The following is a 57,671-nucleotide window of genomic DNA, read 5'->3' on the forward strand; positions in this document are numbered from 1 at the left end:
GTCCCAGTGTGGCCGATCACCCTCTCAGGTCGGCTACGCATCGTCGCCTTGGTGAGCCGTTACCTCACCAACTAGCTAATGCGCCGCAGGTCCATCCATAAGTGACAGATTGCTCCGCCTTTCTCATTTCCCTCATGCGAGGAAAATGCCTATCTGGTATTAGCTCACGTTTCCGTGGGTTATCCCAGTCTTATGGGCAGGTTACCTACGTGTTACTCACCCGTCCGCCGCTAACCATCAGGAGTGCAAGCACTCCATCAAGTCCGCTCGACTTGCATGTATTAGGCACGCCGCCAGCGTTCGTCCTGAGCCAGGATCAAACTCTCCGTTAAAGTTAAGTTTGAACTGCTCATATCTTTTGACGAGGTATTGCTACCTCATTCACAAACGTTGCTCGTTGTTCAGTTTTCAAGGAACTTGTGTTTCTATTAAAGCAGCTAATGTCTTGTGTCATCAGCGCTTAATTATTATATCTAATCGACATTTTCTTGTCAACAACTTTTTTTAAGTTGTTTGTTGTTTCTTTTAACAAGTTTCGTGTCGAACCGACAAGAAATAATTTATCATATATTGAACCATTCTTGCAACAAGAAAAATATTACATTTAGTAGAACGATACAGGACGCTAGTAAACCGTTACCTGTATCGCCCCCTACCACAAGGAAACTTTAGCAATGTGATGCTGTTAGTGTCTTCATTACTTGTTGGTTTTCAGATTCATTTGTAGGCTCGGCATTCTCCGTAAATAATGAGCCGTCTTTAATTGTTACGATTCGATCACACAAGTCGAGTACACGTTCATCATGGGTAACCATTACGGCTGCCTTCTGTCTGGACTTCACTTCAGCTGCCATCATTTCTACCACGGCTCTGCCACGTTTGGAATCGAGACTTGCTGTTGGCTCATCTGCAAGGATTAAATCAGCATCATTCATCAACGCGCGCGCGATTGCAACACGCTGCCGTTCCCCACCAGATAGTTTATCCGGATAATGATGCATACGGTGCACCATTTCAACTTCTTTTAACAACTGTACGGCTCTATCATTCGCTATCTGGTCATTGCAGTGTGCGAGCTTTGCAACAAGACGCAATTGATCAATTACAGTTAAATACGGAACTAAGTTTGAAGACTGAAATACAAAGCCAACATGCTCTAGCCGTACACGATTCAGCTTCCCTGGTGATATAGCAGTAACATCAGTACCTCCAATAACAACACTGCCGCTTGTCGGTGTCAGCAGCGCGCCTGCTATGGATAGGAATGTGCTTTTGCCGGAGCCAGATGGCCCTATAACCGCGACAAACTCCCCTTTTCCTACTCGAAGAGACACTTGATTCAATGCAGTTACTGCCGTTTCACCTTCTCCGTATTTTTTGCTTACTTGGTCTAACACGAGTATGTCTCTCATTTATTCCACCCTCCCAATTGCTTCAATCGCATCTACCTTCGCAATCCGACGCAGGGACAACAATGCACCGATAATCGAAACCCCTATCAATAATACCGAATACGGTGCCAGCACACCCGCTCCTAATTCGAACGGCATCGTTTCTGGGAACAGAGAAGTTAATCCAAAGGTTAATCCAATGCTGAGTACAACAGAAACAACAGCAAGCAGCATCACTTGACCGATTAGGTTTTTAGCTAAATACGCTGTGCTTGCGCCAATCGCCTTAAGAACACCAAACTGGTTCGTTTTTTGCAAGGTAATGACATAAAAGAATACAGCTTGAACAAATGCTGCTATGACCACCAAGAAGGACAGCATCATAGATAGCGAGCTTTGTTCTTCTTTGTACCCAGGAATCCCCTTCAGTGCCTCTTGCTTCGTTGCGAGTTGAATTCCCGCTACTTGGTTGCTAAGCGACTGCTGCAGTGTCTCATCCCCAGTAATCGCCACCGCATTCAGACGGGGCATACGCTGGTCAAGAGATGTCATCAACGACTTTAAGCCTTCCATGTCAATGAAGACTACAGGCATGTGGCTGATCGATTGATGCTCTGCAAAGCCTACCACTTTAAGTGAGGCGGTCGTATCCTTGATATGAAGTGAGTCGCCCAATTTGACTCCCTTCATCTTAAGTGATGCATCCACGACGACCTCATGCTCTCCACTGCCTGACAACGATTTCCCTTCGGTGACCTTCGGCATGAGAATGCTGTTATGCTCAATGGCAAAGAGAGTCACGTCTGCTTTTTTCTCCGATTGTTCAGGAGACACTGTTACAAGGCTTTGAATAAGCGGGGCTGCATCCTTCACTCCCGCCTGTGCCTTGATTTCATCAAGCTTCTTCCAATCCAGGGTTGAGCGGTTTAGCTTATTGTCACTATCTGATTGAAATACTAGATAGTCTGCATTCATTTCTTTAATTGCCGATGTTGTTGCAGCCGACAATCCGTTGGCAAGTCCAGATACGATAAAGGTTAAGCAGGCGACGAGCACCATAATGAACCCGATCAACATAAATCTCGATTTGGCATGCTTCAATTCTCGTATCGCCAAAAACATTATTCAATCACTCCTATCTACTTTACACAAAATACAATTTCTAAAAAGGGACGACCACGTCAGCAACGATATTCTGCTTATACTTTGTCACTTTTCCAACTGGACGTTCCTTTAAACACTTTCTATAGTAGATAGACTTCATGAACCGAATATGAACGACTCATTACAGATTAACTTCAAAGGGGAATCTGCTTTGCAACTTCTATTGTTACAGGCGGTTGGGCGGCAAAAAAAAGGAGCGAGAAACTATCCGGCTTGCGGATAAATCCTCACTCCTATGACTTTATAATTACAGTGTTACATTTACATCGATACGAGCTGCACTCTCAGGCAGCTTCACGCGAAGCTCTTGGCGTGCTATATCATAGCTCCAGCCAGACGCTTTCTTTTCCAATTGCTCCGCAGAAACAGGCTCGCCGAGATCGCCAACGCTCTTCGGAGCAGTGGCAAGGCCGATCAGGCGGAAGCAGATGCTCTCACGTTCAGACTCATAGCCGCGTGTTGTATATTCCGCTGTCAGTTGAATCGAATGTTCAGACTCTGTAACTTGGATCAGCATTTTGTTCCATTTGCCGTTCTCGTATTCGAACGTCAGGCCGTCATCTTCATACCATTCCAATTGAGAAGTATGGCCTGCGCCTTGCAAGTAAGCGACCGCTGCCACATACTCTTTTGCAGCCTTCTCTCCTGCATGCTGACGTACCGGCCCTTGCAACAGAATTGCGCCTGAGCGAACGAATATCGGAAGCTTCTCAAGCGGTGAGTGCACATGAATATGCTGCTTGCCCGCAAAACGCTCCCCGCTCCAGTAGTCCACCCACTCGCCCTCTGGCAAATAAATGGAACGATACTGCGTATTTGGGCGGTAAATCGGTGCAATAATAACCGAATCACCCACCATGAACTGATCGCACAAGTTGTATACTTCAGGATCTGTCGGGTATTCCAGTACAAGTGGGCGCATGAACGGAAGACCTGTTGTAGATGCTTCATAGAACCAGTGATACAGGTAAGGCATCCATTCATAACGCATCGAAATGTACTGTTGGCAGATCTTCTCGATTTCTTCGCCGAACGACCATGGCTCCTGACGAAGCATGTCGATCGCACTGTGGTTCCGGACATATGGGAAGAACACACCCATTTGCGTCCAGCGTGCAAGCAGTTCACCGCTAGCATGGTGAGCAAATCCACCGATATCCGGGCCTGCAAATGGTACACCGGATACGCCAAGGTTTAACACCATCGGCATTGCCATTGACATGTGCTCCCAGAAGCTGCGATTATCGCCTGTCCATACGGCTGCATAGCGCTGCACGCCGCTGTAGCCTGCACGCGTCAATACGAATGGTCGCTTGCCTTCAAGCAACGCCTTCAAGCCTTCGTAGCTTGCTTGAGACATGAACATGCCGTACAGATTGTGTATTTCCCCATGTGTTTTGCGGTCGCCTTCATTTTTATGAATGACGTTCACGTCCATCGTCTTCGTTTCGTTGAAGATCGCTGGCTCGTTCATATCGTTCCAGATGCCATCGATACCTAGATCGGTATAGAAGCGTTGGTTCTCCTTCCACCAGTCACGCACGCGCGATTCAGTGAAGTCAGGGAATGCGCTCTCCCCTGGCCATACTGATCCTGTATAGATTTCACCTTCCGCAGTTTTACAATAGTAGTCGTTGTCGACACCTTCCATATATACCGCGTACAATGGATCCTTCTTCACACCTGGATCGACGATCGGCACGATGTGGAAACCAAGCTCCTTGAGCTCATCCATCATCTCCTTCGGATTCGGGAAACGATTCTCATCGAATGTGAAGACACGATATCCATTCATATAGTGAATGTCGAGATGAATAACGTCACATGGGATTTCCTTCTCACGGAACGTATGAGCCAGGTTCAATACTTCCTGCTCATCCATGTAGCTGTAACGGGATTGGTGATATCCAAGTGCCCATTTCGGCGGCAGCGGCATGCGGCCAGTCAAGTCGCCGTAACGGACAATGACATCCTTCATCGATGGCCCTTCGATCCAGTACAAATCGAATTCGCCTGTCCACGTTTGCATCATCGCCATATCAGCAAATGTACGCATATCGAATACGGTCTTGCCCGGGTTATCCAAGAACAAGCCGTAGCTGCTGCCTTGATTCAGTACGGTCAAGAAAGGAATAGATTGATACAAAGCTTCCATTTCCGGTACATGCGGTGCATATACGTCAGAGTTCCACATCGTATAGCGCTCGCCTCGCTTGTCGAGGAAGCCTGTTTTCTCGCCAAGTCCGTAAATATGGTCGTCCTTATCCAAGGCAACAAACGCAGTGTAATCGCCAACGGATTCACGGTTGCGCTGCAGGCTGACCAATTCCACATTCGGCTGGTTCTCGTTGCAAATACGAAACGCGCCGGATTGGCGATTCACTTCGAGAATCGTATGACCGATTGTAATAGAAACAAGTTCATCCGTAGTAGACCACTTCATTGCTTGTGGAATACGGCTGTCCTTGTTCACAATTGCCGGGGACGTCTTCCAGTCCGGCTGATGTCCTCTATATGTCTTGATGCGGATTACTCCGGCACCAACTGAAGTGATTGCGAGATTGAAGTATTTACCGACTAGCCATAACGAACCATCTTGCTCAGCAATGCGAGAGATCGCTCCTAGCTGTACACCTGTCTGTATATGTGTCTGTTCACTTGCGTTGTCCGGATGTATAGCTGCACTAGTATCTTGCATGATAATCCCTCCGCTGTTCTACCCTAGAATTGTGTATCGTCCGCTTTTGATCACGAGATCATTCAGGATGCAACCGAACATCGAATCTTGCAATCACTGTTGGGTTCATGCAACCTTCTCCGTGATGAAAAAGCGGACTTTCTGCCTAATCTCATACTTTTATTTGCCTGCACAAACCGTCAGGCTCATCAACCCTTGCTTGCACCTGCTGTCAAACCTTCTACGAGGAAGCGCTGTAGGAACAAGTACAGAAGCGCAATCGGAACTGCGATCAATACCGCGCCAGCCGCAAACATCGTAAAGTTGGTTGATGCATTGTTGACCATGTCCCAAAGTCCAATCGCAAGCGTATATTTCTCTTTAGAGCGAAGGACGAGACGGGCAAAGATAAAGTCGCCCCATGCACCGGCAAATGTCATTAGTCCCACGTACGTAATCATCGGCTTCGACAACGGCAGCATGATTTTGCGGAATACGATCCAGTGTGTCGCACCATCGATGCGTGCGGATTCTTCCAAGCTCTTCGGAATCGTATCGAAAAATCCTTTGACCACGAATGCCCCCAGCGGTGCACCCGCAGAATATACGAGAATTAACGCGAAATGCGTATCAAGCAAGTTCAATTGCATCAGCAAAATGTAAATCGCAATCATACTCATGAAGCCTGGGAACATCCCTAGTACGAGCATCCCGGACATAAGGTTTTTGCGGCCATAGAACCGGAACCGCGATAATGCGTATGCCGTCATGACGACAAGAATGACTCCAAAGATCATATTACAGGTAGCAATCTTCAACGTGTTCAAATACCACTGTCCGTATTGATATTCCTGTGAAGTAAACAAGCTTACATAATGTTCGAAAGTCGGATTTTTTGGAATGAGTGATTCACTGAAAATCGATGTACCCGGACGAATAGATGACATGACAATCCAAATTGTCGGATACAGTACGCATACTGCAATTGCAATAAGCAGCAAATAGCTGAAGGACAGACGAATAAGCGATTTTTTCTTAGCTCCTGTACTCATTGGATCATGTCCTCCTCTTTAAATGATTTCGTCCGGCGATAACTCCAGATCGACAGAGATGCAACAATGATAAAGATGATAATACCAATGGCTGCCGCGATATTATATTTATTGTTATCGAGTGTCAGCTTATACAACCAAGTAACAAGCAAGTCGGTGCTTCCTGCGTATTGGTATTCACCGTTCGGCGGGTTACCGTTCGTCAGCAAGAAGATAACGTTAAAGTTGTTGATGTTACCTGCGAACTGACCAATCAAAATTGGTGCTGTTGAATAAAGAATCATCGGCATCGTAATAGCCTTGAACTTATGCCATGCAGTTGCGCCATCAACTTCAGCCGCTTCATACATATCTTTAGGAATGGTTGTCAAGATCCCAATTACAAGTACCATCGTAACCGGAATACCTACCCACATGTTGACAATCAATACCGTTACTTTCGCCCAGAAAGGATCAGAGAGCCATGGAAGCTTACCTAAGCCGAAGTAGTTTAAGTATTGGTTGATAGGCCCAAATTCTCCGTTAAACATGTTCTTCATAATCAAGAACGACAACATTTGTGGAATTGCATACGGGATGATGAAGATTGTGCGCCACATTGTCTTCATTTTTACACCCGGTTGTTGAATCAAGAGTGCGACCAAAATACCGCCGAAGTAGCAGGTAACGGTAGCAAGTATTGCCCAAATGATGGTCCATGTCAGTACACCGTAGAACGTACCGCTCCATGTACCAAGCTGCAGAAGATCAACAAAGTTCTGGAATCCAACCCAGCTAACCAGATTTTTCGGTGGAACGTGATCCGGCGCTGAATAGTTTGTAAAGGCAAGCAGAATCATAAAGATGATCGGCATGATCGTAAAGAACAATACTGCTGTTGCTGGCAGTGCCAGGAACAAGTAAGCAAACTTCGTTTCTTTTACATAAGCCAAACTTTCCAGGAAGTTGTTCGGCTTTTTGCCTTCTTCCCGCAGCTGCCCAACTGCTTTCGCGTCTTTGACGACGAGTACATATATCCAAATGAAAATAAACAAAACGAGAAGTGTGATTAATCCGGTTATAAGCAAGTGAATGGAATGGTCACCATGGACTGGTTTATATACTCTTCCGACCTTAACCATTTGTGATGTTTGTGTACCAAGTGTGTAGATTCCCCAAATCGCTCGCGGCAAATAGTTAATCAGGTAAAACAATCCGACTGCTTCAAGCAGCATCAGCAAAATACCTTTCAGGTACTGGCGATTAAAGATCTGTCCCAATCCCCAGAACAGAGCAGACAACACAGCTGCCTTCTTGCCTGTGCCAGGCGAGGCTTTCATTGGCGACGGCTCTTGAGAAGTGCTATTCGTATGGTTTGCGGTTGTCGACACCGATTGTGTAGTGCTCATATCGCCTTTCTCCTTTCCTACTCTCCAGTAGCTATCCAATAAGTATGCATGGTAGGCATGTATCTAGGAGGTCTATCTAACAAACAACCCGGGCAAGCATTATTCACTCCCCGGGCCACTTGTGTTACTCCTTACTTGATCGCATCTTTTATTTGTTTAACGGCGTTATCAAGCGCTGCCTTAGGATCTTTGCCTTTATTCAAAATGTCTGCCAAGCCTGCAGCCATTGGGCTCCATACGTTACCCATTTCTGGGATAACCGGCATTGGGTAGGAGTTCTTGAATTGCTCAAGTACAGCTACTGTGAATGGATCACTTGTTACTTTTGGATCTGCCGTAGCTTCTTTATTAGAAGGAACGAGACCATTCAATTCATAGCTTTTCAATTGAGCTTCCTTCGTGGAAGCGAATTCCGCAAACAGTTTTGCTGCATTTGGATATTTCGTGTAAGAGTTCACATACCAAGCTTTTACACCAGAGAATGTCTTGGACGGTTGGCCATCAATGCTAGGAATTGGAGCTGCGCCCAGATTAATGCCTGTTTTCTTCAAGTCTTGGATTGCCCAAGGGCCGTCGATGTTCAGTGCCAATTGACCGTTAGCAAACAAGCCTTTCTTAACATCGCCTGTTACGTCAGATGTTGTGAGTGGAAGCACTTGCTTCGCAAAGTCTTGCATAAACTGCGCACCCTTAAGTGCGCCATCGTTGTTCAAGCCAACGTCTGTTTTGTCTGTGCCTTCTTTACCGAATACATATCCTCCCGTTGTAGCGAGGAACAGGTAGTCATAATAGAAGTTTCCGATTTCCCACATGTACGTATATTTTTTATTTTTCAAGTCATTCATTTTCTTCGAAAGCTCAATAACTTCTTCCATTGACTTAGGTGGTTCTGGAACGAGATCCTTGTTATAGAACATGATGAGTGTTTCTACGGAACGCGGATAGCCGTACAGCATTCCGTCGTAGCTTGTTGCGTTGACAGCCAATTCAGAGTTTTGTGCACGCGTTTGCTCTTCAAAGTAATCGTTCGGCAAAATCAGACCGGCTGTTACTGCCTTACCCAAGTTGTCGTGCGGGAATACGACTACGTCTGCACCGATGCCAGCTGGTCCGTCGTTCATCAGCTTGTTCACTTGGTCAGGCGCTGCTACTTCTTCGTATTTCACGTCAACATTGTACTTTTCTTTGAATTGCTTCGCGATTTCTTCCATAAACGCACGTGATTCTTTACTTTCCCATACGAGAAGGGATGCGCCTTCTTCCGGCTTCAGCTCTTCGTCGCCTGCGCCTTGATTCGTTATATCCTCATTCGTCGTTTGGTTGTTCGCAGAGGAGGAATCTTTGCCGCCTGTGGAACATGCTGTGATTGTAAAGACCATCATGACTGACAACAACATTGCTACCCATTTCTTCATGTTAGAAATAGCCCCTTTCAATTCTGGTTCAGGATCTGCATGGACAATGCGCAAAGGCGAAGGCCTGATGCTATATTTCAAAGCTTTTGCGCTGTTTTATGCAAACCTTTGCACAATGGAGTAAAAAAAATGATTCCTTGCTAAATGTAATGTTGTAAACGGTTACCTACAAATCGAATTATACACACTGCGCCTAGGTATGTAAAGCGTTTGCATAAAACTTTTTTTTGCATTATACTTTGGGACATCAACGGAATATTTTCCATTATTAAGCGAGGTTTCGAATATGGCGGTAACCATTATAGATGTGGCTGAAAAAGCTGGCGTGTCTCCTTCTACGGTATCGCGGGTTATTTCCAATGACTCCCGAATCAGTCAGAAGACAAGCCGTAAAGTTCGCAAAATCATGGATGAGTTAGGCTATCATCCAAACGTGATGGCGAAAAGTTTAGTTACGAAAACTACGAATAATATTGGCATTATCCTCCCCCGGCCTGCGGATGAATTATTCCAGAACCAATTCTTCTCTGAAATCATTCGTGGAATAGTGAGCAAAGCAGCGGCGTGCCATTACGATGTGTTAATGACTTCAGCAACCAATGAAGAGGAGGAAATCAAAGCGGTAGAACGGCTCGTCCATGGCCGCAAGGTAGATGGGATCATCCTGTTGACCGCACATAAGGAGGATCCGAGCATCACCTTTTTGCGTGAAAAGAAGTTCCCATTTGTGCTCGTTGGTCGCAGTGAGCATTATGTCGATGTTACTTCTGTCGATAACGATAACATTGCAGCGTCGCAAGCTATTACCAAGCATTTAATTGAACTCGGGCATAAACGCATTGCCTTTGTCAGCGGACCATTCGAACTTACGGTGTCCAAAGACCGCATGGACGGCTACAGCAAAGCACTGCTTGAAGCTGGCATTCCCTTCAATTGCGATTATGTATATGAAGGCGCATTCACTCCAGAATCAGCTGGCCAGGTTACGGAAAAGCTCCTGCAGCTAGATCAGCGTCCGACTGCAATTATTGCCATCGACGATGTGGTTGCATTCGGTATTATCCGAACACTCTGGAATAATGGATTTAATGTCCCTGAGGACTGCAGTGTGGTTGGCTTCAATAATACGCTATTGGCTGAAATGTGCTTGCCTCAAATATCTAGTGTAGATATCGGTACGCATCAGATGGGACAATCTACGGTTCAAGCGCTTGTACAGCGCATTAAGGGCGACGGCTTCGATCAGGCTCGGATTATTATTCCGCATCAAATTATTTGGAGAGACTCTGTGCAAGCACCCACATCTGAGTAGTTTGTGGAGCAATTGTGAGGGGTTCAGTGATGAGTGAATTGGATCGGCTCTATGATTTGACATACATCAATAAGACTTGCACCAAGGAGAATGATCTCATGGCCATATCTAGCAAGTGGATTAATGGTTTACGAACAGCATTACTCGTATCTGCAATTTCACTCGTAGTTGCCGGCTGTCAGTCTCCCTCAGTTGCTCCTTCTACGGCTAAGACAGTTCAGGAAAATAAATCGACCGAAGCAGTTTCGGGAACGGTCACAAGCAAGTTGAAGCTAGCAGATGCATTAACACCGATGGGGGCAAGCAGTGGAGTCTACTATGAAATTTTTGTCCGCTCTTTCTATGACACGAACGGAGATGGCATCGGCGACCTAAATGGAGTTACGGCGAAGCTGGATTATCTGCAGGAGCTTGGAGTTAAGCACCTCTGGTTAATGCCTATCAATCCCTCCCCTTCTTATCACGGCTATGATGTAACGGACTACTACGGAATCAATCCAGATTACGGAACGATGGACGACTTTAAGCGTCTGCTTGAAGAGGCCCATAAGCGAGACATCAAGATTGTGATGGATTTCGTAGTCAATCATACGAGCAGCGAGCATCCGTGGTTCAAGGAATCGGTGAAAGGCAAAGACAATCCAAAGCGTGATTGGTATATGTGGGCCGAAGATTTGAAGCTTGATCCAGCAACAAGAGGCGCTTGGGGTCAGCAGGCTTGGCATGAGAAAGACGGAAAGCATTATCTCGGTGTCTTCTGGGATGGCATGCCCGATTTGCATATGGACAATGCTGAGGTACGAGCTGAGATCAAGAAAGCTGCGCAGTTCTGGCTGAAGCACGGTATAGACGGCTTCCGCTTGGACGCAGCCAAGCATGTATATGAGGACTTTTACAATACGAGTCAGAATCCAGAAGTCGTACAGAACAATCAAAAATGGTGGCAGGAATTCCGCCAAGCTGTTCAAGAGGTAAATCCTGAAGCATATCTCGTTGGCGAGGTATGGGATTCACCAGCGGTTATTGGGCCGTTCCTGAAGGACGGACTGCACTCCGCATTCAACTTCGATATGGCAAAGCGGATGATTTCGATGGTGCAGGATGAGAAGGATTCCGATATCGGTTCGATGATGAGCCGTATATACAACTTTTATAGCAAGCAATCAGATGGCAAGTTCATCGATGCTCCATTCCTAACGAATCATGATCAGAATCGGGTCATGAGCGAGCTTCAGGGCAATGTGAATCATGCGAAGATGGCTGCTTCTGTGCTGCTGACGCTGCCAGGCAATCCGTTTATTTACTATGGCGAAGAAATTGGTATGCTTGGCTTGAAACCTGACGAACGACTGCGTGAGCCAATGAAATGGACGGCAGTTGAAAATGGCGCTGGAATGACAAGTTGGGAGCCAGCTTCTTCAAATAAGACGGTGGCTCCTGTAGAGCAGCAGATGAAGGATACGAGCTCACTGTGGAGCCACTATAAAAAGCTGATTGTGTATCGCAATTCAGACAAGGTGCTGCAGCAGGGCGGCATTCAATCGTATAAGACGAACGTCTCTGAAGTAGCCGGCTATTACCGTGCTACGAAGGAAGATGCACGGCTTGTGCTGCATAATTTGTCTGGCAAAGAGCAACAGATACAGTTGTCCGAGGACGTGGCTGCTGAACTAAAGACATTGGCATTTTCTAGTGTGGATGGTGCTGCCCTGAAGGATGGGGCTTGTACACTTCCGCCGTACAGTACGATCGTGCTAGCGCCATAGACTTGTGGAAGTTTACTGGTATTTGGTGAAATTGAGGCAGTTGACTACGAATGTCTTTCTGTTTCAGCTAGGTTAGTCTGAAAAACTATTCATTTATTTTATTCATATTGTTACTTGTTAAAAATGCTCTAATCTCTATGACCAAGTTAAGGGAGGACTTCAGATGTTACTCGAAGCTATTTATCACCGTCCGAAGCAAAACTGGGCTTATGCGTATGACCGTAAGACAATCCATGTGCGTATCCGTACGAAAAAGAATGATGTTGAGCGTGCTGCCGTTTATTTTGTGGACAAGTTCGATTGCGAAGGCGGTATTGGTAGAGCGGATATCGTTCCGATGACATGCTTGTATCAGGATGAGCTGTTCGATTATTGGCAAGCAGAGGTTGTTCCTCCATTCCGCCGCTTGGCCTACGCCATTAAGCTGGAATCCGGTACAGAGCACGTATGGATGACAGAGCGCGGATTCCAAGAGGAGGATCCAGTTCCTGCGCATCGATGGTTCGAGTATCCATTTTTGAATCCGGCAGATATCTTCACTCCCCCAGCATGGGTGAAGGATGCGGTATTCTATCAAATCTTCCCTGAGCGTTTTGCAAACGGAGATACGAGCAATGATCCCGAAGGTGTGCTGCCATGGGGCGGAGAACCAAAGCCGGATAATTACTTCGGCGGGGACTTGCAAGGGGTTATTGATCACTTAGATCATTTGGAGAAGCTGGGAATTACTGCGATTTACTTTACGCCGATCTTTGAGGCGACTACGAATCACAAGTATGATACGAAAAATTACATGCAGGTCGATCCTCATTTTGGCTCAAACGAAAAGCTGAAAGAGTTGGTTAAAGCCTGCCATGGTCGCGGCATTCGCGTGCTGCTTGATGCCGTGTTCAATCATAGCGGTTATGCGTTCGAACCTTATCGGGATGTGCTGGAAAAAGGGGAACAGTCCGGTTACAAAGACTGGTTCCATGTTCGCCAGTTCCCGTTAGAGGTCGTTGACGGCATACCAACATTCGATACGTTTGCCTTTACGCCAATGATGCCGAAGCTGAACACGGAAAATCCGGAAGTGAAGAAGTATTTGCTAGAAGTTGCACGCTACTGGATCGAAGAAGTGGGCATCGATGGCTGGAGATTGGACGTAGCTAATGAAGTAGATCACCAGTTCTGGCGTGAATTCCGCCAAACGGTGAAAGCTGTGAATCCAGACGCCTATATTTTAGGCGAGATGTTCCATGAAGGCATGATGTGGCTGCAGGGCGACCAATTTGACGCCGTCATGAACTATCCGTTCACATATGCGATGCATGATTTCTTTGCTGAAGAAAAGGTAGACGGCTTGCAGTTCTCACAAGCGATTCAGCATCAGTTGGCAAGCTATCCGCAGCAAGCAAACGAAGTGATGTTCAACCTGCTCGACAGCCATGATACGACTCGCCTGCTTACGCTGTGCGGCGGCGACAAGCGCAAAATGAAGCTTGCTGCCTTGTTCCAGCTTACGTTCCTCGGTACACCGTGCATCTATTACGGTGATGAAGTAGGTTTGGACGGCGGTCATGATCCAGGCTGTCGCAAATGCATGGAATGGGATGTATCGAAGCAGGATCAAGATCTGCTGAGCTTCTATCAGGGCGCAATTGCGCTTCGCCATGCCAATGCTGCGCTTCGTACGGGAAGCTTCCGCTTTATCCATGCAGTAGACAGTGATCGTGTAATCGCGTATGAACGTACTGATGAAAGCGGACGTTGGCTCTTCGTGTTGAATGCATCTGAAGAGAAGCGTACGGTGCATGTAGCAGCATTCGATGGTTGCGAAGGATATTGGATGGACGTTGCGCTGATCAGTGATGAAGCTAGCCGTGATGGGGTTCAAGGTTCTAGCACAGGGTTGCAGGTTGAGGTTGAAGGCATGAGCTGGAGGATTTTGAAGCTGGAGAATTAATTTATGATTTGAAGTCGCAATTTGCTAGTTTAACCCGCAAGAAATCTAGTTGCTTGGAATAAATTATGATATATTCATAACAACACAATAATGGCTTATGGGCGGTTGGCTAGTCTCCTTCAAAGGAGGTGATGCCAGTGAGCGTATTTGAAGCATTGAGTCTAATGTTCCTTTTCGGGATGTTCATTCTTGCTTTGCTCACCTACTTAAAGAAAAAGTAGACCGCCCTCTCGCAAAGGTATGCGGTCTACTCCAGTAGATTGCTCACTTCGTTAAAGCCAACCACTCATTGAGCGGTTATTGTGGGAAGAAGGTCGCAGTTACCGCTGCGATCTTCTTTTTATTATACGCAAATTGTAGCATACATATTCTTACTGTTCAATAATGCGATGGTGAATCCGGTTCTTGATGAAGCAATGTCCGAATGTAAGACGTATAGTGGCGCATTACTGATGTAGTTTCTGTTATGCTGCTCATCAGTTTCTAATCCAGTTGCTTCTCCAATTATCTCGATTACTCTTCGGAACTTCTTGCACCAAGCGCCTCGTTCAGCAACCGGATCAGCTCATTTTCATCCGTAATGACAGGGATTCCAAGCTGCTCGGCTTTGGCAAGTTTACTGCCTGCCTTCTCTCCTGCGATAACCAGATCGGTTTTCTTCGACACGCTGCCCGTTACTTTCGCGCCGCATGCTTCCAGCTTGGCAGTTGCCTCATCGCGCGTTAGCAATTGCAAGGAGCCAGTTAATACGACCGTTTTGCCATAGAATATCGAGTCTGTATTTACCTCAGCCGGCTGCTCTACGGTTTGCGGCTTCACACCCAGTTCCAACATGCGGTCGATGCTCGCGCGGTTAATTGGGTCAGCAAAATACGTTACGATACTGTCCGCCACAATCGCACCAACATCCTGAATTGCCACAAGCTCCTCTTCAGAAGCCTGCATGATGTTTTCCAACGTGCCGAAATGCTCGGCCAATGCCTTCGTCGTCGTTTTGCCCGTATTCGGAATTCCGAGCGCGAACAAAAAGGCCGGCAAATCACGTGTTTTGCTCTTCTCGAGCGCTGCCAACAGGTTGCTCGCCTTTTTCTCACCGAAGCGATTCAAGCCCATCAACTGCTCAAGCGTGAGCGCATAAAGGTCGGATGGCTCATGTACATTTAGCTCATCATGCAGCTGTTCGGCAGTCATGACGCTGAATGTTTCGATGTCCATTGCATCTCGCGAAGCAAAGTGCGCCAAACGGGCCACGATTTGCGGTTTACAGTTCAGCTTGTTGTTGCAAAACAGGTGCGCGCCCCGCATCTCAAGTGTGTAGCCACAGGACGGGCATTCCGTCGGATAAACGATTTCTTCGCCGCCTTCCTCATCAGGAACACGACCGAGAATTTCAGGAATAACATCGTTCGATCGACGAATAAATACGCGTGCACCAAGCGCATGCTTCAAGTTTTTCCGTTCGATATCACCGATATTGTTCAGCGTACAGTTTTGTACCGTTACACCAGCCAGCTCAACGGCTTCAACCCTGGCTACTGGCGTAATCTTGCCGGTACGTCCAACCTCCCAGCTTACCGATTCGAGCACGGTTGTCGTTTCTTCCGCCTCAAACTTGAAAGCCACCGCCCAACGCGGGAATTTATCCGTGTATCCAAGCACCTCTCGCGTCCGCATATCAGTCAGCTTGACGACAGCTCCATCGATCAAGTAATCAAGAGATTGGCGCTGTTCCTGAATCTGATGGAGCTCCTCCCGCACCTGCTCAATGGTATCAAAGTACGTGACATATGGATTCACCTTGAAATGATTATCCTTCAAAAACTGCATCATTTCCTGATGGTTGTTGAAAGCAACTCCATCGGCATAGCCCACGTTATAGAAAAAAGCACTCAGCTTCCGCTGTGCTGTTACCTGCGGATTCAAGTTGCGAAGCGCTCCAGCCGCTGCGTTGCGAGCATTTTTGAGCGGCTCTGCTGCCGTTTCATTATAAGCCTCAAGCACAGACAGGTTCATAATGCCTTCGCCTTGAACTTCGATCGTCCCTTCCTGGAAAGGAATAGACAAAGGCACAGAGCGGATCGTCTTCACCTGTGGCAAAATCCCCTCACCAATGACACCATTTCCACGTGTGGAGGCCTGAACCAGCAGTCCATCCGTATAAGTCAAATTAAGCGTCAAGCCATCAAACTTCAGCTCCACGACATAAGATGGATCCGGCAGCGGCTCCTCGTCAGGATGCTTGGCGTTATAATCCTGGATCAGCTTCATCACGCGTTGATTCCAAGCGAACAAATCCTCTTCATCCTGCGCTTTGTCCAAGCTCCATAGACGGGAGAGATGACGATGCGGCTCAAATCCCTTGAGTAGTCCGCCCCCTACCCGCTGGGTTGGAGAATCGGGCAATACAATGCCCGTCTCCTTCTCAAGCGCTACCAGCTCATCATAAAGCTTATCGTATTCTTTATCCGAAACGACAGGATTATCCAGTGTATAGTAATAGTGATTATATCGTTGTAATTCCGCCACGAGTTGTTCCATGCGGGTTTGCGCATTCGCATTTGTCACAGAGGTGGCTCCTTCCTCATATCAAATCATTCTATTTGGGTAATATACATTATACTTTGTTAACCGGAGCAAAAGCAGCCAACAGTCGCTTTACACCCACCGGCGCTGGGAAGGCAATTTGCAATTCTGTATCTGTTCCCTCTCCCTTTACCGATACGATCACACCTACGCCCCATTTCGCATGGGACACTTTGTCCCCTGGCTGATAGTCTCCAGCTTGGGCACCCGCTTGCTTCACCTTTTCTGCTGCTGATGTTACAGTCACACTTGAGCCGCTGCTTGCGGTTGTTTTTCCTGCTCCCGCTCCGCCGGCTGCACGCCATCCAGTCTGAGCGGTACTGCCTATGCCTTTCGTGCCAGGCGCTTGTGTGCCACCGCCACCAGAATAACCGAGTCCTCGCCCTCCATATGATGCAGAAGTAGCATTACGGCCATAACGATCGAAGCGGCCATAACGTGTGCCCTCCGGCGTAGCATCTTCTTTCACTTCATCTGGAATTTCCTCAAGAAAGCGAGAAGGAGGGTTGGCATTTGTTCGTCCAAACAAGGTACGTGTGCGTGCACAGGTAAGGAATAATTGCTTCTCTGCACGAGTTATACCTACGTACGCCAATCGACGTTCTTCCTCCAACTCCTCATTGTCGCTGAAAGCACGGCTGTGCGGGAACACGCCCTCTTCCATACCTATGATGAAGACGACTGGGAATTCCAATCCCTTCGCACTGTGCATCGTCATCAGGATAACGGCATCTTCCTGCTCGTTGCCTTCCTCGTCGTTCATGGAATCGATATCTGCGATCAGTGCAAGATCGGTCAGGAACGAAATCAAGGACTTGTCCTCATTGCGCTGCTCGAATTCCTGCGTAACCGACAAGAACTCGTCGATATTCTCAAGGCGCGCCTTCGATTCCAGCGTATTCTCGCGCTGCAGCTCCAGCTTGTACTCGGATAGTTCGAGCATTTTCTCCGTTAATTCCGTAACGGATAAATACTCCACCATGTGATTTAAATTATCGATAATCGCACGGAACTCGCGCAGTGCGCCCTTGGTTTTCGGCGAAATATCCAAATCGTCCATGTCGGCGATTACTTTCATCATCGATGTGCCGCGAGTTGCCGCTGCTTCAGCCAGCTTATTCATCGTTGTGGCCCCAATGCCCCGCTTCGGCACATTCACAACACGCTCTAAGCTGATATCATCGTCCATGTTCGAAATGAGACGCAAATACGCAAGCAAGTCCTTAATCTCTTTGCGATCATAGAACTTAACGCCGCCTACGATCTGGTACGGAATATCCGACTTAATCAGAATTTCCTCGATGACACGGGATTGCGCATTCGTCCGATACAATATCGCATGGTCGGCGTAATGCTTGTTCGCCATATGGTTCTTTTTAATCTCAGAAGTTACGAAGTAACCCTCATCATGCTCTGTATCCGCCTGATAGAGCTTAATCTTCTCTCCCTCACCAGCTTCTGTCCACAGCTTCTTCGGCTTGCGGCCAGCGTTCAGCTTAATGACGCCATTCGCGGCATTCAGGATATTGGAGGTTGAGCGATAGTTCTGCTCCAGCATAATCGTCGTAGCCTTCGGGTAGTCACTCTCGAAGTTCAAAATGTTCGTAATGTCGGCGCCGCGCCAGCGATAAATCGACTGGTCACTGTCCCCGACGACGCAAATGTTCTGATGCTGATCAGCCAACATCCGGCACAACATATATTGCGCACGGTTCGTATCCTGATACTCATCGACGTGAATGTATTTGAATTTTTTCTGATAGAAATCCAATACTTCCGGAACATCCTTGAACAATTGAATCGTCGACATGATCAGATCGTCGAAATCGAGCGAGTTGTTGCTCTTCAAACGCTTCTGGTACATCGCATATACCTTGGCTACAATTCCATCAAAATGGTCGCCAATCTTCTGCTCGAAGCGACTTGGCGTCAGCAATTCGTTCTTCGCTGTACTAATTGCAGCTTGTACCGCACGTGGATCGAATTTCTTCGTATCCAGATTCAATTCCTTCATGCATCCGCGAATAACGGACAGCTGATCCCCCGAGTCAAGAATCGTAAAGTTCGAGGTGAAGCCGATGCGATCAATATCCTTGCGCAGGATACGCACACACATCGAGTGGAACGTGGATACCCAAATGTCTCTTCCATCCGGGCCAACCAGCTTGGATACACGCTCCTGCATTTCTCGTGCCGCTTTGTTCGTAAACGTAATGGCCAGAATACTCCATGGCGGCGCCTTCCTCGTAGCGATTAGGTACGCGATGCGGTGCGTTAGTACGCGTGTTTTGCCAGAGCCCGCTCCTGCCATAATGAGCAATGGCCCCTCAGTGGTTTCTACAGCTCGCCGCTGTTCAGGATTCAAGCGCTTGATAGCGTCTTGAATGTCGATGGACGCCCCAAAGTTTCCATACGTGTTCGAATACGAATTCGAGTTTGAGTTGGTGCTACCATTAGGATCCGGTCGTAAAAAATCAAACATAATGTGTGCAGTCTCCTTTCTGCAGTTATCTGAAATAAGTCGTATATGGTCTATTTTTAGATGTCAGCAAACTTTAACTTAATGGTCAACAAACTATAACTTTAAATTTGTTTCTTTTACCGCTTGAACAGTTGCGAGGGCTGCTTCCAAGTCGTCATAAACGACATTGCCCACAACTACTGTGTTAGCTGCGGCAGCAGCCGCTTGAGCTTGTTCTATCGTACGAATGCCGCCGCCATAGAACAGTTGCGCATGGCTTAGTGAGCTTTTTACCTTCTTCACAAGCTCCATATCGCCAAACATGCCGCTGTACTCTGCATAGATGACTGGAAGACGCATCAGCCTGTCCCCTGCTTGTGCGTATGCTGCTGCTGCTGCAGGAGACAACTGCGTATCTGCTTCCGTTATCTTTGCCGCTGTTGCATCAGGATTCAAAATGATATACCCTTCTGGGATTAACAGATCCCACGGGATCATATAACCATATTGCTGTATAGCTTCCCGATGTTGACCAACGAGCCAATTCGCATTTTTCGTGTTCAATACCATCGGAATCATATAGGCATCAAAACCGGGCACAACCGCATCCAATTCGGACACTTCGAGGACGGCAGGCAGCTCGTACCGCCGAATGCGGGACATAAGGTCTACCGTGTTCTCGAAAGTAACCCCACTTGATCCCCCGACCATTATCGCATCTGTTCCTGATAAACATACACGATCCAGCGCCTCATCGCCAATTTTTTTGTCCGGGTCAAGCTTGAATACGTGCCGCCAGTCATCTATTGGTTGTAAAGGCGTCTTCACGTTGCGTTTCCTCCAGGTCTGCCGCTCATGCATGTGAGTGGTACGTTGAGCGACCTTAATTTTAAAGTTCTATATTGTAGTGTACCAGAAATATGCCTAGGGGTGGAGGGAAATGGGTGCCATATATGAGGCTGAGAGATAAGAGCGAATAGAATGTATGTTCTTATTGTAATGGAAAATACGTTGAAAGTGAACATGTCCTTTTTAGAGAAAAGTACTATAAATTGTGTTCCTACAAGGAACATACTTCTAGCTGATATGTTATAATCACTACAGTTAGATAACATGTCGAGGAGTGTCAATTTATGAGTTTGCCTGTTCAATTGAACAAGAAGCTCAGCCAAAGTACGAATCTTCTCATTGCAGAGGACATTGCAGCTTATAATCGAAAAACAGAACGAATCAAATTATCCATTAATATAGGATTAATATTTATAGAATACATTCTGTATATAATCGGCTTCCTTACACTGTTCTATTATAAAGTTGTATCTGATTATGGTTCGTTTACTTGGAGTGAGCTTCACACCAGCATTGCTAAAATACCAGTACTTGCTGACTACGCGTTACTGATTGGCATCATTTTTACGATTTATACAGCAATGTTGTATCAGAAAGGCATGTTTAAACGGAATCGCGATATCCGGATGATTGATGATACGATATCAGCAGTCAAAGCTGTTTCAACTTCATTTCTAATTGCATTAGGAATTGCATTCTTTTCAAAAACAAGTATCGTATACTCTCGTGTGCTCATACTAATGCTTGCGATTCTTATGGTGTTCATTTTCCTCTTATCTAGAATTATGAGGCATTATGCTCATGTTCTTTTGCATCGTTCGAGAAGATACAATAAAAACGTATTAATAATCGGAGCAGGCAAAATCGGAATGCAGATCCGAAATCACGTTATGGCAAACACAAGCTGCCATTTTGTTGGATTTTTAGATGATTATAAAAATAGCGATCAAGTATTAGGCACTATTCAGAACATCGAGCAGCTCATTGCTCATCATAAGGTACAGGAAATTTATATTACCATTCCATCAGAAAAGAACATCATAAATGAACTTATAACCTCCATTCGGAAGTATGACGTTCAAATTAAGATTATTCCCGAGCTATTCGAATTGGTAACCTCGAGTATCTCGTTCGATCAAGCTTATGATTATCCTTGCATTGAAATTGTGAAGACTCCCCTCAGAGGACTGAATTTATTTTTGAAACGAGCGGCTGACATTATATTATCGATACTTGGCATTATTATTATTTCTCCGATCCTATTGATCGTAGCTCTACTTATTAAGCTTGACTCTAAAGGGCCTGTGTTCATACATCAGAAACGAGTCGGAAAAAATGGAGCGCCGTTCCATATGCACAAGTTCCGATCAATGGTGAACAATGCAGAAGAGTTAAAAGAGCAGCTCGAAAAATATAACGAAGCCGATGGGCCTGCATTCAAAATGAAAAATGACCCTCGAATCACTCGGGTTGGGCGGTTTATTCGTAAATTTTCAATTGATGAGTTACCACAGTTATTTAATGTGCTAAAAGGTGAAATGAGTCTTATCGGACCTCGACCACCACTGCCAAATGAAGTAGAGCAATATACTGATTTTCAATGGAGGCGGTTGGATATCCGACCTGGAATAACAGGATTGTGGCAAGTTAGCGGTCGCAGTGACATCACTTTTGATGAGTGGGTTAAGTTAGACTTATACTATATTGAAAAGTGGAGCATCTCATTAGAGTTAAAGATCCTACTCAAAACAATCCCCGTTGTCCTAAAAGGTGAAGGCGCTTATTAATGTACATATGGGACTCACTGTATTTGATTATATACAAAACAACAAATGCACTCTCTTCTATAAGCAAACCATGAAGAGGGTGCATTTTACTATGAGGACGGGATTAGCTTTTTAATTAGCTTTGATACAGCATTTAACGTAATCGAAATCGTAAACTTAGCACCGATCCCTACATACATAAATCCGGTAACCCATATCGGGTATTTCGACCGATAGTGTTTATTATAAAACATTGCCATAGCCCTATGAAATTCATATGTTATTCGCATAGGCTTATTCCGACTACTGGCGCGTTTATAATGTAATATCGTAGTCTTCGGATAGTAGTAATTCGTCCAGCCTGCTTCCTGTAAACGATAGCACCAGTCCGTATCCTCAAAATACATAAAGAATGTTTCATCCAACAACCCTACATTTTCAATTGCCTCTCGTCGTACCATCATAAAAGCCCCTACCAAACAATCGATTGGATATGATTCATTCGGATCAAGATCTTCACGATGGTAAGCGTTGATTTTCGGATTTTTTGGGAACAATTTCGATAACTTGGATACGTAAAATAATGTAGCCAAAGGAGTTGGGAAGCCCCGTCGACACGCTTTATCTAGTGAACCATCAGGCAGCAGTACTTTACATCCGGACGCCCCAACTGTCGGATTGTCATCCATGAATCGAATCATGATATCGAGCGTGTCCGGCTCGATAACGGTATCCGAGTTCAAGAGTAGAACATATCGCCCCTCTGAAATACGCATGCCTTGATTGTTCGCCTTCGCGAAGCCTAAGTTTTCAGTGTTAGGAATAAGTCTTACTTGTGGATATTGTTCTTGGATGATAGTTACAGAGTCATCCCACGATGCATTATCTATAAGAATGACTTCATAAGAATAGTTTGTTATTGATTCATGTACTGACTTTAGGCAGTTTAGTGTTAGCTTTTTAGTGTTATAGTTCACGATGATAATGGATAAGTCTATCATTTTAAAATGTCTCCCTTAATCATCATAAGACGTATCATTAGGTTGTCCAGCATGGACTGACGGTACATACGAGTAGTTAATGAATACTTTATTCTATCTAATATTCCCCGATTAGAGAGCAAGAAATTTTGCAACTCACTCCTGAGTTCTAGAGGCAGAAGCTCTCCCCAGCATCGGTCAAATTCTTTGGCTTGATTCCAGTAAATTTTGTTTTCACAATGCTTTAAATAATTGCTCCATTTTTTAATGAATCTATCTTTAAAGCCACTCTGTCCCCCTACAACATTGCCTTGATGTTGTCGATAATAAATACTAGGTTCATGATCATATACGATCTCACCAAAAGCAGAGACAACCATATATATCCACCAATCATGCATAATAATTTTATCGTAGCGCGGTTCCTTACTTTTAATCATATCCACCGCTGAACGATTTATCATGATTGTAGCACCAACTGCAATATTCTCTATTAATGCATTAAAAAAGGACGCCCCTCGTTTTGGAGCAGGAGGCCAAATATTGATAGGCTGCAGTAAATCATCCACCATTTGAGTAGGGGTTAAATACATAAGCGCAGTTTCACTGGCGGACATAGCTAGTCTCCTTACGCCCCTATCCAATTTATCTGGCATACAAACATCGTCCTGGTCACAGAAACAGACATAATCTGTATCTTTATGGACATTTGACATGAGTTTAAAAAAACTTCTAATAACTCCTGTATTGTGTTCAAAGTATGCCTCTATTTTAGAGGGGTGGTTCGAGGCATATTCACGGATAATTTCCGTTGTACCATCAGTTGAACCATCATCTCTTATCGTAATGAAAAAGTGAGAATGAGTCTGAGTCAGCAGACTATCCAACTGCTCCCTCAAGTATTTTTCTCCATTATAGGTCGAGATAAGAACTTGAACTTTATCTCGTTGTCCCCCCATTCTCATTCACTTCCCATCTTAATTATAGATTCAAATACATATTACAATTTACTTAGATAGTCCCGTAGTGCTTCCTGCCAATCACGAATTGGAGTAAATCCATTTACACGTATAGCCATCGGTTCCATAGCGGAGAAACGCGGGCGTGGTGCTGAACGTGGAAATTGTTCCGTCGTGCAAGGTTCAACAATTACAGACATTCTCGCCTCTTCAAAAATGGCTTTCGCAAACTCAAACCAGGTACAGATTCCGTTATTGGAAGCATGGTATATGCCGTACTTTTCAGTCGAGATAAGCTCCTCCAAAAATAACGATAAGTCGCATGTATAAGTCGGTGAACCCCATTGATCATTCACCACTTGTAACGATTCGCGCTCCTTACCTAATTTTAACATTGTCTTTACAAAGTTATTGCCGGAAGCTCCGAATACCCAAGAAGTTCTCACAATAAACCATCGAGAACTTAGGGATTGAATCAACTGTTCGCCCGCTCGTTTTGATTTACCGTACACGGTCAACGGATTCGTATTATCATACTCATAATAGGGTCTTGAGTTATTCCCATCAAATACATAGTCCGTACTAATATAACATATTTTTGCCTTTACACTTTCCGATGCTGCAGCTACGTTCCTTGTTCCAATTGCATTAACTAAGTATGCATTGTCTTGATCTGTTTCTGCATTATCGACTGCCGTATATGCTGCGCAATGGACAACAGTATCTGGTTGGATATCATTTATTACCTCTTTGCACCTCTTCATATCTGTGATGTCCAACTGGGATCTCCCTAAGCCAACGACATCGTGACCCTTTTCAAAAAAAAGGCGGACTATGTCCACCCCTAATTGCCCGTTAGCACCTGTAACGAGTATTTTCATATTTAATCTTCCAACCGTTTCCCATATTGTTTTTCATAAAATTTTTGATATTCTCCGGACTGGATTCTTTCCCACCATGACCGATTATTTAAATACCAATCAATTGTTTCTTGAATTCCTGTTTCAAAGGTATGTTTTGGCTTCCAGCCAAGCTCAGTCACTATCTTAGTTGCGTCAATTCCATACCGACGATCATGCCCGAGTCGATCTTCGACGTATTTGATTAAGGAATCTGGCTTCCCAATGTGTCCTAAAATCGTTTTAACAATATGAATATTGGTTCGCTCATTATTCCCACCTATATTATAGACCTCGCCATTACATCCTTTGTGAATTACTAAATCGATTGCACTGCAATGATCCTCGACGTACAACCAGTCACGGATGTTAAGCCCGTCTCCGTAAATCGGGAGCTGTTTATCGTTCAGGGCATTCGCAATCATTAATGGGATTAATTTCTCAGGGAATTGATAAGGCCCATAATTATTCGAACAACGCGTAATATTTATTGGAAGGCCGAACGTCTCATGGTACGCGCGTACCAGCAAATCCCCCCCAGCCTTGCTCGCTGAGTATGGACTGTTCGGTGTCAATGGAGTCGTTTCGCTAAATAGCCCTGTCTCCCCCAATGATCCGTACACTTCATCGGTTGATACTTGAACAAACTTGGTAACACCATATTTTTTTGCGGCATCAAGCAATACTTGTGTTCCTAGCACATTAGTCTTCACAAAAATTTCAGGATCTAAAATACTGCGATCTACATGAGATTCAGCAGCAAAGTTGACGACTACATCAACACCCTCACGAAACAATTCATCCATAGCTTGCGCATCTGCAATATTTGCTTTTACAAAGTGATAGTTTTGGTTATCTTGAATTTCAGTCAAGTTTTCAAGGTTACCAGCATATGTTAATGCATCTACGTTAACGATTTCATAGTTAGAATATTTGTTTAGCATGTATAAAACGAAGTTGCTACCGATGAAACCCGCTCCACCAGTTACGAGTAATTTCATAGAATCTCCCTCCTTAAAAAACTAAATATCTTTCTTATATTCGATTTTATCGTTATGATTTAAAGTACCCTTAACGTTATATTTCCTTCTCATTAAATTTAATAAAATCTGAAGCAAAAGTATATTGCCTCGTAATGGGCTTATCTTTGTTGGTATCTTTCCAACAGGATATGTTCTAGTAACTGGAATTTCCGTAACCTTAAATCCTAATTTGGGTGCTTGGACAGATAAATAGGCAAGCAACTCGTACGTATCGAAAACTTTTCGAAAAGGTTGCACGTGTTCGGAAAGTAAAAACCTAGCCGAGTGCCCCCTAAACCCATTTGTTGTATCAGTATATTTAAAACCTGATAACAGCGAAATGAATGGGGCATGGATATACTTAATCGCGAGTTTCCTTGACAATGGCGTATTTATTTCCTTTCCTCCCGGGACATACCTAGAGCCTTGAATAAAATCATGACCTTGCTCTAATTTTTCTATAAACAATGGAATAGATTCAACACTATCCTTATTATTACCATCGATGGTTATAACACCTTCATATTGTTGTTGTAGAGCGTATGCAAATCCCATTCGCAGCTGTGCACTTAACTTTCCCTTGTCTTGTTTAACCAACAATGCTCTGATTCCTATTCGATTTAAAAAAGATGGTTCTAAAGAATTATCAGTACTTCCCCCATCAAGAATGATAATATCCAAGTTTTCTACAAAAGGAGACATTCTTTCTAACTGTTTTTTTATTTTGTCACCTTCGTTTATGACAGGCACGCACACACAGTATTTATGATTTTTCTCTGAAAATTCAGTGATACTGTATTTAGGTACTTCCCAATCCATTTCGATCACGAATTTAAATCTCCTTTAGTATATCTCTGATATAAATTGCAATGCTGTTTTGACACTTTCAGCATTAGATGATTTTAAGTTATTTTTCATTTCGATAGATATCCAATTATTGTATCCCAAAGACTTCAGTGTCCTAGAGTAGCAATGATGCTGTACTCGAGATGAACCTATTAACTCCAAGTAAGGTTCACTAACATGAAAATGAGCTAAGTATGGAAAGCTTTTTTCTAACGCTTTTGATATATCTTCTTCTGCCAAAAACATTCCCGCAGCATCCAAATGCAATTTAAACCCTTTACTGCTAACTGCCTCAACAAGTTCCAATCCTTCTGATGAATGTGTAATGAAATCACAACCATATTGAACTGGATTAGGCTCGATACAAAATTGGACATTGTTTTCTACTGCATACTCACCTATTGAATGAAAGAAAGGAACAGCGATATTATATTGTTCTACTTTTGTCAAGTCCCCTACCAATCTATTTTTAGGCGATCCAAAAACAAGGGATTTTGCACCCAATCTACCAGCAAGTTCAATGATGCGGAATAGATAGTTTTTCATTTTTTGACGTGAGTTTTCTTCGCGAAATAAATGTAAATCATTTTGACCAAAAAGAAGTGATTGCATAGCTATAATTTTAATATTTTCCTTAAGCCAATAGCCTTTGTACTGTTCTACTTGATAAGGATCGCAATCAATAGGGTTATCCCACACTTTTGTCGGAGCAATTTCTAGTCCTCTGACCCTATAATCTTTAAGTATCCCGATTATTTCCTCGTCTTCAGCAGGATCCCATGCAATATTTGATATTGAAACATTCATACAAGCTTCGACTTCTCCTTTTGGATATAATCACGAATATCATTCAATACATCTTGTTTATGAGTGATATATTCACTACTTTCCTTACAAAAAATATTGGCATATATACTTTTCATGCTGTAGTTTACAGGTTCCTTTTCTGTAATGTTATCGAATTCTTCACCTAAGCAAAACTTGGAAATTTCACTCGCCATTACAGGTTCAACTGCAAAATTAACCAATTTCAAATTATGGTTAAGAGCCGTTTGAATATTACTCCAAATGTGTTCCATATTGTAGAACTGGAAATTACTTTCATTATGAGTTAAATGAAGACAGTTGTTATGAATAAGATCATAAATGAAATTTTTCTTTAATCCTTCTCCAAATAGGCCTGGTAATCTTACAATCATGACATTTTCAAATTTTTCTTTTACAAACTCTTCTAAATAATATCGATGACGTCCATATGGATCAGTCGCATTAGAATTGATCGGAGTAGTTTCATCCACATCATTTGGATATTGATAAACATCTACAGTCGATATTAAAACAAATTGTTTAGCTTTAACACCTGCTATATGTTTCATTAACTTTTTAATATTCTCAAGATCATCATCTGGAGCCTGGTTAGCTCGCCATTTGACAGCAGGTGCTCCTGCACATACGATTAAATCATATTCCTTATACTCGATTTCATGAATATTTTTTGAGTTATATAGATCATCAAAATGAGCCTTTCGCATTAATGTAGAACCTACAAATCCCGTATAACCAATCAAGCATGATTTCAATACAATCCCCTCACCTTCATCTATTCTTTAGTAACTGCCACTTCATCAAAAGCCAAATTTTCCCTTTCCTTATACATTTCAACAGATTTTGTACTATAAAATGGTCTATTTTGGAGTTCAACTAGAATACGTGAGATATATTCTCCGATTATACCTACAATAAAGAAAATACCTGCAAAGCCAAAAGAAATTAATATCATTAAAGTCGTCCATCCTTGAACAACTGATTTGTTAAAAAAGTAATTATAGAGGGCATAACTTCCCATAAAAACAGAAAACACAAAAAACAAACTAGAGAGTATATGAGACATCTTCAAACCAAAATTTGAGAATGAGACTAACGCATCAAGGGCTAGAGAGATATTCTCTCTATTTAGTTGTTTAGATTTAACTGGATTATTGGTCGACGAATTATAATTTATCAATTTTTTTGAATATCCAGTGTACTCATACAAAGCTTTTCTATATCTAACTTTCTCCTTTAAATTCAGCATAGAATTTAACGCTCTTCTCGTAACCAAACGAACATTTTCTGTTGATAATGATAGTTGAAGATAAGACAATTTATTTAGTAGCGCATAGAACATTTTTGACTTCCATGAAGTTAATCCAGAAGAAGCAGCAACAATATCAAATCCGCCTTTTGTTGCTGTTTTAAACATTTCTTGAATTAGCTCTAAGGGGTAATCCACTACTGCAGATTCAATTTCATAAACGAAATCCCCCATTGAACGGTTCAAGCCAGCCATCATAGCATGTTCAACGCCGTGTTTTCTTGAAAGATTAATAATTGTTGTATCTCCATTAATACGCTTACTCACTTCTCTTGCTTTTATTAGAGTGGTATCTTCACTACAATCATTAACAACAATTATCTCATAATTCTTGAATGCTCTGTTTACAGCCTGATCAAGATTAATTAAAGTCTCTTCAATAATTGTTTCATCATTATGTGTATATATTACTACAGATATAAATACTTGTTCTTTCACAATACTTCCTCCAAATCATAAATAGTATTAAACTTACCCGAAAAAACAGATATGAAAGAAGGGTGTTTAGAAAATTCTTTAATAATGGTTGGCCTGGAATCATCTAATTCTGAAGCACTTATTAGAGCCTTTACAGCAAATAATGATTTTTTATAAGAAACTTCTATCTCAGGAATTAAATATTTCTTAGATAATTGGTGCATTCGATACCAGGCACTTTGGGGCCTAGATACACAATTATTACAATTAGCCAATTGTGTTGGTGTACAAAGATCATTTCCAACTTGGCAAGAAAAACTAGGTAATGAATCATAACAAGATTCATGAGGAGTATGACCCACAGATGTAAGTGAATGTAAACCTGTTTCCCCAAACGGCATTATTGAAAAAAACGGTCCGTCCATAACTGTAATCCCAACATTCCCGATATTTGCCGAAACATCTGTTAATATTACTTCGCAGATCTCATATTTTGTTCTGAATAATTCAAATTCAAATTTTTCTAGTATCTGGTTAGTGCTTGCGTAAGTCGCATTCAACACACTCGGAGCATGAATGATGGCTCCGTTCATAAATGATAATATATATTCGTCATTGTTTATTTCCACTGTTTTTAAATCCATATTATAAAGGATTTCAACATTTTTCATTTCTCCTAATTGCTCTTTATACCAATTCCGGATAATCGCTGCATCATAAGTGTATTCAACCGTCTCGTACGTTGCTTCAACTGTGCCAGGATTAAAGTAAGTTTTGCTACTGACTTCATTCGCAGGTATGTTGACATATTCACAAAATTTCGAGAATTGTTCCGCATTAGTTAATGAATCATTTGAAGAAATGGCATATATTTTTTTGAATCTATCGTTAATTGCAAAGGAAAAGTCTCTTACAAACCTTTCGTAATAACTAGCTGATTTTGCTGCTGTCGAAACACTTCTCGGATAATGATATCCATTATGTACACGAGCTTGATTAATATAACTAGCTCGCTGAATAGGTTCAGAATCATATTCAACTATAGCTATTTTCAAATCACGTTTGGCTAATGTGTGAGCAGCATAAAGTCCATAAATACCTGCGCCAAAAATTACGTAATCGAATCTCAAGAAATACATATCCTCTCTATATAAAAATTACAATAGCCCCTATGACCAAAATTAATACACCTACTAGTTTTGTCATTGTAATAGGTTCACAGAATATAAAAATGGAGCTCAAAAAAATCCCCACAATTGTTAATGCCTGTGCAACAGGTGCAACTCTACCCAATTCGCCCTTAGAAAGTGCAAAAAGATAAATAAAGAAGCTAAATCCATAAAGTAAAGCACCAAACCAAATGTGTGTAGAAAATAATAAACGCCATAGGTTTTCTACCGAAAAATTGTCTAACTTAATATTGTTTAACCCGTATTTTAGAGTAATTTGTGCAGCTATATTTAAAGTTACTGACAATAGCATATAGATAATCATCATTTTTGCTTCTCCCAATTAGTAAAAAGGAGGTTGATTCTCTCCCCCCTATTTACCTAATATATTTCTAAATACGATATTGCTTTATTAATAATGTACTTAACTGCACCTCTATTACGGAGATCACAATACTGATAGTATTTTTATCAATTCAACATAAAGGCAAGATCAAACTTTAAATCTAATTACTCCTCATAGTCAAAAATAAAGTTGTTTTCTGATTTCTCTAAAAGAGGTGCATGTTGATCCTTTTTAGAGAGTATCGGCTCTTTTACAGGCCAATTAATTCCCAACGTAGGGTCATTCCAATATATCCCTCGCTCATGTTCTGGTGAATAAGCTTCATCAACTTTATATATTACAATTGTATTGGGAGCTAACGTACAATAACCATGAGCGAAACCTTTCGGTACTAATAATTGTTTGTTATTCTTTTCATTCAAAACAACTCCAACCCATTGACCATATGTTGGTGAATTTCTACGAATATCAACAGCAACGTCATAGATTTCACCGGACACAACATAAACTAGTTTAGTTTGTGCTTTAGGATTAAGTTGATAATGCAAACCTCGGACAACGCCAACATCATTAGATAACGAACAATTATCTTGCACAAAATAATGATCAATTTGTTGCTCCCTGAGCTTAGCTTCATTGTAACTTTCTATGAATACGCCTCGATGATCACGAAAAGCATCCTGCTCAATAATATGAAGCCCTTTTAACTTTGTATTAATTACTTTCATAATCCCCCTCCTAAACCTTACAGTTTATATTAATCAGCTAAGGAAAAGTAGCCGAATAAATATCTACTGTATATTTGTTAAGAGTTCAACTTTATTGTCATTAGAGTTTATAACAACATATTTTAAATATGAAAATTTGCCCCTACTCTACCTTCGCTATTTAAAATATACTTCCAAGAATCCTTGCACATATCATCGATACTTTTTTTTGCAACCCAACCTAAAACATTTTTTGCTTTGTTCGTATCCGCATAACATTTAGCAACGTCACCAGATCGTCTGTTTACAATTCGATATTTTATTTTTCTACCAGAGGCTTTTTCAAAAGCCCTAATTACTTCAAGTACACTGTAGCCTATTCCTGTACCAAGATTAATAATATCTACTCCAGTTGATGATAGAATATGTTCAAGAGCTTTGATATGACCTAAACTTAAATCAACAACATGCAAATAATCGCGAACACCCGTTCCATCACAAGTGTCATAATCACCACCAAATACATCTAGGCATTCTAACTCGCCTATTGCAACTTTTGCGATATAAGGCAATAAATTATTTGGGACTCCAATTGGATTTTCACCAATTAATCCACTTTTGTGAGCTCCGATAGGATTAAAATATCTTAATATTCCGATACTCCACTCCTGATCAGATATAAACAAATCTTTCAGAATATTCTCAGTAACCAATTTCGAATATCCATATGGATTTTTAGTTGTAGTTATACAGTCTTCTGATATCGGTAGTATTTGCGGATCACCATATACTGTAGCGGATGAACTAAACACTAGTTTTTTTACTCCAAACTCCCTCATTACCTCGCACAATATTAGTGTACTACCCACATTGATACTATAATATCCCAAAGGATCATTTATTGATTCACTTACAGACTTTAAACCGGCAAAATGTATAACAGCTTCAATCTGGTGTGTTTCAAAAATTTTTTTAAGTAAGACTCTATTTTCCACATCCCCTTCATAAAAATAAAACTTTTTATTCGTGATTTCGCTAATGATTTCAATTACTTCAGGTTTTGAATTACTAAAATTATCAATAACTACTATGTCGTACCCAGCATTGATTAATTCAATGCTGGTGTGACTCCCAATATATCCTGCTCCTCCTGTAACTAATATTGCCATAATAGTCCTTCTTTCATATCTTAATTATTTGATTCTTCACGATGTTTGCCAATAAGATAAATACAGCACAATACAATAATTGGAGCTATTAATATATTAGAATATACATACCGAAGATGTTGTGCAGGAGTCGTCAACATTAACCCCACGGTGTTTAATAAAGCTGGAAGAGTAGATAAAAATAATAAACCCTTCTTCCTATATAGAAATACAATCATCCCTAAAATAATAATATATAACTGAATACCGCCTCTCCATAGTAACCAGTTAAGTTCTCTTTTTTCAGTAATTTCTAAGAATTTATTAACAGACTCTCTATATGTTTGGGTTTTCGTATTACTCACTAATCCCAAATCATTTGGATCTATCCCTCTTTGAGTCGTATAAGTAAACGAATCTACAGGCTGCACAATCTCCCATATAATTGATGTTAATTTGAGCTGATGCTCTATCAGGATCATAGGATCTTGTTTCAAAACATGAAACCAAATATTCAATATATCTCTTGTATGCTGTTGCAGTTTTTCTTTATCAATATCAGAATGATAAATTAATGGGTCAGAACTGTAAGGATAATAATGACTCTTCCATTCTTCGAGTGGATAAATATCATTTAGTATACTTTTTTCATCCTCAGTAAAAGGGAAATCTGCTGAAATTGCTGCTGCTAATTGATGTACACTAGCGGAAATCTTAAACCAATCCTCTGTAGGCTTGACATTAAGAAGCGCATTAAGTGGATATGTCACCAAAAACACCCCTAATGCCACCATAACAATAATATTTCGTACAATTTTTAATTCTTTTCTATATAACCAGATGAAAACTAGGATAACACCTATCATCGGAAGAAGCCCATTATGTCGCAGTGTCCCTACTAAAACTAATATTAAACTCAAACAAAATTGCCATTTGAACTTATTAAGATTAATCATGTTAAAGGCTGACCAGATAAAAAATATTGTAAGAAACAACAATGCTGTACTATAGGGTACATCCTTCCATAAACTAATAGGTATCATGGCGTTCGAAGGAAGTAATGCAGTAACTACGCTAGCCGATAAGATATATCCCTTTTTCACACCAATCTTATCTAAAGTGGCCATTCCTAAGCCTAGTGCTGCCAACAAGACAGCAACCTGAAATAGAACTACCATAGCAGGGGATAACCATATTCTCGTTACTAACCAATTGAATAGGGTATGAATAACAGGATGATTGTTATTAAAATCAAATGTCGTGAACTGTCCCCATTGATTGATTGAATCTGCACTCATTAACCCCGGGAAATACACTATCCAATAAAAACATATAGAAATCAGACATGGTAGTGAATATAAAACAACCTTTTCGAACCAGGCAAATTTTGGAGAACCGGAAATTTGATACTGAATAAATACAAGAATTTTATAAAACAAATATAAAAGCATTATAAAAACCAGTACCGATTTTAGATTAAACGCACTCATCCAACGTATTTTATTTTGTTCAGAAACTGTAGTTGTAGTTTGATTTTCGTTATAGAGATCAATAACTTGCTCATTGTTATTGATACTCACTTTAACTTTTCCAGACCAATCATGGGATACAAATTCTATGCCAACTTCTCCAGATACATTCAAATTCCATTTTAATGAATCACTGCTTTGACTGGAATTATGGAGTAACATATTATTTTTAAATTGCCAATTCTCATTGTGATCCATACTTAAAAGATCCAATTCTTTACCGGCAACAGAAACTCTTTTCACCCAAACTTCATTGGACTTAGAATTTATATTTTTTTCTGACAAAGGGGTAATCTCTACCGTGATGTTTTTTGTCTCGTTAAGATTTTGTAGATACGCAACGCTAAATATACTTGTAAACAATAAAGATAAACAAATAGCTAGAAGTATTGTTGGGAATTTGAATTTTATTTGATACCCCTCAGGCACCCTAGAAATCAAAAATTCCATGAAAACTGTTAAGGCTATTGTGATAAATAAAATACTTAGTAGAGGTAACTGTAACAGTCCATATAGATAAATCGCTATGATAAGGCTAACAACAAAGTTAACTATCTTTAGCAACAACGTATGATTCTTATTCATTGCTCCAATTCTCCCTTGGGCATTAAATTTACTCGAACAGAAGTATCTTGTGAATGCCTTCATTTAGTGAAACCTCTGGTTTCCACAATAGTTCTCTTTCTATCCTTGTGATATCCAAAACATTTCTTTTCACATCGATACTTCTGGCATCCAAATACTGAATGTGAGCCTTTCTCATTGTTTCCATTGATATAGCTTCAATAATGTCTAACAGTGTATGTCCTATTCCTGAACCTAAGTTAAACACTTTTTGTTGTCCCGAATAATTTAGTAATTTACATAAAGCATCTACCACATCATCTATATATATATAATCTCGTGTAGTCAAGCCATCTCCCCAAATTTGGATTTCTTCTTCTTTTAAAATTTTATTAAGAAATATAGGGATAACACCTTGTCCTTTTCTTCCGTCTTGTCCTCTACCATACGGATTCGATAACCGTACTATACAATAATCCAATCCGTACTCATGATTATAAAAATGTAAGTATTTCTCAATTGTTAATTTTTGGATACCATATGAACATATCGGGTTTAATGGGTGTTCTTCGGGAATTGCTTCAAGGTGTGTATCGCCATAAACTGTCCCACCTGAAGAAAGGAAAACAATTTTAATATGCCCTGTTTTAACAATATCTTCAAGCAACTGTAATGTAGGACACACATTAGTCTTTATATCAAATATCTTATTTTCATTTGAAGTGGAGGGGATAGTTGTACTAATTAAATGAAAGACAACATCAATCCCTTTAAGATAAGGTGTAAAATCTTCCGTTTGTACATAATCAATTTCTATGAATTCAACATTAGACATATAGTGAATGTTGTTATTTTTGATACTTCGATCTAAGATCCTTACATTATGATTTTGTTTCAATAATTCTTGGCATAAGTTCGAACCGATAAAGCCGTTCCCACCTAAAACTAGTACATTCATTGACGGTACCCCTTTTTATTCTTTAGAAAGCAAGTTGCATCATTTGAACATTTTGTTTATCTTCAATTTCAAAAAGATTTTAATTAATCTATTCCCCCACTTAGAATTCGCTACTCTCATTAACTCATATTTCATCATGTTGTTTTGTTGAATATCACTTACCGATTGTTGGCCATTTGAATATTCAACCGGAGGATGTTCAAAGGTAGGATTATTCCATAGGTATCCTGGCCCATTCGCAACTAATAAATTATATATTTCCAAGCCATGCTCCCTATATAATTCTGGGTGGTGCAGTGACAATTGATCTAATAAGTATACAATCATATCTCGATTAAATTGTCTGGACATTGATTCTGGTCTAACTCGGTATTGCACTAATGGTTCTGGTATACTTATGCCGGAACATCCATTTTCACACATACCGATCCAACCTTCGTAATCCTCTAGTCCATACTCCATAATCGTTCGATTTAATCCAAAATTAATAAAATCTTGTCTTCTCACAACTACAAAAGCTGTCAACATATTCATTCCTATGAAATACGGGAATTCAGTATTAAATGTCGGCCAAACTCCTGTGCGGGCACCGAAATACTCCACCCAACTGTATACAAATGAAATATTCGCGTAAGTATCCAATAGATCAATTGCCTTCTCGTAAAAACTCTTATTTATCAGGTCATCTGCATCCAGAAAAGCTATGTATTCTCCATTTGCATGCATAGCTCCAACATTCCTTGCATTTGCTAAGCCGCCATTTTCAATATTCAATATTTTGATTTTTTGATTATCCATTTTTTCTATATCGTGTAGCACTTGTTTTGACTTAGCGTCTGTCGATCCGTCGTTCACAATGATAATCTCAAAATCTTCATAAGTAATTTTTAAAGCACTGTCCAAGGTCTCAAGGAGATATTCACCAAGATTGTAAAAAGGAATAACAATGGACAGTAATCCCCTCTTACTTTCAACTTCCTTTATCGTTTCCGATTTTAATGGAATTGATTGGCTAACAGGATATAGTTTTATATTCTCCTTTTTAAGAACTTGTCTATAGAATTCATGACGCTTTTGATAATTAGATTCAATATTGCATAACTCTCTAATACGTTCATATCCGTTTTTTCCAATTACCTGTAATTGTGCGTTTTCCTTTTCTAGTAATTCTAATGCCTTTGATTCGAAATCATTTTTTATATCCCAATCAAATATATAACCATTTTTTTCATGAAGCGATACCATCTCTGCTTGACCACCACTACTAGATACTAGTACTGGAGTGCCAGAGTTCATTGAAATGATACAATTATACGGATAGTTCTCGTATAAAGATGGTATCACCGCTATTCTTGCATTTGTTAATTCCTCATTTAATTGACTTGGCTTCACTGAATCTTTAAAGACCAATAGTCCATTTTGTATCCAGCGTTCGTACTTCTTCTTAAGCCATTCACCTAATTTAACTGCCCTAGGAGAAAAATAGGTGTCTCCACCCAATAGAGTGAGCTTGTACTTCTCACCTTTAAGCCATAATCTTTCCATCCCATTTAATAACTGAATCACACCTTTTCGGTATTCAGTTCTTCCCAAATATAATAAATCAGTCGTATGTTTATGTTCCGGATTCCAAATCGGCTGGGATGCCGTATTAAATGGAAGCGAAATAACCTTTATATCTTTATGTGGGGCAAATGGTTGGATTTTTTGTTTGAGAAATTCACTTTGTGTAACAATGGCATCGGCAGCATTTATGCAAAATTTCTCCATTTGACCAATCCAGTATGTTGGAAATTCGTATCTTGGCAATTGATTAATTCGAGCTAATTCGAAGGTAGGTGTGTGAAGATGCACAACAATTTTAGTTTTCTCCAGTCTCGGATCCTTCAAATACTTTCTTTGCAGCAAATAATATCCAACAGCGTTGTAATCCTGCACTTCTATAATATCAGGCGAATTACCATCTTTATCGATTAAATCTAACGTTTCCTCTGCATACTGGTACGACAATGCAGCCCAGTATCCTAAACATTGATATTGTTCTCCCAGCATATGCTGGAAACGGTATATACGTAAATTTTTGTTTGGATACTCGATTGCATATTGATGTGAATCTCTTACAATAACTGTTACATCATGCCCTTCTTTTGAAAAAGATGTTGCCACTTGCTCGATATACATTGAAATTCCTCCACCAAAATCAGGTGGATATTCACTAGTTAAATACCATATTTTCATTTGGGTTAATATTCTCTCTTTCTTATTATTTGCTTAATTAGAAACTTTCTACTTTGTAACATTTGTCTTAGCTCTTCTATATTTCGGCATTGTTCATCATTTTTATTTGTTAACTCTTCATTCTTATATGTTAATTCGTCTAGCAGCGTTTGCTTGTTCATTAGTAATAACTTAGTATCCTCTAATTCCTGAAGGTGATTATTCATTTTTCCTTTTATGTTGCCTATTTGTAATTCATACTCCTTAATCAACTCATTTTTTTGCAGAACAAGCTTTTCCCATTCATTTAGGAGGCGACTATTTTCTTGTTCCATCTTAATTAATTCATTCCTTAATAACTCGATGTATTCCTTATTTTTATCCCATTCTCCAATCAACCTGTTGTTTTCTTCTTCTATTTTCGTATAATCGATTCTATGTTGCTTCGTAACTCTCAAACTCTCCTGCAATAAATACTTAATTCGATCTGTACATTCAAGTATTATAATTTCTTGGAGTCCCTCCAATTTTTTTTTAGGTACATTTTTGAATTCATTAATAATCTTCTCGTAATACTCAATTTGAGCTGGGTACAAATCATCTATAGAAAAACATTTTGAACGTTCTTCAGATCGTTTTGATAACTCATTTCTATAACGTTCATTCTCAAGCATAAAATTTATTTTATGAGCTAAATCTCTAGCATCACCATTATTAAAAGAAACACCATAATTCTTACCTATGATTTCCACTAAAGCAGTATTATTGCTTACAATTACTGGTGATCCTGCTCTCATTGCTTCAACACATACATTGCCAAATCCTTCGAATCTAGATGGAAATACACTAACATAAGCATGCCGATAATAATTCATCAGCTCTTCTTGAGCCATTGGAGACTTCCATATAAAACGATGATGCAATTCGCCTGGAATTATTTCAAGCATTTCATCTTTCATCATTTTATTGCTGTTCTGATTCTTTATATCTCTGCCAACAACCACAAAATTAACATCATTATCATTTAAAACTTGAAGAGCTGCTCTTACAAATATATCTATACCTTTAAGTTCTTCTAGTCGTCCAACAAATAATACATACTTATTTTGCAATAATTGCTCTTCACCGATTTCTATTGCTCCTGGTTCGGGTGTATCAATCATATTGTATACAACATCAATATCATTTCGTTCTAAGCGAGTAGAAATCGTATTTTTCATAAAGTTACTTATAGCATATATATAATCAACGTTTTTAATTACGAAATCTTCTTGCAATGTTAGGCGAGTTTCCGGTGTACACAATTGATTAGCAATATTACATTCATAAGTTGGTGCATGCAATTTTACAACAAAAGGAATATTGCTAAACTCATCTCTAACACGCTTATAGAGCAAAGAATAGAAACCTTCCCCAAAATAATCTGCAAATTCGATTAAACTTATTTTTTCTTCTTTCGTTAGCTTTTTTAATTGATGATAGACCCCGAGTGAATAAGCTAAACTAAAATCATCTATTATAGACGATTCCTTTTCAAGATCAATACCTATAATGTTAATATTAGGTTCTTGATAGTGTTTACTTAAAGCACACTCAATTTGATTGCTCTTTGAGGTAATAATAAAAACTTTATTTCCATTCTTGGCCAGTGATTTAGTTAGATTATGAACATAAACGCCAATGCCCGCTTTTTGAAAAGGATATAATTCGCGGGAAACTAAGCAAATATTCACATTAATCTACATCCTTTAAATTAATCGTGATATCTATTATCTTTTGATTTTTACTATACAAGTCTACTTTCAACATCTCGTCATCATTAACAATAATTTCCACACTACCACTCCAAGGATGTGATAAGCATTTCAAGTTAAGTGTATCCCCAATTATTTCAAATTCTATTTCCGCACCATGTTGACTTGCAATTAAACAAGCTCCTGTCGTTGCCTCGCGATCATTTCTAGTCATCCAATACTCATCTTTTTTCACTTTTTTCAAATCCAACGCTGGAATCTCATTTGATGAGATATGATATATCCAAACCTCACTGCCCTGGGTATTCGCATTTGAAGAATCACAAACTCTTATTTTAGTTAGAAATTTCTCATTTTTTTTCGAACTCAATATCTTCAGTTCCCCTTCAATCAGAATAGATTCCAATTCGCTCGAACTATCCTGTTTTTTATATTCTAGGAATTCTATATATTTTTTCAATGAATCCAACTCATATTTTGCGTTTTTGATTTCATTATCCATATTGTGTTGATATAATAATTCATTGTTCGGGATACGCATACTCGATAACAAAACAGTAACGAAGTCCCTACCTATGAAGTCCTTAAATACTCTTTTTCTAACGATCGAATATTTTTCGAAATCTTCTAACTCCCATTCGCTTTTGTGCTCCTCATATTCATTGCCATACAGAGCATCTTGCTCCCAATCTTCACCAATTGGTATGTTAATCATCACGAAATTTGATATTTTTAAGGCAATATCCAGTAGTTCGTACCCTTCGATTTTATAAAAATGTTCCAGTACGTCCCCGAAAATTATTAGATCGTATTTTGTGCTACATGTTTTAAAAAAATCTCTCGCATCTTGTGTCCATATTTTTGAATAAAATTCTTTATGGTAATTTTCGATGTTTGTAGGAAAAGCTTCAATTCCTTCGACATGAATATCCCAGCTATCTTTTTCAACCTTCCCGTTCCAAACATCCAGGAACTCCCTGGAGATAATGCCCCATCTGCCAAAACCTACACCGACGTCTAATATTGATCTAGGATTGATTCTTCTTATCAAATCAACACAAAAAGATACATTTTGCCAATTCGAAGTCCCCATTATCATTTTCCTCCCTAGTCAATTTCGTAATCGATATCATAATTCTGATAATACATATACCATACTGGCCTTTGAGGATTATAAACACTTTTAAACGAATAACCTAAATCGACGTGATCTAAAATCGTCTGATCAGCAATATTCCTTGTATCATTAATAGTGACGCCCAAACTAAAAGTCATGTCATGCTTCAATAAATTGGGGGACACAAATTTCACTACCATATTTTCACTTTCTTTAAAAACGGGGAACTTTATCTTTTCCTCAAATGTAGTCGTACCCGTAACATCTATCCCGTTTTTATCACGTATCCTAATGCAACAATTTAAATTTTCTATATTTTTAAATGCTTTAAGATGAATCTCTATTGTCATCAATTCACCGAATTCAAAATGATCGACTACATTACCGTCTCTATTTTTCATTGCTATTTTCTTGATACGAACATCACCTGTACCATAGCGTAAGCTTTCAAAATCAGAATTATCTAATGAGGATTCTGATTGCTGTTCTACTATTTCTTCACTAGTGTCTATTGATTGATCTTGCAAATTACGAGATGCATCAGCATTTACATTTGCAATTTCTTCTGCTTCTGATTTGTATATTTTTTTTCTAGTATCCATTAAATATAAATCTGTAACTTCAATAGCATTGCCGTCGGCTTTTACATTTCCGTTCTCGAGATAAATGCATCGACTGCACAAACTCTTTATCGCAAAGGTATCATGACTAACAAAGATGACTGTCGCTCCCTGTTCAATCAATTCCTTCATTTTATTCATACATTTATGTTGAAAACTCATGTCACCAACTGATAGCGCTTCATCAACAATTAAAATATCGGGATCAATATTTATCGCAACTGAAAATGCTAATCTGGCATACATACCGCTCGAATATGTTTTTACGGGTTGATTTATAAAATCACCGAGGTCTGCAAATTCAATGATATTTTCAATCCTCGCATCCATTTCTTTCTTTGGAATACCAACAATTAATCCATAAGTATATATATTTTCGATACCTGTATATTCTGGATTAAAGCCAGAACCTAGTTCTAAAATAGCTGACACCCGCCCAAATACTTCTACGTTTCCAGTGCTTGGCTGAATAATGCCAGTAATTATTTTCAACAATGTCGATTTTCCAGAGCCATTTTTCCCTATAATCCCAACATTTTCACCTTTTGAAAGAGTAAAAGAGACATCATTAAGTGCAAAAAAGTCTCGATGGTATTTTCTACCACCTAGACTTAAGGCCTCTTTCAATCTATCTGTTGGCTGACTATACATCTTATATGATTTCGATACATTATTAACTTTAATTATTTCCATAAATGTCCCCCTCCCTTATTTATAACACGTCCGCAAAATGAGGTCTTAGTCTTCTGAACAAAAATCGCCCGATATAAAAGACAACCCCAGTTGAAACCCAAAAGAAAAGAGTACTTAATGGTCTTTCCCAAAACCAAACCTTATAAACTAATGCATCACGATAACCTTGAACAATATAAAAAGCAGGGTTCAATTTAAAAAATTGAAGTAATGTAGGAGAAAGAATTTCGTAATTCCATACAACCGGTGTTAACCAAAACCCGAATTGCAAAACGATCGCAACAACTTGTCCAAAATCTTTAGAGAAAGGTACTAAGGAAGCAGTTAAATATGATATTCCCAAAGAAAAAACAAATATACAGAGCGAATAATAAATAATTTGAACACTATGCAAAGTTATAGGAATAGCTGTCGAGAAACATACGGCAAATAACATAACAACAAAAAACAAATGTACAAATAAAGCAACCACCAGCTTTACCATTGGCAATATATTGATATTAAACATTACCTTTTTAACCAAGTAGTTATAATCCACGATACTCATCGTTGCACCTAATATACCTTCTGAAAAGAAGAACCAAGGAATAATTCCACAAATAAACCAGATTAGATAAGGAACATTTTCTACAGGAGTTGCTCTAAAGCCAACTTCAAATACAAACCAAAATATAAGGATCGTGATTAAAGGTTGGATAAAGGCCCATAACGCCCCTAAGTATGAGCCAGCATATCTATTTTTAAAATCATTTTTTGCCAAACTTAAAATAGTACTTTTATACTGAAAGATTTCTTTTAAAAAATTCATTGGCCCTCCAGAGTATCATTCATGTGACTCAATCCAATTAAATAGCGTCCATAATTTGTTTTTAATAAGGGTTCGGCCAGTTCAATTAATTTTTCTTTACTTATCCATCCATTTCTAAATGCAATTTCTTCAATGCAAGCAATGAAAGTACCTTGTCTTTTTTGGACAGCAGCTACAAAATTCGATGCATCTAGCATTGAATCATGCGTTCCTGTATCCAACCATGCCATCCCTCTACCCAACAACTTTACATTCAGGCTCCCTGCTTCCATATATACCCTGTTCAAATCCGTAATTTCCAATTCACCTCTTGCTGAAAATTCCAACTTTTTTGCTTTTTCTACGACTGTATTATCATAGAAATATAAACCCGGTATCGCATAATGAGATTTAGGAACTTTCGGCTTCTCTTCTAAAGATACTACTTTACCATTAGTATCGAATTCAACGACTCCATATGCAGATGGATCCTGTACATAATACCCAAAGATACAAGCACCGTTCTCTAAATTACCGGCTTCCTTTAAGCAGCCCGAGAATCCTTGACCCCAAAAAATATTATCTCCTAAAACCATTGCTACTTTATCGTCACCTATAAAGTCCTCTCCGATTATAAAAGCTTCAGCTAGTCCATTTGGTGACTCTTGTACTGCGTAGTCAAAGTTCATCCCTAAGTCTTTCCCGCTTCCTAGAAGCTCTTCAAAATGCGGCAAATCACGAGGGGTGGAAATAATTAATACATCTCGAATGCCCGCCAACATTAATACTGAAAGTGGATAATAAATCATTGGCTTATCGTAAACTGGTGTCATCTGCTTTGATGTTGCTTTAGTGATTGGATAAAGTCTGGTTCCGGAACCACCTGCTAGAATTATGCCCTTCATAATATCCCCACCCTTTTTATTTTTTCACCCTATTAGTTCTGAATCATGGAAAGTACAAATATCTAAAATTATTATAAATACAGATAGACAATGTAAAATAATTTTATTAACATACAGCATAGTAATATCGTGTTACAATACTACAGTTGCGTTAGATATCAAATAGTATGATAAAATAATAAACAACACCAAAAAGTAAAGGAGCGTAAAAATTGTCGACTTATGGATATACTGGCTCCAAAGCCAAAAAAAACAGCGAAGGCTCCAAAACGCCTTGGCTACTGCTTGGAGTCATCATCTTATTCTTACTTTGGTCTACCTTTAAAGTTGCATTATTTAACGGACAAATGGCAGAATTCGATCAACCAATATATGTAGCTGCATTATTCTCCGCCATTATAGCAATGATAGCCATCGCTGTTGGTTGGAAGCAATTTAAATGGTCTAGCCGCAAAGACATATTGTCTCTCTTCGTATTCTTATTACCTGCCAGCTTTGCGTTATCTTTGATAACAGCAGCATCAAATTATCTAGCAATCAACATGCTAGTTATCATGCTTATGTATAGCATATTTTTTGTCGCTTCTTCCATTATAGCGCAAGATGGTGTCGTAAATCGAACATTAAATCTAGCTATCATTATCATTTCTTATATCGTCGTCTTTTTTGGATTGTTTCATTGGTTAGGAAATGGATCTGGTGTAACGGCAATTATAAAGTGGCTGGGGGTTTCGACAACGTCATCGGGAGCATACTTGAATGCAGTTATGAGTGACTCTAATGGCGAGCGACTTACATCTGTCTTCCAATATGCAAATACATACGCTGGTTTTCTTATGGCATTTCTATTGGGAGCATTATTCTTCATTAGTAAGTCTCAAAAATGGTGGGGGAAATCCGTTCATGCATTTATGATTGTACCTATTATGTTATCCATCTTTTTAACTTTATCTCGTGGTGGATTACTTCTCCTCCCCGTTGCGTTTATAGTTGTACTAGTTTTTTTAAAGCCATATCGTCAATTGATGTGGTTTATACATTTAGTTATCAGCGGAGTAATTACGGTTCTTGTTTTGAATCCAGTTACTGAGATTGGTCTACGGGTTCAGAAAGAATTTTCCGTATCTGATTCTTTGAGAGGCTGGGCCTATATCATAGTTGGTTCTTTGCTCTCTGCAGCAATTTCTTATGTACTTGAACGCTGGATTTCGCCGTGGTTAGAACGAAGAACAACTGCAATTTCTAATAAACGATGGGGAAGTTTCCTAATTCCTGTCGGCGGAGCAGTTTTGGCAGGTTTGCTGTTGTTTATTCTTGTTGGAACGAATGTGAAAAACATGCTTCCTGAGAACATTGCAACACGGTTGGAAACTATTAATTTTCAACAACATAGTGTGCTTGAACGGATTACTTTTTATAAGGACTCACTGAAACTCGTAGCGGATTACCCGTTAATTGGTGCAGGCGGAGGCGCTTGGGCCGCGCTTTATTCGAAATATGAAAACAATCCCTATGATATTCAGCAAGCACATAGTTTTTATATGCAATACTTAGTTGAAACCGGGATCATCGGTATGCTTATTCTTTTAGCTTTTCTAATCTATATTTATTGGCACTATATCCGATCATATGTAAAAGCCAATGATCAAGAACGCGACAGTTATTTTTTGTACTTCATTCTATCAACGAGTATTCTTATTCACAGTGCAATGGACTTTAACATGAGTTATGTGTACATTGGTATACTTGTTTTCATATCTCTTGGGGGGATGACTGCATCCATTAAGTCAAAACCAATCGAGAAACGTACGCAAAAAACATACCAAATTGCATTGACAAGTATTCTAGGAGTAATTGGTATTGGTCTTTTCATTACTTCCATGCTCTTTGTACAGGCATCAAGCTCGTTTGCAAGCGCGAAAGAAACTGTCCTTACAACTCAAGACTTTACCAAAACGATGGTTCAGTTAAGAAAGGCTAAGAGCATACGCTCCACTCATCCGGAATACGCAGCTTTTGAGGCGAATCTATACATGTCAGTATATCAACAACAAAAAGATGAGCAGTTCTACGTAGAAGCAGAAAAAGTATTGAAAAATGCACTGAAGGATAACCCTCATAATAAGTCACTGCTCTTGCAGCTAATCAAGCTATATAACACAAAGGGGCTAGACGAACAAGTCTATACCGTATATTCTCAAAACGCATCCAACTTCCCTTGGGACATGAAATGGTACGGTGAATATATGGATAAGGCTTTACGTGAGGGCTATAAAGCTATATCAACAGCACCAGACAAAAAAGATGGGTATTTGAACGAGGTCATCGCCGCGTTTGAGCATGTTAAGGCAGGCGTGGAGCACTTGAAGACATTGCCGAAAGGACAGCTTCAAGGTAATCCATTTTACGTTACTTCTAGTATGGCTATGAATGCTGGGCGCGCATATTTAATGAAGGGTGATCCCGCTAAGGCAGCTGAAGCGATGAAGCCATACTTACAAGAGGACTTAACTAACTCGAACGACCCTGCGAACAGCCCTGAGAACAACCGTGAGCTCGCACGATGGTACGTAGCTGCAACGATCCAACAGGGGCAAGTAGATCAAAATTGGTATGACAAACTTGTTGCACTAGGGTCAGACCAAAAAGAGCAGATTGACCAAATCGCAGGAATGAGATTTAAAGCTGAGTAGGGTAATAATGCATCTTAAAAAAACGGCCCCATAAAAAGGGCCGTTTTTTTGCATGTGTCAATTATTCCTTTTCATACTCAACTATCATACGCTTCATATATTCCAACAAATCTCCCCGCAGCTCTGGACGCTGCAGTGCGTAATGCAGAGTCGTCTCAATAAAGCCGAGTTTCTCACCAACGTCATGCCGCTGACCATCAAAATGATAAGCCAATACACTCTGTTCCGTGCTTAGCTGCGCAATCGCATCAGTAAGCTGTATCTCTCCATTAACTCCAGCTTCTTGCTGTTCTAGCAATTCAAATATACGCGGTGTAAGTATATAACGCCCCATAATGGCCCAGTTAGATGGTGCTGACTCTCTGTCCGGCTTCTCTACAAGCTGTTCTGCACGAATGATCCGTTCTTCTATAGCTGAGCCCGCTACGAGTCCATAACGGGATACCTGCTCCCAAGGAACTGGCTGTACACCAACAACCGAGGACTCATAACGATCATATACGTCAATCATTTGTTTCAAGCAAGGTACCTCTGCTTGTACGATATCGTCACCGAGTAGAACAGCAAACGGCTCATTTCCGATAAATTTTCGAGCACACCAAATCGCGTGTCCTAATCCCCGAGGCTCTCTTTGCCGGATATAATGAATGTTTGCCATCTCTGAAGATTTCCGTACTTCTTCTAACAGCGCTAATTTGTCCTTCTCCAACAGATTATGTTCAAGTTCAAAATAATTATCGAAATGATCCTCGATTGCCCGCTTCCCCTTACCTGTAACTATGATGATATCCTCAATACCTGAATCAACAGCTTCCTCAACAATATACTGAATCGTTGGTTTGTCTACTATAGGAAGTATTTCTTTTGGCATGGCTTTTGTTGCAGGCAGAAATCGAGTACCTAGGCCTGCAGCTGGTATAATCGCTTTTCTAATCTTCATTTCTGACCCTCCAGTGATTATCGAATACCGAATCATATAATTACCATACTAGTATACATGACATCCTCATAAAACTATAGGGACAAAAAGAAGTAGTATGATTTACTCGATACTGACAACAAAAGATATATTAGTAAGCTTACAAAAGACATATGATTGGTAATCAAAATAAGCTAGCAGACATCATTAAGTCAGCTTGGAATTGACATTTGCCACCCCAATAGCTACGAATGTCAAGAAGTGATATAGTGATAAAAGCAGGGCCCACAGCCCTGCTTTTATCATTTATATGCTATATAATTCGTTCCCTACTTCACTAACTGCCCACGTGTTACGCCGAGTTGGTTCGTTGCCTTCAGCTTGCGCCATACTTCTGTGCCGCTGATTTCGCCACGAATCGCACGGCCGTACAGGTCGATAACCTCCTGCACTTGCTCTGGCGTTTCCTCCAAGAACTCGACACGGTATGTGCCAACGCCTAGCTCCAGGAAGTTGACCAAATACTCCGCGCCCGACTGCTCAATCGCGTTGTATACGGTATTGCGGCAGCCTTCGTCTACACGGACTGGGTGAGACATGCCGATACGGTCACGCAGCGATACACGATGTTCTTCGCACGGACGACCGCAGTTCGTGTAGTCCGTTCCTTCGCTCAGGAACGTGCAGTACACGCAGTGCTCAGTATGGAACATCGGCAAATGCTGATGAATGACGATTTCCAGCATCGACGTATCTGCATGACGCAGCATATCGACCATTTGCTGAATGTTCAAGTCATACGACGGCGTAATGCGATCCAATCCCGCTTCCTTGAACAGCTGCACCGTCTTATGGTTCGCTACGTTCAAGGAGAAATCGCCGATTAGCTGCGGGAATGGTTCTTCCTGCGGTTTACCTGGGCAGATAGCCAGCTTCGGATCATTCTCCGCCTGCTCCATGATCTCCTCGCTTGGATGCGCAGAGGCCGCCATCTTACTTGCCCACTCCGCCTTCTCCAATTGATAGTAATTCAATGCTCCCGTATTGCGGACAAGAACAGCATCCGGCTTCAGGTTCAATATGTTGCGATGGTACCCGTTCTCGTTCGGCATATGGATGCGCGGCGTGACCAGCGCAATCGGTTTGCCTGCAGCGCGGCATGCCTCAATGGCAGCCGGGAATTGCTTAATGAATTCGAAGTCAGCATAGATCAATGCCACATCCGTCTTCACGGCAGCCTGCACCTGCTCCAAGTTGCGGCACAGCGCTGTCAATTGCGCACCGCCGAATGGCACTGGTGTTTGCTCTTTAACGGCATCCCCCATAGCCTCGATATCGTGCTTCACGTATACCGGTGGCTTCGGACGCTCGCCAGCAAGCTCTTCCACAGCACGACGACGAATCGCATTTAATTCGCGCATCGGAACAATGACGTCGCCTTCTAGCGCCGCTTCCAAGGCCTCAAGCTGATACACCGTGCCGCCAAGACGACCGAACTGCTCGCGAAGAAGCGCTTCGTCCATTGGACGTTTTTGTGCAACATCAAGCGGCAATTCCGAATCTACTTGGACAACCGTTTCTTTTTGTACATCCGTCCACCAAGTACGCAATGGTTCGCCAGCACGGCCTTCTACGCGCACATGCACAGGGAAGACACGGTATGGCTTGTCCGTCTCAAACGTAGCACGCATGCGCTTATCGAGCGCCTGGTCGCTCGTCTTCCAGATGCGATCCCCAACATGAACACGGCGCAGATCCACGTCATTGCGTCCTGGCACAATGTCCACGATCCAGCCTTCCTCCGCTTCGCCTTCCAGTTTCACGCCTTGACGGCGCAAATCGTAGATGCGCCCGCCCTCTTCCTTCTTCGTCGGATCACCGGCATCGAAGCCAATGCCGTCGCCGCGCTTCAAAGGCGCTTCCAGCTTACATACGACACCGTCGCGCAGTACCTGCTGTACGGTACCCACGTATACACCGCGGCTTTTCGGGAACGTTCCGTCCACAAGCTGCTTGTTGTTCGTTCCCTTCAAGAAGCCGTGCGTGAAGCCGCGAGAAAAGCTTTGCTGAAGCTCACGGACTTCTTCCTTCGATGGGCCAGCCCAATTGCCATCGAAGTAGTCATCAATCGCTTTGCGATACTTGCTCACCACATTCGCTACATATTCTGGCTGCTTCATGCGGCCTTCGATTTTAAAAGACGTGACACCCGCTTCAATCAACTCTGGCACAATATCAATGGCCGCCAAATCCTTCGGCGACAGCAAATACGTCACATCGCCCATCGGCTGATGCTCGCCGTCAACCATCATGTCATACGGCAAACGACAAGCCTGTGCGCATTCACCGCGGTTCGCCGAGCGGCCGCCCCACATTTCAGACGTCAAGCATTGTCCAGAGTAGGAGACACACAGTGCGCCATGCACGAATACTTCCATCGGTACGTTGGCCTTCTCGCCAATCTTCTGAATTTGCTTCAAGTTGTTTTCACGGCCAAGCACGACCCGCTCCATCCCATACGGCTTCGTAAACTCAGCCGCTTCTGGCGACGTAATCGTCATTTGTGTAGATCCGTGGATCGGGAAGTCCGGCGAAATTTCACGAATCATTTTCACCAAGCCCAAGTCTTGCACGATAACTGCGTCCACGCCTGCATCGATACATGTCTCGATGAGCTCCTTCGCATCCTCAAGCTCATTTTCGAACACCAATATATTAAATGTCAAAAATCCTTTAACCCCATAACTATGCAAAAACGCCATAATGTCCGGCAAATCATCCATACGAAAATTGTTCGCACGCGCACGCGCATTGAATTTCTCTACTCCGAAAAAGATCGCGTCCGCGCCATTTGCCACTGCAGCACGCATGCAATCCCAATCGCCAGCCGGCGCCAGCAGCTCGATATCTCCACGCTGTATCCCTTGCTTCATTGTTGACATGCTCATCCTCCAAGCTAATTTATCCATTGCCGCATGATGCGGTCATCTCTATCTACTTATTTAAATATGCTTCAATTAGTATAGCGATCTTTACGCTGAAACTCCAGTATAGGCTAGAACTTCCTTTATCACTCTTTATTACTCTTTATCACTGTACAGATCTCTGCATGAGCTTGCTCGTTGCAGGTTGTGCACGGATATTTCCACATGCAAAAAAAGAAAAGAACAGCATCCCGCCAGAACGGCTAGGATGCTGCCTGTATCACGATTTCTTATTCGTCACTTGATCCGTAAATTGAAAAGATTTCATCGTACGCTTCAAAGAGTCAAGCAGTTCCGGTGTTGAAGAGGAATTATCAACGGAATACAAAAGCGAGAATACCTTGCCATCACGGGCAATCAACAGCATGTTCTGCGTAAAGCTCGTTTGACTTGGTTCATTCATCCCTTTCATTTCTACCACCAAAGCCTTATGTCCCTGAACGGTTGTCTTCTCTTGCTTTACAATTTCAAACTTTGCAGTTCCCTCTTCTTTGTAATAATCTTCCCATATGGCAAACGCCTCTTCTACCGTCCGCACAGGATCCACATGAATCGAGAAACCGCTGTTCGGCAGCGTGTATAAGGCAATCACACCTGAATCCTGTTCACTGTCATAATACTCGTCTGCCCAACCATAGAATCCGGTTGTCCACCAATCCGGCACTTGCAGCGTAAACCCGTAATTCTCAGCTTTGCGAGGCGAGGAAGCAGCCCAATCCTTGTACCAATCGTCGCCTTTCGGAAAGTCTTCTGGTTCGTTGAGATCTTTCTTCACGCTTCCGTCCACCTTCATTGAAGAAAGAATACGTTTGCCAAGTGCGATACCTTCCTGGTTATCCGGGCAATGATAAATCATCAAATACTGCACACCTTCATCGATAACGAGCTGCTGTATCGTCACCTTCCAGTTTTTCTCGTCAATCCGACTCTTGACCAAGATCGATTTTGCCGCTTTGCCATCCGCCAGCTTCACGTCCTGTGCAGGCTCAATTTGCAAATGCTCAGGCTTGGTTGTCTTTTTGAGCAAGGTGACATGATTGTTGACCATTTGATCGAGTGTAGTGCCTTGTGCAGCGGAAGCGATATTATAATTGATATATTTCTCCCAATCTTTCGCCCCATACGATTGAGTAAACGTATCAGATGCTTCCCATTCTACTGGGATCTCCATGGTCAGTCCCTTGCCCCATAACTTCGTATTGCGGTAGCCATCCTTCACCGAGCTAATATTGGACGTACCTGCAACTGCCGAATAGTCTGGACGGAACGTATTCAATAGCGGCACATATTGCTGCATTTGCTTCGTCTGCTGAGCAGTATCATCCCAAATACGCACCACATAACGCTTACCGTTCGTACTGAGCACGCGGGCAATATACATTTCATCTTCATTAGCCATGACAGCCTGTGCATATGCAATACCATCAACCTTGCCTGTACGTGATTCTGATATTTCAGACTCAGCACCGGACATACCATACGTCTCTTCCGTTTGGAGGTATTCCATTAATTGCTGTTCTGTTGGTTTTCCCTTAAATATATCTGCCCAATGCTCCAGTGCTTTCGAATTCCAATCCAGTACATCGATCGTCATATAGACTTGCCGCGTCGGATTGGCAAAAATGATGTTGGATTCATCAGGAATCAAACTCTCATATCTCCAACCTTTAGGCAATACCATATTCCATTGATAGTAAGAATCGCCGACACGCTCAGCCTTCGCACTTACATCTATAGCCGCACCTGCGAGAGTACCTGCTTCCTTCCAGCGTAGAACAATCGTGTTATCCTTATCCACCGAATATGAGGCTCCAAAAGCCTGTGCAAGCGGCTTGAGCGGGACCATCGCTGTACCGCCAGTCATTTCAGGAGCCACCGCCAGTGTGACCAGCTTGTCATTGAGCATTGCTTGCTTCTTACCGATTCGCATACGAATAGATGCAGCATCGCTGTCCAAAATCACAACGTCGTTTTTCTCCCATTTCATATCCGCATCGAATACTTTCGTAAAAATGCTGAGCGGAACCATCGTTACTCCTTGGCGAACATATGGCTTAATAATTGTCAGCTTCTCGCCATTCCACATTGCAGTTGTACTGCCCGCTTTCAATCGAAGCAATTCTTCTTGATGAACCGCGGCGCTTGCTGCCGCGATCGAGGTAGGGGATGCACTCCAGCCTATTGTCCCCGCTACTACTGCAGCCATCGTCATAATCGCGATATTCTTCCGCCAAAAATGGCTAGAGAATGGAAATCGAGTCGTCTCTCCCATATGAGGCACTCTCCCTTTGCATCTTCAACTCTATACATTTGAATTAGGAACAATCATTCATTACTCCATGTTCTTATCAACTTCAGATTCCTTTTTAACTGCCGGCTTCGTTGCCTCACTCAAGGCAACAACCTTTGTGACAAGATTGCCTTTTGCTTGCATTGTCAGCTTAACCTGTTGTCCGGGCAAATACACCTTCAAAACCTCATTCACATCAACCAAAGTCTTCACAGGTTTGCCGTTAATGGCATACAGCACATCGCCCTCTGCAATGCCTGCCTTTTTCGCTTGTGGGCTCACGACATTCGTCACCCTGATCGGATCATCGGTGGGCAAGCCTACATACGCAGCCCAGCTCTCTTCCAGCTCAACGCCGATCGATGCCCGCTTCATCTTGCTATATTTGAAAAAGTGCTGCACTACCATCGTTACTGTATCTGCCGGAATTGTGAATCCCATGTTCTCAATCCCTACAGCTGCGAACTTCATCGAATTGATTCCTATTACTTCGCCACGCATATTCACGAGCGGCCCCCCACTATTGCCTGGGTTAATCGCCGCATCCGTCTGAATGAGCTTGTAACTGGAATCGACAGCTCGGTCGATACCGCTAATAATGCCTGAAGTCGCTGAATTGCGCAGCATAAAGGAGACCGGTGTTCCAAGCGCTACAACCGCTTCCCCCACCTTGAGCGTCGAGTTCGGACGCACAAAAACGGCCGGCTTCATGTTCTGAGCAGCAATTTTGATCAAGGCGATATCGCTCTCCTCATCTGCGAACCACTTGGACACGGCATAGGATTTCCCTTCCGGCGTTACAACTACCGGCTTCTTCAGCGCCAAAATCACATGAGCATTGGTAACGATCCATCCATCCTTGCGAATCACGACACCTGTGCCATGAGACAACCAATTGTCTGAATTATCTTCTGCATCCACTTGCCTGCCAATGATAGAAACGACAGATGGACTTACTTTTTCTACAATTGCAGGTATATCATTCGACTTAAATCGATATGTATTGGACTTGTTATCATAAGTACCTTTGCCGCCCGCAATCTGCTCTAGCGCCTCTGCCTCCACATATACCTTGTCCTTCACCTTTACGGCCCGAAAAGACGCCTCTGCCCCTGCTGAAGCTGGTACAACGGACGCTCCAAACAGCACGAATGCCGCAAAAAGGAGGAGCCTTCTTTTCATTGTGTTTCGAATAAACTCCATAAATGCTGTACTTCGTGTGTGACTTCTCTTTCCTCGCTCAACCATTCGGTTGTTCCTCCTCTTGTCCCCACATCCATCGGGACATCCCAATCTACCTTCTCATTCTCCACCAACTACAGAACTTATGCAAGAAAAAAAGACTCCTTGATGATATCCACCAAGGAGTCCGCTTGTACAAGACATGTATGTATCGCCTTATGTGTTATGTGAAGATCAATTGTAAGAAAGCTGGATGGCGATTACCAACCCTGCACCATTATCCAATCCGCATATAAAAATACAAGCAAGCTCACAACGGCGAAGCCGAGCGCAAATAGGTTGCGAGGACGCTGCTTGATTTGGCGAAGAACTGCCCAGATCAAGATTAAAGTAAACGCAATCATAAATAGATCAAAATGCTGATAGGTACTTTCGCTCTGTTGTGCTGCTTCGGCCAAAAACATGGTGTGACCTCCCTCTACACGTGCATTATACTCATATGCATCTATGTTATATTTACCCAGCAAAAGATGCAAGGCAAATTTTTCATATTTAACAAGATTGTCACCAATATTTCATGTTTTATCCCTCGTCTCCGAAATTGAGCATGATAGATGTCATTGAGTAAGAGAATGATGGACATGCCCTCATCCAATTTTGATTTCGATCATAACCTACAATCATGATCGATATTCAACTTCATATTCGTTGGAATATCTCACCATGTTCACCGGGTGTCATTCATAAGAGATATTGAATGCATTTATTAGAAATTGTAATAGCTCTTTGTCTTATACACGCATTGTCGCCTTACTGGAAATATGTTACGATATCCTCACCAATAATTCTTACTATTTATATCGGAATAAACAAGTTAAGGAAGTGAGGAAACTGCCATGGCTTATGATCCGATTTGGATGAAAGAAACCGCAAAGCTGAATAAGTTTGAATTTGTGAAAATGGAGAAGGACGGTCTTGATGTCATCCGCGATATTATCGAAACATACGCGCACCAAGGCTATGAATCTATCCCAGAGGATGACAAGGGCCGATTTAAATGGGCTGGCGTCTACGAGCAAAAGCCAAAGGACGGACATTTTATGATGCGCATCCGCATCAATTCCGGGATTATGTCCGCCGTTCAAGCTCGTGCGCTCGCAGAGATTGCAGATCTGTACGGTCGGGGATTAATGGACGTAACAACACGCCAAGCAATTCAATACCACTGGCTGCGAGTTGAGAACCTCCCTGATATATTTAATCGTCTGCAACAGGTTGGACTCTATTCTTATGAGGCTTGCGGCGACTGCCCGCGCACAATTGTCGGCAATCCGCTTGCCGGTATCGACCCTGATGAATTAATCGACACGACCGAGCTTGTTAATGAAGTAAATGATTTCTTTCTCTTAAACCGTGACTTTTCTAACTTGCCGCGCAAATACAAAATGTCGATATCCGCTAACATCTATAACAACGCGCATGCTGAAATTAATGACTTAGCCTTCACCCCTGCCGTCAAAATCATAGATGGCGAAGAAGTACTTGGCTTCCATGCCCATGTTGGAGGCGGCCTATCTGCCAAACCGCATTTAGCTCAGAAGCTGAATATGTTCATCCGCCCTGAAGAGGTACTCAAGGTAGCCATCGGTGTTACTACCTTGTTCCGAGATCATGGTTTCCGTGAAAAGCGCCATCATGCACGGTTGAAATTCCTGATAGCTGCATGGGGAGTTGATGCCTTTCAAACTCGATTGGAAGAGCTCATCGGCAAATTTCCTGCTCGTGGAGAAGACAAGACCGTTGGCTGGCAAGCGGCATATTTTGACGGAGTACATCCGCAGAAGCAGGATGGTCTATTCTATATTGGTTTAAATGTGCCGATCGGTCGGCTAAATGCCCAAGAGTTCCGCCAGCTTGCGGACGCAGCCGAAACATATGGAGACGGATTGTTGCGGACAACGATGTCCCAGAACATCATTCTGACAGGAATACCTGAGCATCTAGTCGATGAGGTTCTCGCTCTTCCCGTGCTGCAGCGCATCACTCCACATCCAAAGCCATTCATGAGCCGGACGGTATCATGTACAGGCAACGAATTTTGCAATCTGGCTATTGTAGAAACGAAAGAACGTGCTCGTCGGGTAGCTGATTACTTGGATGAGCATGTTACCGATCTGGATGAACGTATCCGTATTCATTTCATTGGATGCCCAAATGCATGCGGACAAAAGCATGTGGCTGATATTGGACTGCAAGGAGCTCTTGTGAAAACTGAGCAGGGCATGGTTGACGCCTTCGATATCGCGGTTGGCGGCATACTTGGACCGAATGCCCGTTTCAACACCACATTGAAAGGACGTGTAAAGGGAGACGATGTCCCTTACGTTCTTGAGCAGCTTCTTCGTTTTTACAAGCAGGAACGCAAGTCTAAAGAGACGTTCCACAGCTTCTTCCTTCGCGTAGGAGCGGATGCGTTCCAGCAGCGCCTAACTGAAATATTGGCCGCTCCTATCTGCTAGTCTCGATAGTGAATGAATACATCCTCGCAAGCTTTCCCTCCACCTGCGCAATGAACGAGAGACCAGCCTCAGCATCATGCTTTGGTTGGTCTCTTCGCTTCGTCACTATGCTGATTCTCATGAATTGCTGCATCAGCCAAGCTATATCATCTCAATTTCCTCATACGATCGAATCATTACATCTGCGGACTCAGGTGCAGTGTCGAACTGGTTCGCCTCATCGATGAATACCTGTAGACTTGACCCGGCTGCACGCCCCATCTCCATGTCGCCGACCGAATCCCCGATAACGATGATTTCATGCGGTTCCAAACCAATCTCACGGCATGCCAATTCCACCATGTCCGGATAAGGCTTCCCTTGGGATACGCAATCATCACCTACTACAGCATCAAAGTAGTGGCGTATCCCCATCTTCTGCAAATGCTGCTCTGATGGTCCTTTATCATCTGCCGTAACTACCGCCATGCGAAGTCCATGCTGACGGCAGCGCTCTAGGAACGGAACGACACCGGTAACAGGAACAATATTCGCGTGCTCCAACAATTGCTCGTTTGCCTCTTCAAATAAGGCTGTCATCCGTTGCACTGCCTGATTCCATGGAACCCCTTCCTTATAGAGCAGGTATGTCGCAATCGAAATCATTTGCGTCGGGGACCCCATCGCAAGCGGCCCTTGCCGATCATGCGATCGAATTGATCCATCAGCATCAATATGGACACCTAATATATATCCTGGATCTTCCGGCAAAGAGCCTCCTTCTTTTTTCAGCTCCATTTCCAAGTCCTTCATTACCTTCTCTGCCCACCAGCCCCATAAGCTAATGAACTGCAGTAATGTTCCATCCTTATCGAATAAGATCCCTCGTACCTTCGTGCTGCATGAACCAACTTGAAGCTGTACCATCTGCACCATCCTCTGCTTGAACAATATCGTTGCCCTACCAATTCGGCAGACAAAGCATGGTCTCCTGCCTGCCCCCTTTCCAACTTTATAAATTCTAAAATAGAAACTTGATAATGGATAAAAGGGCATCATGGCATTTCCTGGTTCTCTATTGTTGATCCTCCACGGCTTGAATCAGCATGCAAAAAAGAACACAGTTGACCATATAAGCCGAACCGTGCTCTTTTCTCTAGCAAATTGCTGCCTTTATTTATACGTTCTGAGCTTCTCGTTCCTTCTTCATTAACTGCTTCGTACGTTCCGCATCCCGCTCCAAAATCGGCTTCAAGTACTTGCCTGTATAAGAAGCTGGTACAGTTACCACCTGTTCCGGGGTACCGTGAGCAACGATTGAGCCACCGCCGCTGCCGCCTTCCGGTCCCAAATCGATAATATAGTCAGCTGTCTTGATGACATCCAAATTATGTTCGATGACAAGCACCGTCTCACCGGAGTCTACAAGGCGGTGGAGCACCTGCAGCAAACGATCAATATCCGCAACATGGAGACCTGTAGTCGGCTCATCCAAAATATAAATCGTCTTGCCTGTACTGCGGCGATAAAGCTCAGCCGCCAGCTTGACTCGCTGTGCCTCACCG

The 57,671-nt window shown here is 41.9% G+C and carries 43 protein-coding genes and 1 rRNA gene (1 of these 44 running past the window's edge); 7 read left to right on the plus strand and 37 right to left on the minus strand.

Going from position 1 to position 57,671, the window contains the following annotated elements; all coding sequences use genetic code 11:
• The 7 genes from ACQ5BJ_RS16805 to ACQ5BJ_RS16835 all read right to left on the minus strand — a co-directional run.
• Positions 1-332: ribosomal RNA gene (locus tag ACQ5BJ_RS16805) — 16S ribosomal RNA — on the minus strand; the annotation flags it as partial.
• A 336-nt stretch (positions 333-668) separates the two neighbouring features.
• The gene (locus tag ACQ5BJ_RS16810) at positions 669-1,412 is read right to left on the minus strand and encodes an ABC transporter ATP-binding protein (protein ID WP_430111607.1); all 744 of its coding nucleotides are present in this window, start codon (positions 1,410-1,412) and stop codon (positions 669-671) included.
• Complete coding sequence (locus ACQ5BJ_RS16815; protein ID WP_005544605.1) at positions 1,413-2,513, minus strand: ABC transporter permease; 1,101 nt, start codon at positions 2,511-2,513, stop codon at positions 1,413-1,415. It lies immediately after the preceding gene.
• A gap of 289 nt (positions 2,514-2,802) precedes the next feature.
• The gene (locus tag ACQ5BJ_RS16820) at positions 2,803-5,253 is read right to left on the minus strand and encodes a TIM-barrel domain-containing protein (RefSeq protein WP_430111609.1); all 2,451 of its coding nucleotides are present in this window, start codon (positions 5,251-5,253) and stop codon (positions 2,803-2,805) included.
• Between the two features lie 188 nt (positions 5,254-5,441).
• Positions 5,442-6,284, minus strand: coding sequence for a sugar ABC transporter permease (locus ACQ5BJ_RS16825; protein ID WP_005544607.1), 843 nt, complete (start codon positions 6,282-6,284; stop codon positions 5,442-5,444).
• Positions 6,281-7,603 (minus strand): carbohydrate ABC transporter permease, encoded by a 1,323-nt coding sequence (locus ACQ5BJ_RS16830; protein ID WP_430111980.1) that lies wholly within the window; start codon positions 7,601-7,603, stop codon positions 6,281-6,283. The genes ACQ5BJ_RS16825 and ACQ5BJ_RS16830 overlap by 4 nt, the downstream gene beginning before the upstream one ends.
• A 200-nt stretch (positions 7,604-7,803) precedes the next feature.
• Positions 7,804-9,087, minus strand: coding sequence for a sugar ABC transporter substrate-binding protein (locus ACQ5BJ_RS16835; RefSeq protein ID WP_430111611.1), 1,284 nt, complete (start codon positions 9,085-9,087; stop codon positions 7,804-7,806).
• Positions 9,088-9,373: 286 nt separating this feature from the next.
• Here ACQ5BJ_RS16835 and ACQ5BJ_RS16840 point away from each other — a divergent pair, with 286 nt between their 5' ends.
• The 4 genes from ACQ5BJ_RS16840 to ACQ5BJ_RS16855 all read left to right on the plus strand — a co-directional run bounded on the left by ACQ5BJ_RS16840 (position 9,374) and on the right by ACQ5BJ_RS16855 (position 14,331).
• Positions 9,374-10,399: a LacI family DNA-binding transcriptional regulator gene (locus ACQ5BJ_RS16840; RefSeq protein ID WP_005544610.1), complete on the plus strand. Its 1,026-nt coding sequence runs from the start codon at positions 9,374-9,376 to the stop codon at positions 10,397-10,399.
• A gap of 29 nt (positions 10,400-10,428) precedes the next feature.
• Positions 10,429-12,165 (plus strand): alpha-amylase family glycosyl hydrolase, encoded by a 1,737-nt coding sequence (locus tag ACQ5BJ_RS16845; RefSeq protein ID WP_005544612.1) that lies wholly within the window; start codon positions 10,429-10,431, stop codon positions 12,163-12,165.
• Between the two features lie 163 nt (positions 12,166-12,328).
• Positions 12,329-14,110: an alpha-glycosidase gene (locus ACQ5BJ_RS16850; RefSeq protein WP_430111614.1), complete on the plus strand. Its 1,782-nt coding sequence runs from the start codon at positions 12,329-12,331 to the stop codon at positions 14,108-14,110.
• 131 nt (positions 14,111-14,241) lie between these two features.
• Positions 14,242-14,331, plus strand: coding sequence for a putative holin-like toxin (locus ACQ5BJ_RS16855; protein WP_254912210.1), 90 nt, complete (start codon positions 14,242-14,244; stop codon positions 14,329-14,331).
• 292 nt (positions 14,332-14,623) lie between these two features.
• Here ACQ5BJ_RS16855 and ligA read toward each other — a convergent pair whose 3' ends face one another.
• The 3 genes from ligA to ACQ5BJ_RS16870 form a co-directional block, all read right to left on the minus strand.
• Positions 14,624-16,648, minus strand: coding sequence for an NAD-dependent DNA ligase LigA (gene ligA, locus ACQ5BJ_RS16860; protein ID WP_040735669.1), 2,025 nt, complete (start codon positions 16,646-16,648; stop codon positions 14,624-14,626).
• A 76-nt stretch (positions 16,649-16,724) separates the two neighbouring features.
• Entirely contained in the window at positions 16,725-19,175 is a 2,451-nt protein-coding gene (gene pcrA / locus ACQ5BJ_RS16865; RefSeq protein WP_005544617.1) for a DNA helicase PcrA, read from the minus strand.
• Positions 19,176-19,268: 93 nt separating this feature from the next.
• A complete protein-coding gene (locus ACQ5BJ_RS16870) occupies positions 19,269-19,982 on the minus strand; it encodes a heptaprenylglyceryl phosphate synthase (RefSeq protein WP_430111616.1) in 714 nt (237 codons plus the stop codon).
• A 311-nt stretch (positions 19,983-20,293) separates the two neighbouring features.
• On the opposite strand from ACQ5BJ_RS16870, the gene ACQ5BJ_RS16875 reads away from it, so the two are divergent.
• Entirely contained in the window at positions 20,294-21,790 is a 1,497-nt protein-coding gene (locus ACQ5BJ_RS16875) for a sugar transferase (protein WP_430111618.1), read from the plus strand.
• An 89-nt stretch (positions 21,791-21,879) separates the two neighbouring features.
• Here ACQ5BJ_RS16875 and ACQ5BJ_RS16880 read toward each other — a convergent pair whose 3' ends face one another.
• The 20 genes from ACQ5BJ_RS16880 to rfbA form a co-directional block, all read right to left on the minus strand.
• On the minus strand, positions 21,880-22,770 hold the full coding sequence (locus ACQ5BJ_RS16880; RefSeq protein ID WP_430111620.1) for a glycosyltransferase family 2 protein: 891 nt from the start codon (positions 22,768-22,770) through the stop codon (positions 21,880-21,882).
• Positions 22,767-23,708 carry a glycosyltransferase family 2 protein gene (locus ACQ5BJ_RS16885; RefSeq protein ID WP_430111622.1) on the minus strand — a complete coding sequence of 314 codons (942 nt, stop codon included), beginning with the start codon at positions 23,706-23,708 and terminating at the stop codon, positions 22,767-22,769. Before ACQ5BJ_RS16885 ends, ACQ5BJ_RS16880 begins: the two co-directional genes overlap by 4 nt.
• Before the next feature lie 41 nt (positions 23,709-23,749).
• Positions 23,750-24,589 carry a dTDP-4-dehydrorhamnose reductase gene (rfbD, locus tag ACQ5BJ_RS16890; RefSeq protein ID WP_430111623.1) on the minus strand — a complete coding sequence of 280 codons (840 nt, stop codon included), beginning with the start codon at positions 24,587-24,589 and terminating at the stop codon, positions 23,750-23,752.
• Between the two features lie 2 nt (positions 24,590-24,591).
• A complete protein-coding gene (rfbB, locus tag ACQ5BJ_RS16895) occupies positions 24,592-25,608 on the minus strand; it encodes a dTDP-glucose 4,6-dehydratase (RefSeq protein WP_430111625.1) in 1,017 nt (338 codons plus the stop codon).
• A 21-nt stretch (positions 25,609-25,629) separates the two neighbouring features.
• The gene (locus tag ACQ5BJ_RS16900; RefSeq protein WP_430111982.1) at positions 25,630-26,448 is read right to left on the minus strand and encodes a glycosyltransferase family 2 protein; all 819 of its coding nucleotides are present in this window, start codon (positions 26,446-26,448) and stop codon (positions 25,630-25,632) included.
• 24 nt (positions 26,449-26,472) lie between these two features.
• Positions 26,473-27,282 (minus strand): sugar phosphate isomerase/epimerase family protein, encoded by an 810-nt coding sequence (locus tag ACQ5BJ_RS16905; protein WP_430111627.1) that lies wholly within the window; start codon positions 27,280-27,282, stop codon positions 26,473-26,475.
• Positions 27,279-28,055: an NAD-dependent epimerase/dehydratase family protein gene (locus tag ACQ5BJ_RS16910; RefSeq protein WP_430111629.1), complete on the minus strand. Its 777-nt coding sequence runs from the start codon at positions 28,053-28,055 to the stop codon at positions 27,279-27,281. The genes ACQ5BJ_RS16905 and ACQ5BJ_RS16910 overlap by 4 nt, the downstream gene beginning before the upstream one ends.
• A 20-nt stretch (positions 28,056-28,075) precedes the next feature.
• Positions 28,076-29,047 carry a glycosyltransferase gene (locus ACQ5BJ_RS16915; protein ID WP_430111631.1) on the minus strand — a complete coding sequence of 324 codons (972 nt, stop codon included), beginning with the start codon at positions 29,045-29,047 and terminating at the stop codon, positions 28,076-28,078.
• Positions 29,044-30,156, minus strand: a complete 1,113-nt coding sequence (locus ACQ5BJ_RS16920; RefSeq protein WP_430111633.1) for an FAD-dependent oxidoreductase — start codon at positions 30,154-30,156, stop codon at positions 29,044-29,046. Before ACQ5BJ_RS16920 ends, ACQ5BJ_RS16915 begins: the two co-directional genes overlap by 4 nt.
• A 16-nt stretch (positions 30,157-30,172) precedes the next feature.
• The gene (locus tag ACQ5BJ_RS16925) at positions 30,173-30,523 is read right to left on the minus strand and encodes a hypothetical protein (protein ID WP_430111635.1); all 351 of its coding nucleotides are present in this window, start codon (positions 30,521-30,523) and stop codon (positions 30,173-30,175) included.
• Positions 30,524-30,705: 182 nt separating this feature from the next.
• Positions 30,706-31,269 (minus strand): dTDP-4-dehydrorhamnose 3,5-epimerase, encoded by a 564-nt coding sequence (rfbC, locus tag ACQ5BJ_RS16930; RefSeq protein WP_430111637.1) that lies wholly within the window; start codon positions 31,267-31,269, stop codon positions 30,706-30,708.
• 122 nt (positions 31,270-31,391) lie between these two features.
• A complete protein-coding gene (galE, locus tag ACQ5BJ_RS16935; RefSeq protein ID WP_430111639.1) occupies positions 31,392-32,417 on the minus strand; it encodes a UDP-glucose 4-epimerase GalE in 1,026 nt (341 codons plus the stop codon).
• A 20-nt stretch (positions 32,418-32,437) separates the two neighbouring features.
• Positions 32,438-34,510: a hypothetical protein gene (locus ACQ5BJ_RS16940; RefSeq protein ID WP_430111641.1), complete on the minus strand. Its 2,073-nt coding sequence runs from the start codon at positions 34,508-34,510 to the stop codon at positions 32,438-32,440.
• Positions 34,511-34,538: 28 nt separating this feature from the next.
• Positions 34,539-35,447, minus strand: a complete 909-nt coding sequence (locus ACQ5BJ_RS16945; protein WP_430111643.1) for an NAD-dependent epimerase/dehydratase family protein — start codon at positions 35,445-35,447, stop codon at positions 34,539-34,541.
• Between the two features lie 39 nt (positions 35,448-35,486).
• Positions 35,487-37,685, minus strand: coding sequence for a glycosyltransferase (locus tag ACQ5BJ_RS16950; protein ID WP_430111645.1), 2,199 nt, complete (start codon positions 37,683-37,685; stop codon positions 35,487-35,489).
• A 5-nt stretch (positions 37,686-37,690) separates the two neighbouring features.
• Positions 37,691-39,397: a glycosyltransferase gene (locus tag ACQ5BJ_RS16955; RefSeq protein ID WP_430111647.1), complete on the minus strand. Its 1,707-nt coding sequence runs from the start codon at positions 39,395-39,397 to the stop codon at positions 37,691-37,693.
• A gap of 1 nt (position 39,398) precedes the next feature.
• Positions 39,399-40,511, minus strand: a complete 1,113-nt coding sequence (locus ACQ5BJ_RS16960; RefSeq protein WP_430111649.1) for a hypothetical protein — start codon at positions 40,509-40,511, stop codon at positions 39,399-39,401.
• 14 nt (positions 40,512-40,525) lie between these two features.
• Positions 40,526-41,848, minus strand: a complete 1,323-nt coding sequence (locus tag ACQ5BJ_RS16965; protein ID WP_430111651.1) for an ABC transporter ATP-binding protein — start codon at positions 41,846-41,848, stop codon at positions 40,526-40,528.
• 19 nt (positions 41,849-41,867) lie between these two features.
• On the minus strand, positions 41,868-42,656 hold the full coding sequence (locus ACQ5BJ_RS16970; protein ID WP_430111653.1) for an ABC transporter permease: 789 nt from the start codon (positions 42,654-42,656) through the stop codon (positions 41,868-41,870).
• On the minus strand, positions 42,653-43,540 hold the full coding sequence (rfbA, locus tag ACQ5BJ_RS16975) for a glucose-1-phosphate thymidylyltransferase RfbA (RefSeq protein WP_430111655.1): 888 nt from the start codon (positions 43,538-43,540) through the stop codon (positions 42,653-42,655). Before rfbA ends, ACQ5BJ_RS16970 begins: the two co-directional genes overlap by 4 nt.
• A gap of 212 nt (positions 43,541-43,752) precedes the next feature.
• On the opposite strand from rfbA, the gene ACQ5BJ_RS16980 reads away from it, so the two are divergent.
• Entirely contained in the window at positions 43,753-46,233 is a 2,481-nt protein-coding gene (locus ACQ5BJ_RS16980; RefSeq protein ID WP_430111657.1) for an O-antigen ligase family protein, read from the plus strand.
• 61 nt (positions 46,234-46,294) lie between these two features.
• Here ACQ5BJ_RS16980 and galU read toward each other — a convergent pair whose 3' ends face one another.
• The 5 genes from galU to ACQ5BJ_RS17005 all read right to left on the minus strand — a co-directional run bounded on the left by galU (position 46,295) and on the right by ACQ5BJ_RS17005 (position 54,072).
• On the minus strand, positions 46,295-47,173 hold the full coding sequence (galU, locus tag ACQ5BJ_RS16985) for a UTP--glucose-1-phosphate uridylyltransferase GalU (RefSeq protein ID WP_430111659.1): 879 nt from the start codon (positions 47,171-47,173) through the stop codon (positions 46,295-46,297).
• A gap of 308 nt (positions 47,174-47,481) precedes the next feature.
• Positions 47,482-50,094: a DUF3656 domain-containing U32 family peptidase gene (locus ACQ5BJ_RS16990; RefSeq protein WP_430111661.1), complete on the minus strand. Its 2,613-nt coding sequence runs from the start codon at positions 50,092-50,094 to the stop codon at positions 47,482-47,484.
• Positions 50,095-50,356: 262 nt separating this feature from the next.
• Positions 50,357-52,408: a copper amine oxidase N-terminal domain-containing protein gene (locus ACQ5BJ_RS16995; protein WP_005544652.1), complete on the minus strand. Its 2,052-nt coding sequence runs from the start codon at positions 52,406-52,408 to the stop codon at positions 50,357-50,359.
• A 60-nt stretch (positions 52,409-52,468) separates the two neighbouring features.
• Positions 52,469-53,674, minus strand: coding sequence for a S1C family serine protease (locus ACQ5BJ_RS17000; protein WP_262866477.1), 1,206 nt, complete (start codon positions 53,672-53,674; stop codon positions 52,469-52,471).
• A gap of 194 nt (positions 53,675-53,868) precedes the next feature.
• A complete protein-coding gene (locus ACQ5BJ_RS17005) occupies positions 53,869-54,072 on the minus strand; it encodes a DUF2759 family protein (protein WP_005544655.1) in 204 nt (67 codons plus the stop codon).
• A gap of 432 nt (positions 54,073-54,504) precedes the next feature.
• Between ACQ5BJ_RS17005 and ACQ5BJ_RS17010 the strand changes: the two genes are divergently transcribed.
• Positions 54,505-56,127 carry a nitrite/sulfite reductase gene (locus ACQ5BJ_RS17010; RefSeq protein WP_005544656.1) on the plus strand — a complete coding sequence of 541 codons (1,623 nt, stop codon included), beginning with the start codon at positions 54,505-54,507 and terminating at the stop codon, positions 56,125-56,127.
• Between the two features lie 141 nt (positions 56,128-56,268).
• On the opposite strand, the gene ACQ5BJ_RS17015 is transcribed toward ACQ5BJ_RS17010, so the two are convergent.
• Together ACQ5BJ_RS17015 and uvrA are read right to left on the minus strand one after the other, a co-directional pair.
• Positions 56,269-57,033 carry an HAD family hydrolase gene (locus tag ACQ5BJ_RS17015; protein ID WP_040735593.1) on the minus strand — a complete coding sequence of 255 codons (765 nt, stop codon included), beginning with the start codon at positions 57,031-57,033 and terminating at the stop codon, positions 56,269-56,271.
• Between the two features lie 250 nt (positions 57,034-57,283).
• Positions 57,284-57,671, minus strand: partial view of an excinuclease ABC subunit UvrA gene (uvrA, locus tag ACQ5BJ_RS17020; RefSeq protein ID WP_005544658.1) — the 3' portion only. It continues 2,489 nt past the right edge of the window; only the last 388 of its 2,877 coding nucleotides appear in the window; the start codon falls outside the window, past its right edge — the gene reads right to left on this strand; its stop codon occupies positions 57,284-57,286.

This window comes from Paenibacillus sp. B1-35 (assembly GCF_050474385.1).
Taxonomy (GTDB): Bacteria; Bacillota; Bacilli; order Paenibacillales; family Paenibacillaceae; genus Paenibacillus_B; species Paenibacillus_B alvei.

Excerpts from the sequence above, each read along its gene's own strand:
- ACQ5BJ_RS16810 (WP_430111607.1), bottom strand. The coding sequence starts at position 1,412 with ATGAGAGACATACTCGTGTTAGACCAAGTAAGCAAAAAATACGGAGAA.
- ACQ5BJ_RS16815 (WP_005544605.1), bottom strand. The coding sequence starts at position 2,513 with ATGTTTTTGGCGATACGAGAATTGAAGCATGCCAAATCGAGATTTATG.
- ACQ5BJ_RS16820 (WP_430111609.1), bottom strand. The coding sequence starts at position 5,253 with ATGCAAGATACTAGTGCAGCTATACATCCGGACAACGCAAGTGAACAG.
- ACQ5BJ_RS16825 (WP_005544607.1), bottom strand. The coding sequence starts at position 6,284 with ATGAGTACAGGAGCTAAGAAAAAATCGCTTATTCGTCTGTCCTTCAGC.
- ACQ5BJ_RS16830 (WP_430111980.1), bottom strand. The coding sequence starts at position 7,603 with ATGAAAGCCTCGCCTGGCACAGGCAAGAAGGCAGCTGTGTTGTCTGCT.
- ACQ5BJ_RS16835 (WP_430111611.1), bottom strand. The coding sequence starts at position 9,087 with ATGAAGAAATGGGTAGCAATGTTGTTGTCAGTCATGATGGTCTTTACA.
- ACQ5BJ_RS16840 (WP_005544610.1), top strand. The coding sequence starts at position 9,374 with ATGGCGGTAACCATTATAGATGTGGCTGAAAAAGCTGGCGTGTCTCCT.
- ACQ5BJ_RS16845 (WP_005544612.1), top strand. The coding sequence starts at position 10,429 with ATGAGTGAATTGGATCGGCTCTATGATTTGACATACATCAATAAGACT.
- ACQ5BJ_RS16850 (WP_430111614.1), top strand. The coding sequence starts at position 12,329 with ATGTTACTCGAAGCTATTTATCACCGTCCGAAGCAAAACTGGGCTTAT.
- ACQ5BJ_RS16855 (WP_254912210.1), top strand. The coding sequence starts at position 14,242 with ATGCCAGTGAGCGTATTTGAAGCATTGAGTCTAATGTTCCTTTTCGGG.
- ligA (WP_040735669.1), bottom strand. The coding sequence starts at position 16,648 with ATGGAACAACTCGTGGCGGAATTACAACGATATAATCACTATTACTAT.
- pcrA (WP_005544617.1), bottom strand. The coding sequence starts at position 19,175 with ATGTTTGATTTTTTACGACCGGATCCTAATGGTAGCACCAACTCAAAC.
- ACQ5BJ_RS16880 (WP_430111620.1), bottom strand. The coding sequence starts at position 22,770 with ATGATAGACTTATCCATTATCATCGTGAACTATAACACTAAAAAGCTA.
- ACQ5BJ_RS16885 (WP_430111622.1), bottom strand. The coding sequence starts at position 23,708 with ATGGGGGGACAACGAGATAAAGTTCAAGTTCTTATCTCGACCTATAAT.
- rfbD (WP_430111623.1), bottom strand. The coding sequence starts at position 24,589 with ATGAAAATACTCGTTACAGGTGCTAACGGGCAATTAGGGGTGGACATA.
- rfbB (WP_430111625.1), bottom strand. The coding sequence starts at position 25,608 with ATGAAATTACTCGTAACTGGTGGAGCGGGTTTCATCGGTAGCAACTTC.
- ACQ5BJ_RS16900 (WP_430111982.1), bottom strand. The coding sequence starts at position 26,448 with ATGGATTGGGAAGTACCTAAATACAGTATCACTGAATTTTCAGAGAAA.
- ACQ5BJ_RS16905 (WP_430111627.1), bottom strand. The coding sequence starts at position 27,282 with ATGAATGTTTCAATATCAAATATTGCATGGGATCCTGCTGAAGACGAG.
- ACQ5BJ_RS16925 (WP_430111635.1), bottom strand. The coding sequence starts at position 30,523 with ATGATGATTATCTATATGCTATTGTCAGTAACTTTAAATATAGCTGCA.
- rfbC (WP_430111637.1), bottom strand. The coding sequence starts at position 31,269 with ATGAAAGTAATTAATACAAAGTTAAAAGGGCTTCATATTATTGAGCAG.
- galE (WP_430111639.1), bottom strand. The coding sequence starts at position 32,417 with ATGGCAATATTAGTTACAGGAGGAGCAGGATATATTGGGAGTCACACC.
- ACQ5BJ_RS16940 (WP_430111641.1), bottom strand. The coding sequence starts at position 34,510 with ATGAATAAGAATCATACGTTGTTGCTAAAGATAGTTAACTTTGTTGTT.
- ACQ5BJ_RS16945 (WP_430111643.1), bottom strand. The coding sequence starts at position 35,447 with ATGAATGTACTAGTTTTAGGTGGGAACGGCTTTATCGGTTCGAACTTA.
- ACQ5BJ_RS16950 (WP_430111645.1), bottom strand. The coding sequence starts at position 37,685 with ATGAAAATATGGTATTTAACTAGTGAATATCCACCTGATTTTGGTGGA.
- ACQ5BJ_RS16960 (WP_430111649.1), bottom strand. The coding sequence starts at position 40,511 with ATGGGGACTTCGAATTGGCAAAATGTATCTTTTTGTGTTGATTTGATA.
- ACQ5BJ_RS16965 (WP_430111651.1), bottom strand. The coding sequence starts at position 41,848 with ATGGAAATAATTAAAGTTAATAATGTATCGAAATCATATAAGATGTAT.
- ACQ5BJ_RS16970 (WP_430111653.1), bottom strand. The coding sequence starts at position 42,656 with ATGAATTTTTTAAAAGAAATCTTTCAGTATAAAAGTACTATTTTAAGT.
- rfbA (WP_430111655.1), bottom strand. The coding sequence starts at position 43,540 with ATGAAGGGCATAATTCTAGCAGGTGGTTCCGGAACCAGACTTTATCCA.
- galU (WP_430111659.1), bottom strand. The coding sequence starts at position 47,173 with ATGAAGATTAGAAAAGCGATTATACCAGCTGCAGGCCTAGGTACTCGA.
- ACQ5BJ_RS16990 (WP_430111661.1), bottom strand. The coding sequence starts at position 50,094 with ATGTCAACAATGAAGCAAGGGATACAGCGTGGAGATATCGAGCTGCTG.
- ACQ5BJ_RS16995 (WP_005544652.1), bottom strand. The coding sequence starts at position 52,408 with ATGGGAGAGACGACTCGATTTCCATTCTCTAGCCATTTTTGGCGGAAG.
- ACQ5BJ_RS17000 (WP_262866477.1), bottom strand. The coding sequence starts at position 53,674 with ATGGTTGAGCGAGGAAAGAGAAGTCACACACGAAGTACAGCATTTATG.
- ACQ5BJ_RS17005 (WP_005544655.1), bottom strand. The coding sequence starts at position 54,072 with ATGTTTTTGGCCGAAGCAGCACAACAGAGCGAAAGTACCTATCAGCAT.
- ACQ5BJ_RS17010 (WP_005544656.1), top strand. The coding sequence starts at position 54,505 with ATGGCTTATGATCCGATTTGGATGAAAGAAACCGCAAAGCTGAATAAG.
- ACQ5BJ_RS17015 (WP_040735593.1), bottom strand. The coding sequence starts at position 57,033 with ATGGTACAGCTTCAAGTTGGTTCATGCAGCACGAAGGTACGAGGGATC.